This is a genomic window from Actinomadura sp. ATCC 39365 (genome assembly GCF_054392275.1).
This window is the reverse complement of the sequence record NZ_CP184335.1, coordinates 3,098,144-3,153,088: the sequence shown is the minus strand read 5'-3', so window position 1 is coordinate 3,153,088 and position 54,945 is coordinate 3,098,144. Positions and strand designations below refer to the sequence as shown.

Below are 54,945 nucleotides of genomic sequence, written 5' to 3'. Positions count from 1 at the left end.
CCGTGAGCAGGCCTGCGACCAGAGCGAGCACGATCGCCGCACAGGACGTTCGCAGCTTCATGTGGCTCCTATTCGAAACGCGCGTTGTCGGGCGAGGTCATGCGCCGCAGCAGCGGCAGGACGGTCGAGATCACCAGCAGGGAGGCGACCAGCCCGCCGCCGACGCCGGCGAAGTAGGCGGGCCCCGGCATCGCCAGGGAGGCCCCCTTCATGGCGAGGGCGTCGATGAACGGCGCCGCCACCCCGAACCCGGCCCCGGCCGCCACGACGGCCGCCAGGACCAGCGGCAACGCCGACTCCAGCAGCACGACCGCGCCCAGGGTGCGGCCGGGCGTACCGGCCAGCCGCAGCAGCGTGAACGGCTGCCGGCGCTCCACCAGCCCGCCGCCGACCGCCACCAGCAGGCTGCAGCCGCCGGCGAGCAGGGTCAGCGCGACCATGGCCAGCGCGATGTTCTCGGCCTGCGTGTAGAGCGCCGCCCGGACCTGGGCGACCTCGTCGAACGTCATCGGCGGGCCGGTGCTCTGCCCGGCCAGCAGGGTGCGGATCTCCTCCAGGGTCGCCGGGTCGGCCATGGTGACCAGCACGGAGGCCAGGTTGAGCCCGTCGGCGGAGACGGGCTCGCTGTCCGGCCCGGCGAGGGGGATCAGCTTGTCGATGGTGAGCGGGTTGTCGGCCTCCACCATCCGGTCGAACCGCCCGGCGACCGCCCGCGCGCCCGGCGGGCACTGCCCGAGCGCCGGGAAGCGGGCCAGGTCGGCGCACTCGACAACGGCCCGGGGCGGCGGCGGCCGCTCCGGGTCGATCACCCGGTTCTCCTCCTCCTTCGCGGCGTGGATCGGCAGCACGCCGACGCCCGGGTAGGCGCGCAGCCGGGCCACCAGCTCGGCCCCGGCCCGCGGTGACAACCCGCCGCCGCCGAGGTCGCCGAGCGGGGCGCGCAGCACGCCGGACAGCGTCCCGCCTGCCACCGCCCGCTGGCCGGCCACCACGGCGGGCACGATCCCGGCGATCGCCGTCCCGATGAACACCGCGAGGACGAGCCCGCTCACGGACCTGAAGGCGGCCTTCGGGTCGGCCGCCAGCCGCCGGGCGGCCAGCAGCGTCGCCGCTCCGCCGGTCAGCCGGGCGGCCAGGCGGGCGGCCAGCATCGTCAGCCAGGGGCCGGCCAGGATCAGCCCGATCATGATCAGCGCCAGGCCCGCCGAGGCCGTCCCGGCGTTCGGTTTGCGGTCGTCGGTCTGGAACATCGGCACCGCGAACAGCGCCAGCCCGGCCAGCAGCGGGAGCGCCCGCCAGGCGCGCGGCGGCCGTGGGGCGCCCTTCCTGAGCGCGCCCAGCGGCGAGATCCGGACGCGGCGCAGCGACCACAGCGCGCTCACCCCGGCCAGCAGCGGGACGCCGGCGAGCACGGCCGCGTACTGCCAGGCGGCCGGGGTCACCGTGTCGGGGAAGAACCGGGAGCCGGTGACGCGGATGGTGGCGACGGCCGGGCGTACCAGGAGGAAGAGCACGATACCGGCGAGCGTGCCGGTCAGCGCGCCGAGCGCCGAGTCCACCGCGGCGAACAGGTTGACCTGCCGGGACGTGCCGCCCACCAGCCGGATCGCGGCGAAGCGCGCCTCGCGGCGGGCGGCGGCCAGCCGGGTGGCGGTGTTGACCAGCACGAGCAGCGGCAGCAGCAGCCCGACGGCCGCGATCGCGAACCCGAAGTGGTAGATGTCGGCGTTGGCGTCGACGGCGGGCTCGTCGGCCGTCGTGTCGACCTGCCGGGTGCCGAGCAGGGCGGCGACCTGCTCGGGCGTGCGACCGATCACGATGGTCAGGTCGTCGGGGCCGGAGAGCGCGGCGCGGCCGATCGTCCCGGCCCTCGTGCCGGGGAAGCGGTCGGCGAGCTGCGCGCGCGGCGCCGAGTCCAGCAGCCGGGCCAGCGCCGGGGAGACGTAGTACTGGCCGGGCGCGGGCATGCGGGACAGCCCGGGGACGACGGGAGCCTGGCCGCCGAGCGCGGCGGCGTCGAGCCGCCTGATCGGGCGGCCGGCGTAGTAGTCCTCGTGGTGGTTCCACAGGGCGCCGGTGGCGGTGGCGTCGAGGGCCCAGCCGCTGGGGGCGGTGCCGCGGGTGCACTCCCAGCAGGTGCGCTCGCCGGCCGTCTGGAAGGCGTTGAACAGGGAGAGCGTGGTCAGCAGCACCGCCACGCCGACCGCCACTCCCGCGACGATCAGCGCGAGCCGGGCGGCCGCCTCCCTGCCTCCGGCCAGCGACAGCCGCAGGCCGAGGGCGATCACCGTACGACCTGACCGGCGAAGGGGTCGGTGAGCCGGCCGTCGCGGACGATGACCTCCCGGTCGGCGCAGGAGGCGACGCGGGCGTCGTGGGTCACCACGATCACGGTGGTGCCCTCCTCTCGCGCCAGGCCGACCAGCAGTTCCATGACGTGCTCGCCGGTCAGCGAGTCGAGCGAGCCGGTCGGCTCGTCGGCGAACAACACCCGCGGCCCGGTCACCAGCGCCCTGGCGATCGCCACCCGCTGCGCCTGTCCGCCGGACAGCTCGCCGATGCGCCGCTCGCCCAGCTCGGCCAGCTCCAGCCGCTCCAGCCAGCCCGCCGCCCGCCGATATGCCGCCTTGCGCCCGGTACGCGCGAGCAGCAGCGGCAGGGCGACGTTGTCGGCCGCGGTGAGCTCCGGCACGAGCTGCCCGAACTGGAACACGAAGCCGAACGCGGTGCGCCGCAGCCGGGTGCGCCGGTCGTCGCTCAGGGTGTCCAGGCGGCGGCCGTCGAACCACACCTCGCCGCCGTCGGGGGTGAAGATCCCGGCCAGGCAGTGCAGCAACGTCGACTTGCCCGAGCCGCTGGGGCCCATGACCGCCACGACCTCCCCGGCCGCCACCTCCAGACTGGCCTCCCGCAGCGCCGGGGTGCGGCCGAAGGAGCGGCTGATCGCGCGGGCCTCCAGGATCACGACGACCCCCGCACCAGCTCGGCCAGCGCGTCCAGCCGCGCCTGGGTGACGTCGATCCAGCGCAGATCGGCTTCCAGGTGGAACATGCCGTGGTCGGCGAGCAGCGCGTCGGCCAGCGAGTCCCCCCGCTTGATCTGCGCGAACTCGCGCATGCGCCGCAGGTGCGTGGCGCGCTGGAGGTCGAGGTAGGCCGCCGCGTCGCGGCCCAGCATCAGCGCCAGCACGACCTTGGTGAACAGCACGGTCTGCAGGTACGGCTCGGCCGCGACCGGCTCGCTCAGCCACGCCTCGACCTCGCGCGCGCCGATCGGGGTGATCGCGTAGCGCTTGCGCTCGGGGCCGTCGCCGGGCTCGCTCTCCCCCGCGGTGACCTTGCCGTCCCTGGCCAGCCGGCCGAGGGTGGAGTACACCTGGCCGAAGGGCAGCGACTTGCCGCGGCCGAAATAGGTGTCGTAGTCGCGCTTCAGGTCGTAGCCGTGGCTCGGCTCCCGCTCAAGGAGGCCGAGCAGCGCAAGAGGAACGCTCATGCCCCCGCACTATATACCGAGGGTATATACGGGGGGCATAACCGCGAGAAATGGGTCGGCGTCGCCTCAGGAGGTGGAGCTGGGTGACGGCACGGGCTGGTGGTCGCCGTGCCGGGGGCCGCCCTTGCCGCCGTCCCTGTCGCCCCAGTGGTCGTCGCCGTGCCGGCCGCGGCCGTCGCGGGCGGTCACGTCGTGGACGGTGACGGCGGTGGCCGTGCCGCCGGTGACCTTGGCGCTGACCATGACCTTCTGGCCGGCCTTGATCGCGCCGATGCCCTGGTCGCGATTGACCCGGGTGTCGGCGTTGACGGCGTACTGCTTGGTGTAGCCGTCCCCGCTCTTGACCGTGACGGAGTCCTGGCCGACGGCGGTGACCTCGCCGTACTGGGTGGCCACCGTCACGTACGCGCCCTGTCCGTCGGGGACGACGAACTCGCCGTGGACGGGCGGGCCGCCGAACCCGCGCCCCCAGCCGCGCCCCTTGTCGGACGGCGAGCCCGACGGGACGGCCGAAGGGCTCCCCGCGGACGGGGGCGTGCCGGTGGGTGACGGCGCCGGCGACAGCGCCGAGGCGGCGGCCACGCCGGCGCCGGCGGCCAGGACGACCGCGGTGGTCGCGGCGAGCAGCACGGAGCGGGGGAACCGGCGCCTGGGCGGTTCGTGCTCCAGGGTCTCCGCCTTGCCGAATCCGTCAGGCCCAGAGGTCATGATCTTTCCTCTCTACGGGATATATCACCACAACCCTGCCCTTGACCACCTAAAACGGTCGTAAACGCCCATCGATCTGCGGCCCGCGCCCCCGCGCGCGGGCCGCGCCGAAGCCGCTAGGACGCCGAGACGCGCACCAGCGCGCGGTCCCCGTCACGCAGGACGGCGATCCGGGTGCCGGTGTCGGGCACCTTCACCCCGAGTTGCGGCAGATCGGGGTTCCAGTAGACGCCACGGTGGTCGTCGAACACGGGAACGCCCGGACGCGCCGGGAACACGGCGGGAACGCCCGCCGAGTGCAGCCGGAGCCGGTCCGTGCGCGCGTTGCCGAACGGCGCGTCGAACACCTGGAGCCGCGCCCCGGCCGCCGCCCCACTGGCCCAGCGCAGCGGCTCGGGCCGGGCGTCGACGGGCAGGATCATGCCCTCGCCGGGGTGGTCGCGGGTGGTGTTGTCGCCGTACCAGGCGTCCCAGAGCCAGATGAGCACGCCCTGCTGGTACGGGTAGTGCTCGACCCGCTGGCTGCCGGTCCACCCGAAGTTGTACGGCCCGGTCCGCAGGTAGGCGTTGTAGCCGGTGTAGCGCCGGTTCTCGGCGAGGTAGGCGCGGGAGAAGCGCTGCACGCCCACCTCGCCGCTGCGGGCGAAGCCCACCGCCGTCCACTCGCCCTCGCCCTGCTCGACGTCGTCGGCGAACACGCCGGGCACCTGGATGTCGTCCACCCGGAAGCCGGACTCGGAGGTGTTGGAGTCGGTCGAGTAGCGGAAGCGGAACCAGACCTTGCCGCCCGCGTACGGGCTCAGGTCGTAGGAGATCTCCCGCCAGTCCGAGCTTCCGGTGAGCGGCTGCCCGACCGGCGTCCAGGCCGCGCCGTCGCGGGAGACCTCGGCGTACAGGTAGTCGTAGCCCTGCTCGATCGCGTACGCCGCGTGCGCCTTGAGCGTCGGCTCCGTGGCCCGGGAGAGGTCGATCTGCCGGGTGAGCGTCTGCTCAAGGTTGTCGCCCTTGCCGCTCCACCACTGCCACTCCCCCTGGTACGGCCGGCCCAGCGGGGTGCTGATCTCGCGCGCCGGCAGGTCCACCACGAGCGCCTGCGGATCGCGGGTGTTGTAGGAGCCGACGCCGAGGGTGTGCGTGGAGGGGGTCGCCGCGCGCGCCCGGTCGTAGGCCAGCCAGCCGAGCTGGAGCTTGCTCCAGGCGTCCAGGTCGCCGGCGTACTCGCCGAGCGGGCCGGTCCGCGAGCTCAGGTAGGAGCCGGACGACATCAGCGACCAGAAGTTGACCGAGTTGTCCCCGCCGCCCGCGTACAGGTCCGGCAGGCCGAGGTCGTGGCCGAACTCGTGGGCGGTCAGGCCGACGCCGCTGTTCTCCCCGGCCGTCAGGTAGTCGCCGACCCAGATGCCGGTGTCGCCGATCTGGGTGCCGCCGTTGCGGTTGCCCTCGGGGCCGGCCTGGCCGCGCTCGGGCCAGTAGGCGAAGTAGCGGTGGGCCCAGACGGCGTCCGCGCCCTGCGCGCCGCCGCCCCAGGTCTCGTCCACGCCGGCGTGCACGACCTGATAGTGGTCCAGGTAGCCGTCGGGCTCGTCGAAGTCGCCGTCGTTGTCGTAGTCGTAGCGGTCCCAGACGTCGTACTCGGCCAGTTCGGCGCGGATCTGCTCCACCGTCCTGCCCTTGGCCTTCTCGGCCTCGTACCAGGCGTTGGCCGAGTCGCGTACCAGGTCCCAGTTGTTCCAGCAGATGCCGCCCTCCTCGGGGGCGCACCGGTCGCTGCCGTAGCGGGCCTCGTTGTACGGCACGCGTACCCAGTCGCTGACGTAGCCGTCGAGGTCGTAGCGGCCGGAGGACTGGAGGCGGTAGTAGTCGCGCAGGGAGTTGCCGCCGGTCGCGAAGTAGGACTTCACGTAGGAGGCGCGGTCGAAGTCGGGGCGCCAGAGGGTGTGGTTGTCGTCGGTGCCGCGCGGGTCGGGGATCGCGTTGTGGCGGGGGCCGGGCCGGCCGCCGTACTTGATCTGGCCGTCGATCTTCGTCTCGTTGTCCACCTTGTCGCCGAACTCGGCCAGGACGACGAAGATCTGGTCCTTGCGCTCCTGGGCGAGCTCGACGTAGCGGTGGCCGACCTTGACCGAGCGGCCGGGCCGCGCCTTGGCCGCCGCCGCGTCCGGGGATAAGAGCCCTTCGACGGCCTGCCTGCGCAGCGCCGCCTGCTCGCGTTGCTGCGGGCTGAGCGGGGAGATCTCCCTGCTCACCTTTTTCGCGGGTGGCGCCGCGGTTTCCGCCGCCGCGGCGGAGACGGGAGGGACGCCGAGCGCGGCGATCGCCAGGAGGGCGGCCGCCGCGGAGAGAGTGATTCGCATGGCATGTAACATGTCACACTTCAAGTCTCTCGTCTCTACCTCCGGCCGATCTTCCGGGAGGCGGATCCCGTCACTCGACGATCAGGTTGACCGGGATGTTGCCGCGGGTGGCGTTGGAGTAGGGGCAGACCTGGTGGGTGGCCTCGACCAGCTCGCGGGCGACCTCGGGGGCGATGTCGTCGGGCAGCTCGACGCGGAGCGTGGCGTCGAGCTGGAACCCGCCCGCGCCGTTGGGCGACAGGCCGATCTCCGCCGTGACGGAGGCGTCGGAGACGTCGATCCGCTTCTGCCCGGCCACCAGCCGCATGGCCGAGGCGAAACAGGCGGCGTAGCCGGCGGCGAAGAGCTGCTCGGGGTTGGTGCCCTCGCCGTCGCCGCCCAGCTCCTTCTGCAGGGCCAGCTTGACGTCCAGCCTGCCGTCGGAGGTGACCGCGCGCCCGTCGCGGCCGGCCGAGGTGGCGATGGCGGTGTACATGCTCATGACCGGTTGCCCTTCGTTTTGCTAGACAGACCTGTCTGTCTAGTTCGTTGAGCCTGAGACTAGACAGGTCTGTCTGGTAGCGTCAAGGGGTGAGCGCAGAGACGGTGAAGGACCCCCGCCCGAGTCCGGCCCGCATCCGGGTCCTGGAGACGGCGGCGCGGCTGTTCTACGCCGAGGGCGTGCACTCGGTGGGGATCGACCGGATCATCGCGGCGGCGGGCGTCGCGAAGGCGACCTTCTACCACCACTTCCCGAGCAAGGACGAGCTGGTCCGGGCGTACATCGCCGAGCAGGGTGCGGTGCAGCGGGCCCTGGTCGACACGCTGCGCGCGGACTCACCCCGGGAGACGCTGGCGGCCGTCTTCGCGTTCATGTGCGAGTTCGGGTCCGGCGCCGGTTACCGCGGCTGCCCGTTCGTCAACACGGCGGCCGAGTACCCGGATCCGGCGCATCCCGTACGGAAGGCCATCGCCGAGCACCGGCGCTGGCACCGCGACCTGTACCGCGACCTCCTGGCGGCCGACGGCCACACCGACGCCGAACGCACCGCCGACATCCTCCTCCTGGTCAGGGACGGCCTGGTAGTGGGCTTCGACCTGGACGACCCGGCCACCGTCCGCGCCACGGTCCAGGAAACCCTGACCCGCATCCTCACCCCCTGACCCACCCCCCACCCGCCACACACCTCCGCGCGCCTCACACCCTCCGCCCTCCGCACTCATCCACGCCCTTCGCGCTCACCGCCCTTCGCGTCCTCCCCCTTCGCGTCCCCCCCTTCGCACCCTCCGCCCTGCGTGCCCTCGCCATTCCGGCCCTGCGCGCCCTCCGCGTCCTTTGGCGCCCTTCACCCCCTTCGCCCTTCGCACCGCAGGCCGCTTGAGCTGGGGGGATGGGAGTGGGGGAGGTGGTGGTTTGGTGGTTTGTGGGTAGTTTGTCTGGTATTACTGGGCAGCGCCGTTGCTCCCTTTCGCACCGTTTACGAGGCAGGCATGTCGTTGTCCCGAAATATCAGGAGAAGTGTGGCTGCGGCGGTGGCCGCCGTCCTCGCTCTGCTCATCGCCTCGCCCACGCCTCCGGCGGCCGCCGACACCCCCGCCCGGCCCAACATCATCTTCTTCCTCGTCGACGACCTGTCGGCCGACCTGCTGCCCTACATGGACACGGTCCGCGGCCTCGCCGAAGGCGGCACCACGTTCACCGACTACTACGTGTCCGACTCGCTCTGCTGCCCCTCCCGGGCCTCGATGTTCACCGGCCAGTTCCCGCACAACACCGGCGTACGGACCAACCAGGGCTACGACCGCGGCGGCTACGAGGCGTTCGCCCGGCACGAGAGCCGCACCTACGCCGCCTCCCTCCACCAGGCCGGCTACCGCACGGGCTACCTGGGCAAGTACATCAACGAGTACCCCGCCCGCCCCGGCTACCAGGTGCCGACCGGCTGGGACGAGTGGCACGTCTCCGCGGGCGGCGGCTACAACGAGTTCAGGTACCAGCTCACCCGCTACGTCAGGGAGGAGTCGGGCGACCGGCGCCCGATCGCCCCCTCCAGGGGCGACTACCTGGTCGACGAGCTGGCCCAGCGCGCGACCGGCTTCATCGAGCGTTCCCGCGAGCACGCCCCCGACCGGCCGTTCTTCCTCCAGGTCTCGCCCTTCTCCCCGCACAACCGGGTGGACGTCAAGCCCGGCGACACCGAACCGCGTTTCCCGCCCGCGCCGCGCGACCGCCCGAAGGACCGCTTCCCGGCCGGCGAGTTCCCGCACGGCGACTGCGGCGGCCCCGACTGCGACGGCATCGACGTGACCACCCTGCCCTCCTACGACGAGGACACCGCCGACAAACCCTCCTGGGTCCGCCGGGCGCCGATCGAGGCGAAGCGCGCCGAGGAGCTGCGCGAGGACTTCCGTGACCGGATCCGCATGGTCCAGTCGGTCGACGACATGGTGGGACGGGTGCTGTCCACGCTGACCGAGCCGGAGCGCCGCAACACCTACGTCGTGTTCGCCAGCGACAACGGCTTCCACCTCGGCCAGCACCGCCTGGTACGCGGCAAGTCCACCCCCTACGACCACGACGTACGGGTCCCGCTGCTGGTGAGGCGGCCGGTCACCGGAGAGCACGACCGGCGGGTGACCGGCGCGATCGCCCAGAACGTGGACCTGTTCGCGACCTTCCTCGACATGGCCGGCCTCGCCCCGGCGATCCGCGACAGCCGGGACGGCCGCAGCCTGCTCCCCCTCATCCAGGGCCGGCAGGTCGCCGACTGGCGGCAGGCGGCGCTGGTCGAGCACGTCAGGCCCGACCCGCGGACGCCCGGCAGGCCCGACCCCGACGCCGACCGGCTGAAGCAGGGCAACGCGCAGCCGCCCACCTACAACGCCGTACGGACCGCAGGAGAGCTGTACGCCGAGTACGAGGGCGACCCGAAGCCCGAGTACTACAACACCGTCACCGACCCCCACCAGGAGTCCAACGACCCCGGCAACGCCCGGACGGCGTACCTGGCCGGGGTCCTGCGCGGGCTGACGGCGTGCGGCAGGCCCGGCGCGCCCGACTGCTGGACGGCCGCGCATCTGCGCTGAGGCGTACGGCAGAAGTTGACCTCCTTCGGTCCGGCGGTTGACGCGCCGGCCGCCGGTCCCCTCGTAAGTTGGGGCGGTCGGGAGCCCGAACCGAAGGAGAACGATGCGGTTCACGTCCGCCCTTGCCGGATTACTGATGTTCGCAGGCACGTTCGCAGGCACGGGGGTGGCCCAGGCGGCGCCCACGCAGGCGGCCACCGGAGCGGCCGGGTGCGCGGCCGTGCTGCCCCGGCCCGACGGCCACGGCATCACCTGCCTCGACGTGCGACGTCGCCCGCAGAGCGACGACTCGGAGCTGCGGGACGTCACGATGACCTCGACGGCGATCTTCCAGCCGTCCGGCGGCACCCCGGTCATCGACCCGCTGTCGCGCCCGATCACCGTCCGCGTCTACCTGCCGAAGGACTACGACCCCTCGCGCGCCACCCCCTACCGGGCGCTCTACCTGCTCAACGGCGGCGGCGACGACTACGACTCGTGGACCACCAAGGCCGACCTCGTCTCCCTTGTCCGGACCGCGGGCTCCTTCGACGGCATCGTGGTGATGCCGACCGGCGGGATGACCGGCTGGTACGCGGACTGGGCCGGCCGTACGGACGGATATTTCGCGCCGAAGTGGGAGACGTACCACATCGAGCAGCTCATCCCGTGGATCGACGCCAACTTCAACACCGTCGCCGACCGGTCGGGACGCGGCCTGGCGGGCCTGTCCATGGGCGGCTACGGCACGCTGCGGTACGCGGCCGCGCACCCCGGCGTCTTCTCGGTGATCGGCGCCTTCTCGCCCGGCATCGACCTGCGGGCCAGGCCCGCCCAGCGCACGATCTCCGACTCCATGTGGCAGTCGGGCGCGGCGATCGAGCTGACCGACCTGGGCGAGTTCCGCGTCAACAAGTACGACAACGGCGGCCCGCTGCCCGTCCTCGACCAGGAGGTGCAGCGCCGCTACCGCCTGGACACCCTGTTCGGCCCGCACACCACCACGGTCTTCCACGGCCGCACGGTCGACGACTGGCCCGCCGCCAACCCCGCCGACCTGGTCACCCAGGGCAGGTACGCCCCCTACGACGGACGGCTGGCCCTGTACGCCGGCGGCTGCGCGAGCCTCCCGCGCGTCCCGGACGGCACCGGGCCCGCGCCCGCCGCGTGCGGCTACGACACCAGGGCGAGCGACGACGCCGCAGGCGTCAGCGAGCCGATCCTCGGGGCGTACGCGAGCGAGTTCGACGCCACGCTGACCGGCCTCGGCGTCGGCCACCGCTACTGCTACAGCAGGGGCGGCCACGACTGGAACGCCTGGTCGGCCTACCTGGTCGACTTCCTCCGGTACGCCTACGGCACCGCCCCCGCCCGCTGCCCCTCACTCTGACGCCTCAGCCCGCTTCCAAGTCGGCCACAAGTACCGGCCGGTAGTCCTGGACCGGTGACGAACCATCTTCCGACCCGCGTCCTGACCGCCCTGGGCGCCGCCGTCCTCACGCTGATCGCGCTGAGCACGGCGGCTGCCGCCGACCCCGCGAGCTGGAGGTGGGGCGCCCTGCACTCGGCCGACGGCCTGGCGACCGCCCGGGGCAAGGTCGTGGCGGGCCAGTCGGGCCTGGCCGTGACCGGCACCCTCGACGACGACCGCGGCAAGGGCTGCTCGTGGGTCCTGATCAGGTACCAGAGCGCGAGCAACGGCCGCTGGCGCACGCACGGGGTCTACAACTGCCTGCCGGGCACCGGCTCCTTCCGCAAGAACGTCGGCGGCGCGCTGCAGATCCGGGCGCAGGTGTGCCGCGGCAACGGCGCGCGGCCCGTCGGCCGGTGCTCGCGGTGGCGGACGATCTACACCCAGGGCGGCTGACGCCCGTCCCGCCGTCCCCGGGCGTCAATCGGCGCGCTTCTTGCTGGCGATGATGTAGAGCACCAGCTCGCCGCAGGCGCGGCAGACCGTCATGTCCCCGTCGGCTCCCACGTGGGCGGGGACGGCCCGCGCGCCGCAGAACGCGCACGGCCGCTCCACCGGCTCCCGCTCGCCCCGCACGGTCCCGGCCGTCGCCAGCAGCGCGCACCCGAGGCAGATCGAGACCGACTTGCCGACGACGAGGTCGGCGGGGTCCGGCGCCGAGCCGCAGAAACCGCACTGGAACACCGCTGTCACCCCGATCCAGTCGCTCGGGCGCGCGTGCTCGCCGGACAACACCATCCGCAGCACGCGCAGGCAGCGGCCGGCGACCTCGTCCGTGACGCCCGCCCGCTCGAGTTCGGCCCGGAGCTCCGTCCGCGCGCCGGGGTCCTCGGGCGGGAGCGCCTTCAGCAGACCGAGCAGCGCCTCGTCGAGCGCGCGCAGGGCGTCCGCGGCGGAGGTGACGAGATCACTCATGCCGCGCCGCCGGTGAGCGGCGGGCCCGGAATGCCATGCGCTTCCTGGTACGCCCTCGCGCGGCCGAGCCATTTGCCCGCGCGGCTTCTGCGTAATATCGCGATCCACATCCACCGTGCGTTATCGGCGGCCGTGCCGGAAACGCTTCCCGACGATGACCGTTCTAGAATTCCGCACCACCCCGAGTCAATGGACGGGACCTCCGGGCCGAAGGGCATGAATTCATGCGCCCGGAAATCGGCGGCGAACTCGGGCCGGCCGGCGTGAAGGAGCGCCGGAGCACCAGGCGCGGGCTTCATCTCCTCAGCCCCTGCCACCACCTGCCAAAAACCCGCAGCTCACGGCCGCGTGACGGCGCCTGGCGGGCACGCCGGCAGGCGCCCCGGGGTGTCGAGTATTCGCATCCTTAAGCAGGGTCACGCATTCCCTCATTTCCGGCGGAGGCGCGGGCGCCCCTTTCGCGGCCATCATCGCCCCGGCCCAATAAAGCGTCAACGGGGAGGGCCCTACATTTTCCCTATATTGCGGCGTGGCGCCGTCTTGCGCGCCCCGGGTTGTCCCGGCACGCTGGCAGACGTGGCGGATAACCGTACTGGAAAGGGCCGCGCGCGAGCGGCGCGCAGATGGTCGGCCGCGCCGCGCAGCCAAATGTTCAGCCTTCCGGAAATCCTCGCCAAGCTCGCCGACCCCGACCGCGAGGCGCCCGGCGATCCGGAGCTGCGTGACTTGTTCGAACGCGACCAGGACGACCGGCGCGACGGCGTGCCCGGCGACGGCGACGAGCGCGGCCTGGCCCGGCGGGCGCGCTGCATGGAGAAGTTCGCGGCCGGAGAGGTGCGCTCGCCGGGCGACTACTACCACCTGGCCACGGTGATGCAGCACGGCGGGCTGGCCGAGCACTACCACCTGGCCTTCGAGCTGGCACGGCGGGCGGCCGACGCCGGTTGCCGGCCCGCCCGCCGGCTGGCGGCCTCGGCCCTCGACCGGTGGCTGCTGCACATGGGCCTGCCCCAGCGCTACGGCACCCAGTACGTCGACACCGGCGGCCGCTGGTCCCTCTACCGCGTCGACCCCGTCACCACGGACGCCGAACGCACGGTCTGGGACGTCCCGCCGCTGGCCGAGGCCCTGGCCCAGGCCGAGGAGATGAACCACGCCGACGGCCTGGGCTGACGCCGACGCCTGACCACCCCGGCCTCGGACGATGAACGGCCGGCCCGCGGTTCAGAAAGCGGACACGACCTTTGCCACGGGTTTTCCCGGAATTCCCAGGTCGCGGCGGGCCGGCGGGCGAACCTGACCATGAAATGTTCCCGTCCCGGTCGAAACAGGCAGGTTCCCATGGTCAGACGGGCTCTCGTGGCGCCGGTCCCGCTCGCTCTCTCGCTGGTCGCCGCCCTCGCGGTCGCGCCGCCGGCCCAGGCGGTGACGCTGGAGGAGAAGCTCTCCGCGCTCTCGGGGTTCACGCAACCCACCGCCTCCAGCGCCGAGGCCTGGCGGGACGCCTGGGCCGACCGGGGGTCGTGGGCCGACTTCGACTTCGACTGGTCGAGCGACGGCTGTACGAGCAGCCCCGACCAGCCGATGGGCTTCGACTTCTCGATCCCGTGCCGGCGGCACGACTTCGGCTACCGGAACTACCAGGCCGTCGGCGACTTCCCGGCGAACAAGGAGCGCATCGACAAGGCGTTCTTCTTCGACCTCAAGCAGGTGTGCACCCAGTACTCGATCTTCCGTCAGCCGAGCTGCAACGCGCTGGCCAAGCTGTACTACCAGGCGGTCCGCCACTACGGCGCCCCTCGCGGCACCGGCGGGGAGATCGTGCGCGTACCGGACAGGGACTCTCTAAGGCAGCAGGGCGCCGCTGAGTCCGCAGACGGCGGTGACAAGATGTTCGCCCAGAGCCCGCCAGGATTCTTCGACTGAACCGGCGGCGGCGTGGCCGGCCGCCAGGTCGGCCTCCAGCTCGGCGCTCATGTGGACGACGAGCAGCCGGATCATCGCCGTCTGCCGCTCGGACAGCTCGCGCTCCCGGTCACGCATCGACGGCGGGCGCAGCAGCTCCAGCCGGCGGAACGAGGGCGTGCTCAACGTCGCCCGCGCCGCGTACTCGCGCAGGGACGGCTCCACGACGGCCTGGGCGAGGAACCGCCCGTACCAGGACGGGGTGCCCAGCTCGATGTGGTGCTCGATGCTCGGCGCGATCGCGCACGTGATCCAGTCGCGCAGCGACACCTCGCCCGACGTCTCCAGCGCGGCCACCATCGGCAGGCGGTGCCGGTCGATGGCGGCCGCGTGACGGGACAGGATCGCGTGGATCAGCTCGTCACGGGTGCTGAAGTGGTATTGGACGGCGGACTTGTTCCGCTGGCCCGCGGCCTCGCGGATCATCCTGATCGACACGTGCGCGAAGCCGTGCTCGGCATAGAGCCGCTCCGCGGTCTGCATGATCCTGTCCTTGGCCCGGATCGAGCGGGGAGACGGCGCGGCGACCGCCGTACTGACGTCCATGACCGGTCCTCGATCTCGTTTCCACCACCGTCCCCGAACGCTATCCCATGCCGCCGGCGGAGGTCAGCGGGTCACCAGGTGACCCATACGTCCTGGAGGCCGCCGGACAGGCCGCCCGTGCGCAGCCGCAGCTCGCCGGGGTCGTCGCGGAGCCGCAAGCCGGGCAGCCGCCGCGTCAGCAGGTCCAGGACGACCTGCAGCTCCACCCTGGCCAGCGGCTGGCCGAGGCAGTAGTGGCGGCCGGCGCCGAAGGTGAGGTGCTGGCCGCTGTTCTCCCGGCGCGGGTCGAACCGGTCGGGGTCGGCGAACTTGGCCGGGTCGCGGTTGGCCGCCGGGATGTTGGGGATCAGCGTGCTGCCGGCGGGCACGGTGATCCCGCTCAGCTCGACGTCCTCGGTGATGAAGCGGGGCACGCCGCCGATGGCCGACAACGTGCTGTCCAGCCGCAGGACCTCCTCCACGGTACCCGGGACCAGGTCGGGGTCGTCGATCACGGCCTCGTAGCGCTGCCGGTCGGACAGCAACATCGCCGTCATGATGGCGATCATGTTGGACGTGGTCTCGTGGCCGGCCAGCAGCAGCCCGCGCACGGTGGCGATGAGCTCGTCCTGGCTGAGCCTGCCGTCCTCGGCGTCGGTGATCTGGGTCAGCTCGCTGAGCAGGTCGTCGCCGGGGTCGGCGCGGTTGCGGTCGATCAGGTCCGACACGTACGCGTTGAACTCCCGGTAGGCCGTGTCGACCTCCTCCTGCGTGTTGCGCGTCAGGGTCAGCATCGTGCGCGACCAGTGCGCGAACTTGTCCTGGTCCGAGCTCGGCGCGCCGACCAGCGCGCAGATGACCCGTACCGGCAGGGGCAGGGCCAGGCCGGACGACAGGTTGCCCGGGGAGCCCTTGGCCAGCATGGAGTCGAGGAGGTCCTCGGCCATGGCCTGGACCCGGGGGCGCCAGACCTCCATCTTCCGGGCCGTGAACCAGCGGCTCAGCAGGCGCCGCCAGCGCATGTGGCCCTCGCCCTCGCCGATGTCGCCGGCGTCCTTGCGCCGGTTGAACAGGCCGCCGTCCTCGGTGGTGGACAGCCGGGCGGCGCCCTCGCGGGCGAGGTCGCGGCTGAAGCGGGGGTCGGCCATGACGGCGCGGGCGTCGTCGTACCTGGTCACCAGGGCCGCCACGTCGCCGCTGGGCAGGCGTACGTGGGCCACGGGGCATTTCTCCCGCAGGTCGGCGAGTTGTGGGGGCGGTTCCAGCGCCGTGGGGCGGTCGAAGGGGAAATCGGGGATCGCGTCAGCGGTCATGCGTCCTCCAGCTTGAAAGCCCGACACTTCGGAATATAAGGCGATCGCCTTATTTGAGGCAATCGTCTTGACTGGATGGATTACTGCGGGTGCGGAAAATCTCCCGAGGCGTTGCCTCGCCTTGGGAAACCCCACCGCCTCCGAGCTGGCACGCATCGGGTTACCGCGATACGTCGATGACTCACTATGATCGCGTCCATGGCGGAGGCTCCACTTATGACCGATTCCGAGCTGTCCGAGGCGCTGCGGGCGCTGGCGAACCCGATCCGGCTGCGGCTGCTGTCGTGGTTGCGGGAGCCGGGGCGCCATTTCTCCCTGGAGGGAGCGATCGCCGACCCGATGGAGGTCGGCGTGTGCGTGACGCACATCCAGGCCCGGGTGGGCCTGGCGCAGTCGACGGTGTCGGCGTACCTGAGCGAGCTGCAGCGCGCGGGGCTGGTACGCGCCACCCGCGTGGGCAAGTGGACGCACTACAAGCGCGACGAGCGGCGCATCGCCCAGCTCGTCGCCACGCTCGGCCGCACGCTGTAGGAGCCGCACCCGCTCGCCTACGGCAGAGGCCGGTTTCCATATATCGACATTTTGCGATATGTCTATCCTTCTAACGATCGACATGACGATGAGGGGATGTCCCATGGGCAGCATCGACGGCCTGGACCTCGGCACGTACGGGATCTACACGTTCGACTTCGAGCACGTGCCGGCCGCGCACATGCGCGAGTCGATCCAGGAGCTGGAGGAGCAGGGGTGGGGGGCGTTCTGGATGCCCGAGCTCCTGGGCCGCGAGGCGCTCACGCACGCCGGTTTCCTGCTGTCGTGCACGCGGCGGATGCACATCGTGAACGGCATCGCCCAGATCTGGGCCCGCGAGGCCAGGTGGACGTACGGCGCGGCCCTGCTGCTGGCCGACGCCTACCCCGACCGGCACGTCCTCGGCCTGGGTTTCGGCGGCGAGCCCCGCGCCGGGACGACCCCGCTGACGGCCATGCGGGCCTACCTCGACGAGCTGGACGAGCTGGAGACCGTCAACCCCGTCCCGAAGTCAGGCGTGCGCCGCCTGCTGGCCGCGTACGGACCCAAGATGCTCGAACTGGCCCGCGACCGCGCGGCGGGCGCGCAGACCTACCACGTCAACGTCGCGCACACCGCCGAGTCACGGCGGCTCCTCGGCCCGGACGCCTTCCTGGCCGTCGAGCATCCGGTGCTGTTCGAGACCGACCCCGCCAAGGCCCGCGCCGCCGCCCGCGCGCACCTGCGCCCCTACCTGAGCACCCCGTACAACGTGGCGAAGTTCCGGCGGCTCGGGTACGCGGAGGACGAGATCACCGGCGGCGGCAGCGACCGCCTGGTGGACGACTTCGTCTTCTGGGGCGACCTGGACACCGTCGTCGGCAAGCTGCGCGGACACGTGGACGCGGGCGCCGACCACGTCGCCGTGCAGGTGATCGGGATCGAGCCGGGCCGGACGGCGATGCCCCACTGGCGCGAGCTGGCCGGCGCCCTCTCCCCCGGCCGCGCCTGAACGCCACCCAGATATACAAACGATCGGTCGTTAATATAGTTTGGTGGCATGACATCCGACACCACCGCCGGGCCGTGCGCCGCATGCTGACCTCACGCTGGATCCCCGGCCCCGAGAGCGACCGCCCGGGGCCGCTGGTCGCCGCCCTGACGGACTTCCGCATGCGGCGGCTGCTCGACCTGCCCGGCATCGCCCGGCACGGCCGGTCCCTGAGCCGCCACTGGCCCGGCCTGCCGGGCGCGGTGGGCATGTGGCTCTGGGCGGACCTCGCCGGCCGCCGGGTCGGCTCGCTGTCGGTGTGGCGGAGCGAGGAGGATCTGCGGGGGTTCGTCCGGTTGCCCGAACACGTCGCGATCATGCGCGCCTACCGCGACCGGGGCACCCTGCGCTCCCGTACGTGGCCCGTCGACGTCCTCGACCGGAGCGTCCTGCTGCGGTCACTGCGCTGACCCGCTCCTCGCCGGTCGATCCGGCCGGCGGGCCCGCTCATGGCGGACCGTTCCGCGGGCACGCTAGGGTCGGGCGGGAACGGCAGCCGGAAGGCGGGGACGGATGGCGTGGGCAGCCCGGGTGGTCGCCGTCGTCATGGCCGTGGTCTCGCCGGTGCTGGTGCTCGCGGCGGTCCTGATGTACGCGGCGCTGCCGCCGGAGTGGCGGCTGCCGGAGATCTTCAGCCCGCTGGCCGCGGCGGGGGTCACCTTCCCGGCCTTCAGCGCGTTCCTCATCGTGCACCGGCCGCGGCTCAGGCTGGCGTGGCTGATGTGCGCGGGCGGTCTCGGCGGCGCGGTCAACACGTTCTGCCAGTCGGCGATGCTGGCCGCCGCGGCGGGCAGGGATCTCGCGCTGGCGGGGCTGCTGAGGTTCCCCGCGCAGGTCGGCTGGGCGGTGTCCGGGCTGCTGCTGGAGATGTTGCTGCCGCTGTACTCCCCCGACGGCAGGCTGCCGTCGCGGCGCTGGCGTCTGGTGGTGCTGCTCGGCGCGGTGTCGACCGCGGTGGAGCTGGCCCACATGTTCCTGCGTCCCGACCCGCCGGCCGAGGGCTATCCGCTGCCCGCGGTCATCCCCAACCCGTTACAGGTCCCGGAGCTGGCGCCGATCTGGCCGGTGGTGACGGTGGTGGCCTGGACCGGGATCCTCTCGACGCTGCCGCTGGCGGCGTGGTCGATGTTGCTGCGCTTCCGCCGGGCCGACCCGGTCGTGCGGCGGCAGATCGGCTGGCCGCTGTTCTCCTTCGGCGGGTACATCGTCTTCATGCTCGCCGGCGTCGTCGTGCCGGAGCTGTACTGGTTGTCGATCGGGTGGGCGGCGATCATCCCCGTGTCGATGGTGATCTCGGTGACCCGCTACCGGCTCTACGGCATAGACACCGTCGTCAGCCGGACGTTCGTCGCCGCCGGGCTGCTGGCCGTGGTCGGCGGGGTCTACTTCGGGGTGGCCACGCTGTCGAGCCTGCTGGTGTCGGGGTACCACCAGGTCGCCGGGCTCGCCTCCGCGCTGCTCACGGGCGCGTTCTTCCAGCCGTTGCGGCGGGCGCTGCAGCGCGCGGTCGACCGCCTGCTCTACGGGCCGGTGGGCGATCCGCGCGTGCTGGCCGAGCGGCTGGCGCAGGAGGTGCGCCGGGGCGATCCGGCGCAGGCGCTGGCGGCGGTGATCGGCGTGCTGCGCGAGGGCCTGGCGGTACGCGGCGTCGCCATCGAGGTGACCAGCGGCGAGCCCGGCCACCCGGTCAGCGTGGCGAGCACGGACCGCGGGCAGGTCGGCGACTCCCCGCGCGAGGTGCCCCTGATCTGGCACGGCGAATGGGTGGGGCGGCTCCTGGTCGGCCCGCCCGCCGCGCGCCGCTTCCCCGCCGCGCACGACGAGCGGGTGCTGGACACGCTGGTCCCGTACGCGGCCGACGTGGCCCACGCGGTCCGCTTGGCCGCCGACCTGCAACGTTCTCGCGAACGTATGCTGGCCGCCCGCGAGGAGGAGCGCCGCCGGCTGCGCCGGGACCTGCACGACGGCCTCGGCCAGACGCTCAGCGGGCTGGCCATGACCGTCAACATGGCCCGTCTCAGCCTGAAGAGCTCGCCGGAGGCGGCCGACGGGCTGCTGCGCGAGCTGCGTACCGGTATGGACGCCGTCACGGGCGACCTGCGGCAGCTGGTCTACGGCCTGCGCCCGCCCGCCCTGGACGACCTGGGCCTGGCCGCCGCCGTACGGGCGCTGGCCGCGCCGGACGGCCCAGCCGCGGAGGTGATCGCCGAGGGCGACCTGACCGGCCTGCCCGCCGCCGTCGAGGTGGCCGTCTACCGGATCGCGCAGGAGGCGCTGACGAACGTGCGGCGGCACGCGCGGGCCACCCGCGTCCGGGTCGAGCTGCGCCGCGAGCCCGGCGCGCTGCGGCTGCTGGTCGCCGACGACGGCAGGGGCCTGCCGCCGGAGCACCGGTCCGGCGTCGGCCTGACCTCGATGCGCGAGCGCACGGCCGAACTGGGCGGGATCTGCCTGGTCAGCGGCGCCCCGGGCGCGGGCACCACGGTGGAGGTCATGCTGCCCGTCCAGCCCTGACCGTGCGCCTTACCGGCCGGACGCCCGCTTGTCACATAGAGTGCTGGACGATTACTCTCGGTAACTCCCATGGAGGTGTCCATGAAACTCAAGGGCCGTATCGCCTGCGCCATGGCCGGTGGCGCGCTGCTGACCGTCGCGCTCACCACCCCGGCCGCCGCCGACTCGCTGGCCGCCGGCGGGCCCGTCGGCGCGCTGCTCCAGCCGGTGCTGGACGTGTTCAACATGGTCAACGACACGTCCACCCTCGGCGCCCTGCTGCCCGGCGGCATCATCACCGCCCGCTGACGTTCGCCCTCCCCCCGGGGCGACCGCGCTCTGCCCTGCGGGCCCGGCCGGGGCGTACCGTGGTTCGCGGCGGTCACGGCGGAGGGCGGTAGCAGCGTGCAGGGGTGGGAGCCGTCGACTGTCGTCAGTGACGAGCTGGTCGACCCGTCGCCGGTCGCCGCGCTCGCGGCCCTGTTCGACGACGGCGTGCCGGTCCCGGGACCGGGCGCGGAGCTGCCGCCGCTCTGGCATTGGGCGGCGCTGGCGCGCTGGCCCGTCTCGTCCGTGCTGGGGGGCGACGGGCATCCCGTACGCGGCTCGTTCCTGCCGCCCGTCGGCCTGCCGCGGCGGATGTTCGCCGGGGGCGAGGTCGTGTTCCACGGGCCGCTGCGGGTCGGCGAGACCGTACGCAGGCAGAGCACGGTGGAGTCGGTCACCGAGAAGTCCGGGCGGTCGGGACGGCTGGTCGTGGTGGTCGTGCGCACCCGGCTGACCGACCAGGACGGCAGTCCCGGGCTGGAGGAGCGGCAGGACCTGATCTACCGCGAGGCCGTGGCGCCCACCGGCCCGGCGGCGACGGCCGAGGAGGCCGTGGCGGCGCGTGCCGCCGGTTCCCCGTTCCGCAGGGCGGGCACCTGGGAGTGGCACTTCGACACCGATCCGACCCTGCTCATGCGGTTCTCCGCCGCCACCGCCAACGCCCACCGCATCCACTACGACTGGCCGTACGCCACCCGCGTGGAGGGATATCCCGGCCTGCTGGTGCACGGGCCGCTGATGACCCTCGCCCTGGCCGAGACGCTGCGGCTGGAGAGGCGTCCCGAGCGGGTGAGGCGGGTCGCGCACCGCAACAACCGGCCGCTGTTCTGCGGGCAGCCGGCACGCCTGCTGGGCCGCAGCACGTCGGACGGCTTCGCGCTCGACCTGGTCGGCCCTGAGGGCGCGACGACCGGCCCGCACACCACCCTGACCGTGACGGCCGGGTAGGCACCGCCCACGACCTCCGAAGACCGCGCGCCGCCCGTCAGGGGGCGATGACGTGTTCGGCGAGCTCGCGGGCGGCGGCGGCCGGAGCGGTGCCGGGGCGGGTCGCGCCGACGGCGAGGGTGCCGTCGATGAGGATGAGGAGCTGGTCGGCGGCGTGGTCGGGACGCGGGTGGCCGAGCGCGGTCAGCTCGCGCGCCAGCAGCTCGTGCACGTGCCGGCGGTAGTCGCGGGTGATCTCGTGCGCGGGGTGACCGGGGTCGGTCAGGCCGAGGTCGGCGGCCAGGTAACGGCAGCCGTGGAAGCCGGGCATGGCGACGATCTCGCCGATCCGGTCGAAGACGGCCAGCAGGCGCTCGCGCGGGTCGTGGCCGGCGGCGTCCATGGTGCGGCGGTAGTCGGCGGCGTCGGCGTCGGCGGCCGACCTGAGCACCTCGACGATCAGGCCGTCCTTGCCGCCGAAGTGCTCGTACAGCGAGCGCCGGGCCACGTTGGCCGCCTTGAGCAGGGCGTCGACGCCGACGTTGACGCCCTGGCTGTAGATCAGCTGGTCGGCGGCCGTCAGCAGGCGCTCCCGGGGGCCCGGTCCCGTACGAACTGTCATGCCTTCAGGTTGCCACGGGTTGACGAGTAGATCAACCGGTCGATATACATAGATAGACTGATCGATCTACCCGCTTCCTTCTGGAGGAACCGTGTCCTTCCCATCCACCGCCGACGTCATGGAGCGCTTCAACCGGGCCTTCGTCGAGCGTGACCGCGGCCTGCTCGACGACCTGGTCGCCGAGGACTGCGTGATGGAGTCCGTCCAGCCGGCCCCCACCGGCGAACGCGTCACCGGCCGCCAGGCGTGCCTGGACTGGTGGGGCGCGCTCGTGGACGACCTGACCAGCGCGTTCGAGCCGCAGGAGGTCATCGTCGCCGGTGACCGCGCCACCATCCACTGGCACTACCGCTACGGCCCCGGCCCCTCCGACTGGGTCAGCGGCGTGAACCTCATGCGCGTCCGCGACGGGCGGATCGTCGAGGCACTCGGCTTCAGCAAGACCGCCGGCGAAGTTCCCCTGGCCACCGCCTGATGGACGTCATGCGCAGCTACCACGTCGACAGCGGAGCCGGCGTCGACGGCCTGTCGATCAAGGAACACCCCGTCCCGACTCCCGGCCCCGGGCAGGTGGTGGTCGCGGTACGCGCCACCTCCCTCAGCTACCGCGAGCTGATGATCCTGCGCGGCGACTACGTGCTCCCGGTGAAACCGGACGTGGTGCCGGTCTCCGACGGCGCCGGCGAGGTCGTCGCGACCGGCCCCGGCGTCGAGTCGGTCGGCGTCGGCGACCGGGTCACCGCCACCCTCTTCCCGAGCTGGCAGGACGGCCCGTTCGCCCTGCGGCACCTGCCGCAGCTCGGCGGCTCGCTGGACGGCATGCTCACCGAGTACGCGCTGCTCGACGAGCACGCGCTCGTGCCGATCCCGGCCCACCTGTCCTACGAGGAGGCCGCGACGCTCCCCTGCGCCGCGGTCACCGCCTGGAACGCCCTGACCGGCGACGGCTCCGGCCCGCTGCCCGGCCGGACCGTCGTCACCCAGGGCACCGGCGGGGTGTCGCTGTTCGCGCTGCAGTTCGCCAAGGCGCTGGGCGCCCGGGTGATCGCCACGACCAGCAGCCCGGCCAAGGCCGAACGCCTGTACGCGCTGGGCGCCGACGAGGTCGTCGACTACCTGGCCACCCCCGACTGGGCGGCCAGGGTGCGCGAGCTGACCGCGGGCGAGGGCGCGGAACACGTCATCGACGTCGTCGGCGATCTCGGGCTGTCGCTGGCGGCCACCGCGATCGGCGGCCAGGTCGCCAGCGTCGGGTTCGTCCTCGGCGACCCGCCGCCCCTCGATGCGCGGGCGGTCTTCCGGTCGGGAGCCACGCTCCGGGGCATCGCCGTCGGCAGCCGCGCGCAGTTCCTGGCCATGAACCGGCTCATCGAGGCCAACCGCCTGCGCCCGGTCATCGACCGTGTCTTCCCTTTCGACCGGGCGCCCGACGCCTACCGCCACTACCTGTCGGGCGGGCCGTTCGGCAAGGTCGTGATCACCGTGTGAGCCGGTCAGCCCCGAGCACCGACCGGGCGCAGCGGGCGGGGCGTGACCTGGAGCTTCACCACGCCCTCGCGGTACGCCAGCGCCTCCCAGACGAGCCAGTCGTCGCCGACGTCGGCGGCGCCGACGGGCTCATAGGTGAGTTGGAACTTCCCTTTCATGCCGTCGATGAAGTTGATCTCCGTGTTGCCGGGATCGTCGCGCACCCGCTCGTAGACGGCTTCCAGGCCGCGTCCGCGGAGCTCGGCGCGCACGTCGCCCACCCGGCGGTCCTTCACCGTGACGCCTTCGAGCCTCTCGCCCGGCTCCGTCGCCCCGGCGGCCGCCCGGTAGAGCTCGTCGCGGACGGCGGGCCTGCCGAGCTGGGCACGCACCGGCCCCTCGAAGCCGGCGGGGACGCGGAAGGTGAGCCGGCACCCCGCCTGGCCGATCCGGCAGCCTTCGGGTTCCAGGCCGCCCTGGAACTCGCCGGCCGGCCGGACGCCCCTGACCAGGATGAGGTCCCCCACCCGCGCGGGCGAGGCCGGTACGAGCTGAAGCTCGACGTCCAGGCCCACGGCGGTGAACGCCTCGGCGTACATGGCGGACTCGGCGAGCGGGTCCTTGATTCTGGCCACCCATGCGTCGCCCTCCCGGGTGACCGCGATGGCCGCGTTGGCGTACGACGTCACCACTCCGGGCGGCAGCGCCGACAGGACCGCCAGCAGGACGGCCGCGAGGATCGCCGTCACCGGCGCGAGCACCAGCAGCCGCCCGCGCCCGCGCCGTGACCGCGCGGCTTCTCCGGGCCGCCAGCCGATCCGGGCGGCCAGCTCGCCGGGGTCGGGCAGCGGGATCTGCGACCTCATCCGCTCGATCTGCTCGATCTCACGCATCGGCGGTTCCTCCAAGCGCTTCGCGCACCTTCGTCCGGGCTCTGTTCAGGCGCGAGCGCACGGTGCCCACGGGGATGTCCAGCACGTCGGCGACCTGCTGGTAGCTCAGCTCGCCCCAGGCGGTGAGCAGCAGCACGTCGCGGTCGCCCTTGCGTAAGGCGGCCAGCGCGGCGGCCAGCCGAGGGCTCTCCGCCTGCGCGCTGACCTGCTCGGCGACGCGATCGGCGTGACCGTCCAGCACCGGGTCCACGCCGGTGCGCGTCAGCGCGCGCAACATGCGCAGCTCGGACCGGTGGTGCCGGCTGATCAGGTTGGTGGCGATCCGCCACAGCCACGGCCGCACCTCGCCCCGGGCGGGGTCGTAACGGGCGCGGATCCTGAAGGCCGTGTGGAACGTCTCCGCCACGATGTCGTCGGCGAGGTCGCCGCCGAGGCGCCGGGCGGCGTAGCGGTGCAACGGCGGGGCGTGCCTGCGGAACACCTCGCCGAAGCAGCCGGGATCCTCCAGGGAACGCGCGACCAGCAGCGCGTCGTCTCTCTCGTCGCCGAGCAGGTCAGGTGGGCCCATCGATGTCCTATCGCCGTAGCGGGCTTACACCCGTTACTAGCCCGCTACGGCGTCAGGGGTTCGCGGGCGGCGCCTAGCAGGGGGTCTCGTAGAACTGCGGGTACGAGCCGCGGGTGCCCACCCACGTCACGTCGCCCACGCAGTTCTCGTACTTGACGCCGACCACCGTGGTGCGGGTGGAGTCGCTGTAGTAGTACGTCTCGCAGTGGAAGTCGATCTGGCAGGCGCGGGCCTGGGCGGGCGAGCCGACGACGGTGAGGGCGCCGAGGGCGAGCAGGACGGCGAGCGATGCGCGGCGAATCATGGAGATCCTCTCTGACGCGAGGAAGCGCTACTGCCCTCGATGATCGATCGCCGGAGCGAACAGTTCAATACGGTTCATGGCAGTTCAATGTGGTTGATGCCGGGTACCCCGTCGCGAAGGCGAAATGATCGCCCCTGTCACCGACATAGGATCTTTTCATCTGGTAGATGGCTGATTGTCGAAAGGCTTCCATGACCCACCCCCTCAGCCGCCGGTCCGCCCTGCTGGGGGCCGCGGCCGTGGCCGGAATCGCTCTGTGGGAGAAGCCGGCCGAGGCGGCCGGCGCCGCCGCGTTCGACGCGGCCCGGGAGCGATGGGTGAGCCTGCTGGCCGGCGCCACGTACGACCCGGCCTACCTGGACAAGACGCAGGCCGTCGAGGGTTCGGCCAACGCGGTGCTGCGCAAGATGAACCCCGCTCCCGGCCGGCCCAGCCTCTGGCCCGACCTGCCGCTCGACGACCCCCGTACGGGCAACTTCAACCGCGCCTACAACCGCATGCGCACGCTGGCGCTCGGCTGGGCCACGCCGGGCACCGACATGCACCGGGACCAGCGGGTCGCCGAGACCGCGGCCAGGGCCCTGGACTTCCTGTACGAGCACGCCTACCGCGAGGGCCTCGACCGCCGCGGCAGCAACTGGTACTGGTGGGAGATCGGCGTCCCGCGCGCGCTGACCGACACCTGCGCCCTGCTCTACGACGGGCTGCCCAAGGACGACCTGCGCCGCTGGCTGCGTCCGCTGCGCCACTGGTGCCCCGACCCCGAGCGCCGCGTCAGCCACCCCGGCGTCGTCGAGACCGGCGCCAACCGGGCGAGCAAGGCCATGGCGGTGGCGATGCGCGGGCTGCTCACCCACGACGCCCGCCTGCTCAAACGGGCCAGGAAGGCCGTCTCCGACCTGCTGCGCCGCACCGGCGGGCCGGGCGACGGCTTCTACCGCGACGGGTCCTTCATCCAGCACGGCGTGTTCCCCTACAACGGCAGCTACGGCGTGGACTATCTGGAGAGCGTGGCCAAGCTGATCGCCATGCTCGCCAGATCACCGTGGGAGATCCGCGACATCGGGAACGTCTACGACATCGTCGACCGTTCGTTCACGCCGTTCATCTTCGACGGGCTGATGATGGACTGCGTGCGCGGCCGGCAGATCTCGGTGCAGGGCCACCGCGACCACCACTCCGGGCAGAAGGCGGTCGAGGCCATCCTGACGCTGCTGGAGACGGCGCCCGAGCGCCACGCCCGGCGCTGGCGGCCGATGGTGAAGGGCTGGCTCACCCGCAACCAGGCCGTCCCGTACGCGGCGGTCGCCCCGCTGGCCGGCGTCGCGCGGGCGCAGGCCCTGCTGGCGGACGCGTCGGTGCCGGTCGGCCCCCGCACGACCGGCACGTACGTCTTCGCCGACATGGACCGGGTCGTGCACCGGCGTCCGACCTGGGCGTACGCGATCGCGATGAGCTCGGAGCGCATCGGCGCGGCCGAGGGCATGAACCAGGAGAACCTGCACGGCTGGTACACCGGTGACGGCATGACGTACCTCTACACCGACGACCTGACCCACTGGAACGACGACCTGTGGCCGACGATCGACCCGTACCGGCTGCCGGGCACCACGGTCGACACCCGCGGGCGCGCCGACCTCCCGCACGGCGCGCGCCGCCGGCCGCCCACCCCGTGGGCGGGCGGCGCGGCGCTCGACGGCGAGTACGGCGTGGCGGCGATGAGGCTGATCGCCGACGGCTCCTCGCTGCGGGCCAGGAAGGCGTGGTTCCTGCTCGACGACGGGGTGATCGCCCTCGGGGCCGGCATCACCGCCTCCGACGGCCGCCGCGTCGAGACCGTCGTGGAGAACCGCAACACCCATGGCGCCCATCCCCCGCTGACCCGCGGCGACGGCTGGGTCCACCTGTCCGGCGTGGCCGGATACGCGCTGCTCGACGGCGCCGAGGCGAAGGTGATCCGCGAGCGGCGCACCGGCCGCTGGCGCGACATCGACACCGGCGCCACCACCGGCGGCGACCGAACCCCCGTCACGCGGCACTACACGACGATCCTGGTCGACCACGGCGTCGATCCGCGCCGGGCCCGCTACGCCTACGCCGTGCTGCCCGACGCCACCGCCGAGCAGACCGCGGCCTACCGCGGGCGGGTCGAGATCCTGGCCAACTCCCGCACGGTGCAGGCCGTCAGCCGGGACGACCTGATCGCCGCCGTGTTCTGGCGGGCGGGGGCCGTCGAGACCCCGCACGGGCCGCTCGCCGCCGACGGCCCGTGCGCCGTGCTGCTCCGCCACGACCGCCACCGGGTCCGGCTGGCCGTCTCCGACCCGTCCAGGACCGCCGACGAGGTGCGGATCAAGCTGCCGTGGCCGGTCAGGTCGGTCAAGGAGGGCGACCGGGGGGTGCGCCGGTCCAAGCGGGCGGTCAAGGTCGAGGTCGGCGGCAGCCGCGGGCACACCCGTACGGCGGTCGTCCGCGTCTGAGCCGGGCCGTCGCCGTTCAGGAGGCGCCGGTGGGCGCGTGCGGCAGCAGCTCCGCCACGGGGAGGCCGGGGTCGGCCAGCCGGCGCGGATCGGCGGTGTGCCCGGCGGCCACCAGGGCCCGGAGGTGGGCGGCGGCGCCCTGGCCGTCCATGGTCAGGGCGGCCACCGGGACGCCGCGGTCGAGCCAGAAGGCGGTGAACCCGGGCTCGCCCGGCTCGCCCCTGGTGACGACGCGGTCGGAGGTGGCGGGGAGGCCGACGTATTCGAGGGTGGAGCCGTACTGCGTGGAGAAGAAGTACGGGACGTGGTCGATGGTGACCGGCTCGCCCACCAGCGTGGCCGCGGCGGCGGTCCCGTGGACGACGGCGTTGTCCCAATGCTCGATCCGGACCGGTTTGAGGTAGCGCGGGTGCCGGTGGCGGGCGACGTCGCCGACGGCCAGCGCGGCCGGGTGCGAGGTGCGCAGGTGGCCGTCGGTGACGATGCCGCCGTCGACGCGCAGCCCCGCCGCCTCGGCCAGCTCGGTGTTGGGGACGACGCCCACGGCGACCACGACGAGATCGGCCGGGACGCGCCGCCCGGCGACGGTGCGCACCGCCTCGACCGAGCCCGTCCCGAGCACCGCCTCGACGCCGTCGCCGGTGAGCAGCTCGACGCCGTGGTCGAGGTGCCGGCGGGCGACGGCGCCGCCGATCCGGTCGCCCAGCACGTGGTAGAGCGGCGTGGGCAGCGGGTCGACGACGGTCGTGCGCACGCCGAGCGCGCGGGCGGCGGCGGCGACCTCGCAGCCGAGCCAGCCGGCGCCGACCACGACGACGGCGGAGGCCGCGCGCAGGGCCGCGCCGAGGCGTTCGCTGTCCTCGCGGTCGCGCAGGTAGTGGACGCCGTCGAGGTCGGCGCCCGGCACCCGGAGGCGGCGCGGGCGGGCGCCGGTGGCGATCAGCACCTGGCCGAACGGCAGCTCCACGTTGCGCCCCAGCTTCACCCGCCGGCCGTCGAGGTCGAGCAGGGTGGCGGGGGCGCCGAGGGCCGGGCGACGTCCTGGGCGGCGTAGAACCGCGGGTCCAGGACGTCGAGCTCGGCGGCCTCGGTGGTGCCCAGCAGGTAGCCCTTCGACAGCGCGGGACGCTGGTAGGGCAGGGGGTGCTCGTCGCCGACGAGCGTGACCGGCCCGTCGTAGCCGTGGTCGAGCCGCAGGGCCCGCGCGGCCTGCGCGCCGGCGAGGCTGGCGCCGATGATGACGATGCCGGGATCGGCGGGCATGGGGACGCTCCTTGTGAACGGACGGGGTGGCGCGAGGGGGTCAGACGACCTGGAGGTTGGCCATCATGGCCATGTCCTCGTGCTCGGCGTTGTGGCAGTGGAAGAGGTAACGGCCGCGGTAGCCGTCGAACCGGGTGATGATCTCCACCGACTCGCCCGGACGCAGGGAGACGGTGTCCTTCAGCCCCGCGTCATGGGGCAACGGCGGACGGCCGCTGCGCGAGAGCACCCGGAAGCCGACCAGGTGCAGGTGGACGGGGTGGTGGACGTCGGCGACCATCCGCCACACCTCGACGTCCCCGAGGCCCACGGTGACGTCGGACCGGGCGGGGTCGAACGGCAGCCCGCCGATCAGCCAGCCGCGGCCGTCGTGCATCCGGCCGGCGCGGAAGGAGAGCTCGCGCACCCGTACGGCGTCCGCCCGCCGCCACTCCGGCAGGTCGGTGGACAACACGCGCGGGACCCGGCTGTCGTCGGCCGCGGCGCGCGCGACCCGGAAGGCCATCACGTCCCTGGTACGGCCCGAGCCGAGCCGGTTGACGATCCGGACGCGCCCGCCGACCGGGACGCGGGCGAAGTCCACGACCACGTCGTAGCGCTCGGCCGGCGCGATCGGCAGGACCTGGTGGGTGACGGGGGCCGCGAGCAGCCCCTGGTCGGCGCCGATCTGCACGAGGTCGAGCCGCCGCCCGTCGTCGAGCACGGCTTCGAGCTCGTAGTGGCGGGCGTTGGAGGCGTTCAGCAGGCGCAGCCGGTAGCGGGCCGCGTCCACCTCGTGCACGGGCCAGGGGGCGCCGTTGACCAGGATCACGTCGCCGAGCACCCCGGCTATGTACGGTTCGAGCACGCCCGGCCGCTCCCGCAGGGTGGGGTCGAGGGCGGGGTAGGCGAGCTCGCCCTCGGCGGTGAACGCCCGGTCCGCGATCATGAGCGGCAGCTCGCGCGGCCCCGCGGGCAGGCCGAGTGCCTGCTCGGCGTCGTCGCGGACGATCTGCAGCCCGGCCAGGCCGCGCCAGATCGCCGGGGCGGTGAAGTCCATCCGGTGGTCGTGGTACCACAGCAACGTCGGCCGCTGGTCCAGCGGGAAGGTGTAGTCCCTGGTGCGCCTGCTCAGCACTGCCCGCGGGTCGCGCATGTTCCCCATCCCGGAGCCGTGTGCCATGTGCATGGTGGGCTCCGTCCAGCCCTCGGGCAGCACGAGGTCGGTCGGGTAGCCGTCGGAGGCGGCCGGGGTGCGCCCGCCGTGCAGGTGGACGACGGTCGGCACGGGCAGGTCGTTGCGGTGGGTCACGGTGATCGGCCGGCCCCGGCGCGCCTCGATCGTCGGCCCGGGGAAGATGCCTCCGTACGTCCAGGCCCGGGTCCGCACGCCGGGCAGGATCTCCAGGGTCGTCTCGCGCTGGACGATCTCGTAACGGTCGGCGCCGCCCGAGGTGCCGGACGGCGCCAGCACGGCGGGGATCGGCAGCGGCACCTGGAACGGCGGCGGCAGCGGCAGGTCGCTGCGCAGCTCGGCGCCGGTGATCGAGGGCCGCCGGGCCATCGCGGCCGAGGCGCCGAGCCCGGTGGCCGCCATCAGCCCGAGCGCGCCGCCGATGCCGAGCGCCTGCCGCCTGGTCACGCCGCGGGCCGGCCGGTCGAGCTCAGGCATCGCGGGCCGCCCGGCGCGGGAAGGGCCGGCGCCACACGTCGATGAACTGCACCGTGAGCGCGGCGACGGTCGCCACCCCCAGCGGGATGTGCAGCCACAACGCGCCGTCGAGCCCGGCGAAGTACTGCGCCGTCTCGGCCGCGACCACCGCCGCCGTGGCCAGGAACGGCCCGCTGCGGCGCAGGCGCGCCCACACCACGATCGCCACGATCAGCTGCAGGTAACCGACGGAGGTGACCACGTCGGCGCCGATGGAGTGCCAGCGCAGGCTGTCGTAGTCGCCGGTCAGGTACACGCCGGCGAACACCGGCTGCCCGGCGATCGCCACCATGTGGGCGCTGACCGTCGCCCGCAACGTCCAGCCCACGGGTGCCGTGCGGCGCGCCGCATCGGCTCGCGGCCCGTCGAGCACGCTGAGCATCGGGGGTCCTCCTCATGTCCGTCCTGGTGAAACGCCTCCGACGCTATGGCTCCCTGGTTATCTTGTCCAAGATCTATATTGCTATGGTGTTATGCGTTGGGAGGCATGATGGATCTGAACGCGCTCCGCCAGTTCCTGGTGGTGGCCCGGCTCGAACACCTCAGCGCCGCCGCCGAGGAGCTGCGCGTCGCGCAGCCGTCCCTGAGCCGGACGATCGCACGGCTGGAGAGCGAGCTGGGCACGCCGCTGTTCGACCGCGGCGGCCGGCTCCGGCTCAACGGCGCGGGCATGCTGTTCCGCGGTTTCGTCGAACGGGCGCTCGGCGAGCTCGACGCCGGACGGCGAGCCGTCGCCGAGGCCGCCGGCGAGGGTTTCGGCACCGTACGCCTGGCCTCGGAGACCTTCCTGACCCTCACCGGGCCGCTCGCGGCCTACAAGCGCGCCCATCCCTCCGTCGAGATCGAGCTCCACTGGGCCCCCGCCGACGACATGACCCGCCGCCTGCGCGCCCAGGAGTTCGACCTGTGCGTCGCCTCCCAGCCGATCCACACCGACGGGCTGGAGGCGGCCGAGCTGCTGGACGAGCCGGTCGGGCTGGTCACCTCGCTCGACCACCCGCTGGCCGGCCGTACGTCGGTGACCATCGACGAGCTGGCCGACCAGCCCTTCGTCACCGCCCGCAAGGGACACTGGCAACGCCGGCTGCTCGACCGGCTCTTCGCCGCCAGGGGCCGCACGCCGCGGATCGTCTGCGAGGGCGACGAGCCCAGCGCCATCGCCGACCTGATCAGCACGGGGCTGGGCATCGGGCTCGTCCCGTCGCTCGCCCGCCGCTCCACCACCCGCGCCCCGCTCACCTGGGTGGACGTCGACGACCCCGACTGCCGCCGTACGCTCACCCTGTTCTGGGGCGCCGACAGCCACCTGTCCACCGCCGCCCGCCTGATGCGCACCACGATCACCAGCTGGGACTGGCTGGCCGGCGAACCCCAGGAGAAACGCTGAGCGGTCGTGGGCTACGGCAGGGGCGGAATGGGCGCGCCGATCCAGCGGCGGTAGGCGTCGACGCCGGGCGCGAGCTCCTTCAGCACGTGCCCCACGCCGGTGGCCAGCGCCCCGCCGCCCAGGGCGATCAGCACGGCGTCGAACGACGGCACGGCCCCGGCCAGTTCCAGGCCGATGGTCGCCGCGCCCTCGCAGGTCTCGACGTCGAGGCTGTCCTCGACCAGCCGGATGCCGTCGTGCCCGGCCATGGCCGCCGCCCGCGCGCGGGCCAGGTCGAAGTCGCCGTCCACGAGCTCCAGCCCGGCGTCGAGGGCGCGGATGCGGTCGAGCTTGGCGGCGGGCGCGGAACGGGGGCCACGACGGTGACGTCGAGCCCCCGCCGGCGGCCGGACCAGGCGAGGGCCTGGCCGAGGTTGCCCGCGCTGGCGCACACCACGGCCCGCGCGCCGCCGTCGGCGAGCAGGCCGGCGACCAGCTCCGTGCCGCGGGCCTTGAAGCTGCGCACCGGGTTCGCCGTCTCCAGCTTGACGCTCACCGCGCACCCGAGGTGGGGCTCCAGCGCCGGGCAGGGGAACAGCGGGGTGTCGAGGAACATGGGGTCGATCATCGGGCGTGCCGCCCGGATCCGAGCAGTGTCGAGCCGCGTCTCCCGCACGGCACAGGAGCGTAGCAACGGCCGGGCCACGAGAACCCGGACACGCGGCGCGACCGTCCGTACACTTTCTGTCGCTGGTCTGCGTGGCCTTACGGTCCGGTCAAGAGAGGGCGGGGTGGGGAGCGATGAGCGAGGTCCACGACGGCGGACCGCCGCCGGGCGCCGCGGAGGCCACCGGCCCGGAGTCGGTGACCTGTCACGAGGACCTGGTGCGGCTGCTGGCCGAGCAGTTCGCCCGGGCCGACGTGTCGCTGCGGGAGTTGCAGGCGCGGGCCGACAGGTCGGGCGGCGCCCGGTTGCCGCGCAGCACGTGCGCCGACATGCTGGCCGGTCGGCGCTTTCCCAAGAAGGCGGTCATGGTGGCGTTCCTGCGGGGGTGCCGCGTGCCCGACCACCAGCTCCCCGCGTGGGAGCGGGCCTGGGACCGGGTGCGGATCAGCCGGCTGCCCGCCGGAGCCTGGGACGATCGCGGCCCGCAGGCGTCCGGCGGCCCGGCGCCCGCCGCGCCCGGCCCGGCGGGACCGGTCCTGCCGGGCCGGGCAGCGTCGGTCCTGGGCGGCGGCGGGCCGCGGCGGGCCGTGCTGTTCGCCGGGATCGCCGTGCCGGTGGCCGCCGCGCTGGCCCTGGCCGTCGTCGTCGCCCTGCGGCTGACGGGACGGCCCGAGCCGCGCCCCGAAGGCGCGTCCGGCCAGGCCGTGGACCCCGGCCACATCGTCACCGACGACGGCCGCGCGTTCCCCCGAGGCGGGTCGAGCCGGTTCACCGTGAGCGTCAGCCCGGCCAACACCGGCGTACGGCTGACTCGCCGGCTCGACGCCGGCGTCGGCCTGCAGGACGCGACCGTCACCGTCGACGGCGCGCCGGCGGCACGGTGGCGGCCGCTGCTGGAGGACGCCGTCCACAAGTGGCGGAACCAGATCGTCGATCTTCCGCCGGGGCTGACGGCGGGACGGCGCGCGCTCACCATCGTCAACACGTGTGTGTCCGACTCGGGGTTCAACGAGTTCCTCTACACCGTGGAGCACCGGATCAACGGCGTCTGGTCGGTCGCCGACCGGGTCGACGTGGGCCCCGACCATCCCGCGAGCGAGGCCGCGCACGACTACCGCGTCGTGCGCGGCGACTGGGCCCACCACCAGACCTTCGCCTACCCGCCGCGAAGGGAGGACTGGGACGTTCGCTAACATAGCGAAGTGCTTCTTTATGAAGTACGTAAGGAAAAGGATCCCCCATGGCCTCCATCCGGCACGAAGTCGTCATCGACGCCTCCCCCGACCACATCTGGGACGTCCTGCGTGACGTCGGAGCCGTGCACGAAAGGCTGCTCCCGGGCCGCGTCGCGGACACCCGGCTGGACGGCGACCAGCGGTTCCTGACGTTCCCCGACGGGCACGTGATCCGCGAGCTGATCGTGGCGATCGACGACGACGCCCGCCGCCTGGCCTACGCGGTCGTGGAGGGCGCGAGGCCGCCGCTGGCCCACCATCACGCCTCCTTCGAGGTCCGCCCGGAGGGCGAGGGGGCCGGCCGGCTGATCTGGATCACCGACGTGCTGCCCGACGCGCGCGCCGCCGAGGTCGGCCTGCGGATGCGGTACGGCGCGGCGGAGATGAGGCAGGCGATCGAGGCCACGTCCCACCACTGACCCACCGCCGCCCTACCGCTGCCCCGGCACAGGGCCCGGCACTGGGCCCGGCACAGGAGCACCGGTGCGAGGTCACTAGGATGACCGGCGCCGGACGACCCCCCGTCCCTCCAGCCGGCTCCCCCGCACCACCCGAGAGGCGCACACCACGATGGCGGACCGCGACGCCACCCCGCTCGACGACCCGGTCGCCGCGTCACTGCGCGGCCGGCACGCGCACCTCGCCCGGCGGCTCGGCGCGGCGGCCACGTACCGGGCGGAGGTGGCGACCTTCTCCTCGGTCCCGGCCGAGCCGGACGAGCGGGCGTGGGCCGACCTGGCCCGGCTGCTCGGGCCGGGCGAGCTGGCCGACCTGTTCAGCTCCCCGGCGACCCCGCCGTCCGGCTGGGAGCCGGTGTTCGCCCTCGACGGCCGCCAGCTGATCTGGGGCGACGACCGCATCCCCGCCGCCCCCGGCGACGTCACCGAACTGGGCACGGACGACGTCCCGGACATGCTCGACCTCGTCGCCAGGACGCGACCTGGGCCGTTCTGGGCGCGTACCCGCGAGATGGGCGCCTACCTCGGCGTCTTCGACGGCGGGAAGCTGGTCGCGATGGCGGGCGAGCGGCTGCGGCCACCGGGCTGGACCGAGATCAGCGCCGTGTGCACCGCGCCCGAGGCACGCGGCCGGGGCCACGCGGCCCGCCTGGTCGGCGCGCTCGTCGCGCGGATCGTGGCCCGCGGCGAGCGTCCGTTCCTGCACGTGGCCGAGGCGAACACCGGCGCGATCGCCCTCTACGAGCGGCTCGGCTTCCGCACCCGCAGGACCGTGACCTTCCGGGGTTTCCGCACCCCGTGACGAACCCCGTGACGGCCCCGGGGCGTCCCGGGACGGCCGCGGGGGCGGGCGCTCCGGCACTGGCGGAAAAACGCGTTGCCGCGGACGCTCGGTGAAACGTATGGTTTTGCGCTCGTGGTCACAGTGGTGGAGCGGGTCCTGCCGGCCCGGCTGGGGACAGGGTTCCGATGGTTGCTGGCGTCGAGCTGGCTGACGAATCTCGGTGACGGGATCGCGGCCGCCGCCGGCCCGCTGCTGATCGCGACGCTGACCCGCGACCCCCTGATGATCTCGCTGTCCGCCCTGGTGAGCTGGGCGCCGCCGCTGATGTTCAGCCTGTACGCCGGCGTCCTGTCCGACCGGTACGACCGCCGCAGGATCGTGCTGGCCGCGAACGCCGTCCGCGCCGTGGTGCTGGCGGCGCTCGTCGTGCTCATGGCGACCGGCACCGTGACCGTGGCGACGGCGCTGGCGGCGCTCACGCTCCGGTCCATCGCCGAGGTGTTCGCCGACAACGCGACCTCCACCCTGACGCCCATGATGGTCGCCAGGGACGACCTGATCGTCGCCAACGCCCGCCTCGGCACCGGGTTCATCACGCTCAACCAGCTCGCCGGGCCGCCGATCGGCGCGGCGCTGTTCGGGCTGGGCCTGACCTGGCCGTTCGCGAGCCAGCTGCTCCTGGTGCTGGCGGGGATGGTCCTGGTCTCCCGGATCGCGCTGCCGCCGCGGGCCCGGCCGGACGACGCCCGGCGCCCGAACACCGTGCGCGAACTCGTCGCCGGGTTCAGCTGGACCGTGCGGCACCCGGCGGTGCGCACGCTGGCGCTCACCATCCTGATCTTCAACTTCACCTTCGGCGCGGCCTGGTCGGTCCTCGTCCTCTACACCCAGGAGCAGCTCGGCCTCGGCGCGATGGGGTTCGGGCTGATGACCACCATCGGCGGCATCGGCGGCCTGATCGGCACCGGCCTGTACGGGACCATCACCCGCAGGGTCAGCCTCGGCGCCTTGATGCGGATCGGGCTCATCATCGAGACGTTCACCCACCTGGGCCTGGCCCTGACCCGTTCGCCGTGGGTCGCCGGAGCCATCTTCCTGGTCTTCGGCGCGCACGCCTTCATCTGGGGCACCACCTCGGGCACCGTCCGCCAGCGCGCGGTCCCGCAGGAGCTGCAGGGGCGGGTGGGCAGCGTCAACACCGTCTGCGTCTACGCCGGCCTGGTGGTCGGCTCGTTGATCGGCGGCGTGCTGGCCACCCGTTTCGGCGTCGCGGCGCCCTTCTGGTTCGCCTTCGCCGGTTCGGCGGTGTTCGTGGTGCTGCTGTGGCGGCAGCTCATGCTCATCGCCCACGACGACTGAGCAGCGGGCGCCGCTCGTCCGCCTCACTTGAGCGGGTCGTGCCCCCAGTTCATCAGTGAGTAGCGCCACCGGGTCTCCCGGACGTCACCGGACGGGCGCTGCGCCAGGTGCCGGCGGATGTAGCCGATCACCTTGGTCATGTGCTCGTAGTCGTGGCCGGTCCAGGACGATCTGCCCTTGCGGAGCAGCCGGACGATCTCGCGGCCGGAGGCGTGGCCGGTCGACTCGCCACCGTCCTGCTTCTGGCCGACCTCCTTCGACTCCGCGGACTCCAGCCAGCGTTCCAGCTCGTGCGCGGTCATGTTGACGGCCTGGCCGAACTCGGCCGCCACGTCCCGGTCGCCGCTCACTTCGCGCCCTTGTCCTTGCCCTTGCGCAGGGCGGACGGCTTGTGCACGGCCTCGCGCCCGCTCTTGTCGCTGCGCACGACGTACTGGGGGTCGTCGGGCGAGGCCGCCACGGTACGGCCGGCCTCCTTCGTCCTCTTGGTGATCTTCTTCTCCACCTTGCCGCGGGCCGTGGACCCGTGGCTCTTCCAGGAGACCTCGTCACCCACGGACGGATCGTCCTTGCGCTTGCCGGTCATACGAACCGCGCTACCCCGCCCTTCTCCCACACTCGGTCAGGCGGGCAAACCTTCCTTTACCGGCGCCGTCCTGGCGCCGCCGCCGGTGTCCTCGGGGCGGGGCGGCTGCTGCTCACACGTGGCCGAATCGTAAAGTGAGCACGATTGCACCAGTGATGTAGGGAGCCCTTCTTGCACGAGAAACTGTCGTCGACCTACGACAACGTCCTGCGCCGGAACCCCGGCGAGGTCGAGTTCCACCAGGCGGTGCGTGAGGTGCTCGAAAGCATCGGCCCGGTTCTCGGCAAGCATCCCGAGTACGCAGAATCGAAGATCATCGAGCGGATCTGCGAGCCCGAGCGGCAGATCATCTTCCGCGTGCCGTGGCTGGACGACCGGGGCGAGGTGCAGATCAACCGCGGTTTCCGGGTGGAGTTCAACAGCGCGCTCGGGCCGTACAAGGGCGGGCTGCGCTTCCACCCGTCGGTCTACCTGGGCATCGTCAAGTTCCTCGGGTTCGAGCAGATCTTCAAGAACGGCCTGACCGGCCTGCCCATCGGCGGCGGCAAGGGCGGCTCCGACTTCGACCCCAAGGGCCGCTCCGACCGCGAGGTGATGAGCTTCTGCCAGAGCTTCATGACCGAGCTCTACCGGCACATCGGCGAGTACACCGACGTCCCGGCCGGTGACATCGGCGTCGGCGGACGCGAGATCGGCTACCTGTTCGGCCAGTACAAGCGCATCACCAACCGCTACGAATCCGGCGTGATCACCGGCAAGGGCCTGGTGTACGGCGGTGCCCAGGTACGCACCGAGGCCACCGGCTACGGCTGCACGTTCTTCGTGGAGGAGATGCTCAAGGCCCGCGGCACGTCGTTCGACGGCAAGCGGGTCGTCGTGTCGGGCTCTGGCAACGTGGCCGTCTACACGATCGAGAAGATCGAGCAGCTCGGCGGCGTCGTGGTGGCCTGCTCCGACTCCTCCGGCTACGTGCTCGACGAGAAGGGCATCGACCTGGACCTGCTCAAGCAGGTCAAGCAGGTCGAGCGGGGCCGCCTGGAGGCGTACGCGGAGCGCCGGGGCGAGCAGGCCGTCTTCGTCCCGGACCGCAGCGTGTGGGAGGTGCCCTGCGAGGTGGCGATGCCGTCCGCCACGCAGAACGAGATCACCGGCCGGGACGCCGCGTTCCTGGTGGACAACGGCTGCGTCGCAGTCGGCGAGGGGGCCAACATGCCGACCACTCCGGAGGGCATCAAGGTGTTCCTGGAGGCGGGCGTCGCGTTCGGGCCGGGCAAGGCGGCCAACGCGGGCGGGGTGGCCACCAGCGCGCTGGAGATGCAGCAGAACGCCAGCCGCGACTCCTGGACGTTCGAGTTCTCCGAGCGCCGCCTCCAGGAGATCATGCAGGACATCCACGGCCGCTGCCTGCAGACCGCCGACGAGTACGGCATGCCGGGCAACTACGTGGCGGGCGCCAACATCGACGGCTTCCGCCGGGTCGCCGACGCCATGCTCGCGCTGGGCCTCATCTGACCGCGCCGGCACCCCGTCCGCCCTCGCCGGCCCTCGCCGGCGAGGGCCGGCGAGGGGTCAGTCCGGAGTGCCGGGAGGCAGTTGGTGGTCGGCCCAGACGTAGGTCTCGGGCAGCAGGTCGGCGACGGCGACCGTACGGAGACGGTCGCCCTCGCCCACGATGACCTGGAGGGCCGGGAAGTAGTCCAGCAGGACCTGACGGCAGCGGCCGCACGGCGGGACGACCCCACGCTCCCGGTCCCCCACGGCGACGACCGTGTCCAGCTCGTACGCGCCCTGTGCGGCCGCCGCGCCGATGAGGACCAGCTCGGCGCAGGGCCCGCCGGTGAAGTGGTAGGCGTTCACCGCCGTGACGATCCGGCCGTCGCGGACGCGCGCGGCGGCCGCCATGGTGTGGTTGTCACCCCTGCAGCGAGTGCGGGCGACCTCCGCGGCGGCCTGGACGAGTTCGCGGTCGACGTGCCGGCTCACTGCCCCTCCTCGTGACTTGGCGCGTCAGGCGCGGGTCTGCTCGCGCAGGAACTCGACGATCAGCTCGGTGACCTCGGCCGGCCGTTCCATGCTCGCCAGATGGGCCGCCCAGGGCAGCTCGACGTTACGGGCGGCGGGCAGGTCGGCCTCGGTGTGCCGGAAGTCGGCGACGTCGTGCGCGCCCGACACGGCCAGGCACGGCATCGTCACGGCCGCCGGGTCCACCTGGACCTTGACCGGGCCGACGACCCCCTCGGCGAGCTGGAGCTCGTAGGCGCGAAGCTGCATCTCGTGCACGGCCCGCCCGGCCTCCTCGCCGCCCTCGGGGCCCAGCCAGCGGTCGACCATCAGCTGCGCGGCGCCCGCCAGGTCGCCCGCCTCGACCAGCGCGTCCTCGCGCTCACCGACCGCGCGCAGCTCGGCGCTCGGCTCCCGCCAGGGCAGCGCGGCGGAGAGCAGGATCAGCGCCTCCACCCGCTCGGGGCTGCTCGCGGCGACCTCCAGCGCCACCTTCCCGCCGTAGGAGCAGCCGACCAGGAAGAACCGGTCGATGCCCAGGCTGTCGAGCAGGCCCAGCACGTCGCCGGAGTTGCTGTACGGCTCGGTGGGCAGCGGGCTCTGCCCGAAGCCACGCAGGTCGCACCGGACCACCCGGAACCCGGCGGCGATCAGCGGCTCCCACTGGGGGTCCCACATGCGCCGGTCGCAGACCCCCGCGTGCAGGAGCAGCAGCGCCGGTCCGTCGCCTGCCACGTCATAAGAAATCGTCATCGCGCAGACGTTACCAGTCATTCACTGACCGGTTTGTCCCACACGAGACGGCGCCGGGGCTTTTCCGGCGACCCTGGCCATCCAGGCCGTCACGCCCAGCACCACGGCCGCCAGCACTCCCAGCAGCACCGAGTTCAGCAGGTGGCCGACCCCGGGCAGCCCTCCCACGTGGATGCCGACCATCGGCAGCAGCACCACCAGCGCGCGGCGCCCGACCGGCGACCGCAGCGCCAGCCCAGTGGCCACCGCGGCCAGCGCCCACACGGGCGGAGAGGCCCACCGGGACGAGATCGCCGCCCCGGCGACCGCGCCGCCGAAGAGCACGGCCATCCACCACAGCAGCCGCCGGCCGCCCAGCGGGCCGGGCCCGGGAGAAGGCGCGAGGAGCAGCATCGCCCCGCACAGGACCAGCGGCAGCGCCGACATCGCCATCCCGCCGACGTCGAGCGGCACGCCCCCGATCAGGAGCACCCCGTCGCCGACCACGGTGTACGTGACCGACGCGGACACGCTGCCCCACACGTGCTCCCCGAGGATCACCAGCGCGTACGCCCACGCGCAGGCGGCCGCCGCGCCGGCCCTCCCGCGCCAGGCCAGCAGCACCACGACCGCGTACGGCAGGGCGAAGGTGAGGATGCGCAGGAACTGCCGGAGCTCGTCGTCCACGAAGGGCGGCTGCCAGGCCGCCGCTGCGAACATGACGGCCCGCGCGAGCGCGCTGAGCAGCAGCGCGACGGGCACGAGGAGGGCGGCGACGTCGACCGCGGCCCGCCACTGGGCGCCCGCCCCGCGCCGCACCCGGATCGCCAGGCCGCCCCGCACCAGGTCGAAGGTGTCCCGCACGCCGGGCCGTCGCCGGCCGGGCCGCGCGCCCGCCAGCAGCACCGCGACCATCTCCTCCTCGTGCAGGGCACGGTGGTCGGCCGGGTACCACCGGGCGAGCAGCCGCCGGCAACGCCGTTCCAGGGACGTCACAACGACCTCCCCGGCCCGCCGAACGCCGCGGACGGCCCACCGAGCGACACCGGCAGGCCGCCGAGCGCCGCGGACAGCTTGCCGAGCGCCCCCGGTGGGCCGGCGAACGCCGATCCCAGCTCCCCGCGGGACCGCCATGCTGCCCGGCCGCGCAGCCGGGCCGTGGCCGTTTCGGCGTTGTGCCGCAACTGCTCGGCCTCGGCCGCCAGGCGGAGCTCGCCGTCGGACGTCAGCCGGTAGTAGCGCCGCGCCCGCCCGTCGACCACCTCCTCCCGGTCGGCCGCCACCAGCCCTTCGGCCTGGAGCCGGTCGAGGGCGGCGTAGAGGGTGCCGGCCCGCAGCCGCATCCGCTCGCCGGAGATCCGCACGACGTCGGTGATGATGCCGTAGCCGTGCTGCGGCCCGGCCGCGAGCGCGGTCAGGATGAGGAACGTCGGCTCCTGCATCGCTCTGGAAGTCATGCCGACGATATATACCGATGATCTGAGCATGCCGCAACTCCGGGGCGCGGGAGGCCGCGAGGCGCCCCGCGCCCGGAGCCCTACGGCAGCGCCACCGCCCGGTCCAGGGCGGGCGGGGTCACCGGCCCCTGTCGCAGGTAGGCCCGCATGGCCTCGTAGTCGCGGCTGCCGCGCACCGCGTCGGTGTACCCGGCGAAGGCGGTGTAGCCGTCGGCGCCGAGCAGCGTGTACGCCAGCGCCGCGAGCCGGTAGGTCCTGCCGGTGTCGAGCGGCTGCCCGTTGATGACCACGTCGGCGGGGTTGATCCGGTCGCCCACGGGCCGGTTCGGGGAGTAGGAGAAGCGCACGTTCTTCGACACGGCCAGCGGCGCGAACTTCACGGTGCCGTCGGCCTGCGTCTGCCACTGCTGCTCCAGGGCCTGCTCAAGCTGCGAGCCCTTGACCGACACCGTGACCACCGGGTTGGCGTAACCCCACGCGGCCCACGACTCGCCCATGAGCACCTTGCCGTCGGCGTCGGCGGCGTTGGTGCCCTTGGCGAACTTGAGGTCGCCGCGCAGCGAGTTCGAGCCCTTGGTCGGCGCCACGGCCACCATGGCCAGGTCGGCCTTGCCGCCCTCGGTCTGCTGGGAGTCGAAGTACTCCACGTCGGCCACGGTGTTGCCGAGCGTGCTCTGCCCGGTCACGTCGCGGGTCCTGGTGAGGTCGCCGGTGATGGTGCCGTACGGCTTGGCGTAGGTCTCCTTCTGCATGGCGTTCCAGTGGTCGACCAGCTTCACCATGGCGGGGTCGGGGGCGATGTCGCGGGTCACCGGGTGGTTGGCCGCGGTGGTCGCGGTCCTGATGACGTCGCGGGTACGGCGGTCGAGCTTGAGGTTGACCTCGCTGATGAGGCGGCCGTGGTTGGCGGCCTCGACGACCGGGCGGGGGTTGCCCGCGGGGTCGGGGATCGAGCAGTTGAAGTACCAGTGCCAGTGGCCCGTGACGATGGCGTCGATGTCGGGCGAGGCGTTCTTGGCGAAGTCCCAGATGGGCCCGGCCTTCTGGTCCCCGCAGCCGCTGTAGTCCTCGCCGGCCTTGCCGCCCTCGTGCACGTTGGCGACGATGGCCTTGACGCCGCGGCGCTTGAGGATCTCGGCGTACTTGTTGGCCGTCTCAACCAGCGGCAGGTTGTCCAGCGACGGCTGGTAGGAGGTGGAGCCGTCCACGGTGGTGGGCGTGGTCAGGTTGATGAAACCGACGGGGATGCCCTGGAACCGCTTGATCACGTACGGCGGGAGCACCGGGCGGGTGTCGCCCTTCATGGTGATGTTGGCCGTGGAGATGTCGAAGTCGGCGCCCTGGAAGGGCTGCCCGTCGGAGTCGGTGAAGCAGCTGTCGAGCCCGACCTCGCCGAAGCACTCCCCCTTGCCCATGTGGTCGCGCAGGAACTCCAGGGAGCGGTCCAGCTCGTGGTTCCCGACCGTGGTGAACTCCACCTTGATCTTGTTCAGGAACTCGATCGTGGGCTCGTCGGCGTGGTACGACACCTCGGTGGGCCAGCCGCTGAAATTGTCGCCGCTGGAGAAGGTGACCGTGTTCTCGTGCCCCTGCCGGAGCCGGTCAAGATGGGCCGCCAGGTACGGCGCGCCACCCACCACCAGGGTCTTCCCCTGCGGATCCTTGATCGTGCCATCCGTGGCGTTGCTCTGCGGGGTGATGTAGCCGTGGAAGTCGGTGAGCGACAACAGCTGCACGTCCACGGGCTTGGGCGCGGCCAGTGCCGGTGAGGCGGACGAGGCCAGAGTGACGCCTAAGGCGACAATGATCCACTTACGGAACGAAGACACGCATACTCCTAAATAGGGGGATATAGCGGGAGAAAAGACTTGCGGATCAGCCCTTCGAGCCGGTGAACGCGATCCCGGCGATCAGCTGCCGTTGCATGACCACGAAGAGAACGACCACCGGCAGCGAGGCCACGACGGACCCGGCGAAGAGGATGGGGTAGTTGGTCAGGTACTGGCCGCGCAGCGAGGCCAGCCCGGCGGAGAGCGTCATCATCTCCGGATCGGTGTTGACCACCAGCGGCCAGAGCAGGCTGCTCCAGGACCACATGACGGTCAGCAGCCCGAGCGCCAGCAGGCCGGGCCGGACCAGCGGCAACATGATCCACCAGTAGATCTGCAGCGGGTTGGCGCCGTCCAGCCGCGCCGCCTCGTCCAGCTCCTTGGGCAGGGTCTTGAAGAACTGCCGCAGCAGGAACGTGCCGAAGGCGCCGAAGACGCCGGGGGCGATGAGCGCCTGGAGGCTGTTGAGCCACCCGAGCCCCTGCATGATCTCGTACCGCGGCAGCAGGAACAGCTCTCCCGGCACCATCAGCACGGCCAGGAACAACATGAAGACCGGCCCGCGCCCGGGGAAGTCCAGCCGCGCGAAGGCGAAGGCCGCCAGCGAGCACAGCAGCAGCTGCCCGGCCGTCACCGCGACCGTCACGACCACCGTGTTGAGGAACTGCCGCCCGAGCGGCACGGTCTGGAACACGTCGGCGAAGTTGTGCCACTGCCAGGAGGGGACCGCCGTGGGCGGCACCCGCATCGACTCGGTCATGGTCTGCAGCGAGACCACGAGCTGCCAGACGAACGGCATGACCATGATCAGGCCGCCGGTGAGCAGGACCGTGTGCACGATCCAGCGCCTACTCATAGTGGACCCACCGCCTCTGCAGTCGGAACTGGACGGCGGTCAGCATGAGGATCAGGGCCAGCAGCACGACCGCGATCGCGGCGGCGTAGCCGCGGCTGTTCTGCACGAAACCCTGCTCGTAGAAGAGGTAGACGATCGTGCGGCTCCCCGCCAGCGCCGGGCTCTTGGTGTCGATCATGAGGTAGACCAGGTCGAAGACCTGCAGCGCGTTGATCAGCGTGATCACCACGACGAAGAACGTGGTGGGCGTGAGCAGCGGCAGGGTGATGCGGAAGAACTGCCGCAGCCGGCCCGCGCCGTCGATCGAGGCGGCCTCGTAGTAGTGCTTGGGGATGCCCTGCAACCCGGCCAGGAACAACACCGCGTTGTACCCGAGCGAGGTCCAGATCCCGACCACCGCGACCGCGTAGATCGCGAACTCGGGGTCGGACACCCAGTACGGCCCGTCGATCCCGACCAGGCCGAGCACGTAGTTGATCGGCCCGAAGTCGCCGTTGTACAGGTAACGCCAGGTCAGGCCGACGGCCGCGGGCATGGTGACCACCGGCAGGAAGTACAGCGTGCGGTAGAAGCCGAGCCCGCGCAGCCCCGGCACGTTCAGCAGCGCCGCGATCACGATCGACAGCGGCACCCCGATCAGCACGAGCACGGAGTAGAGCAGCGTGTTGCGCAGCGCGCCGGCCATCTCCTCGTCGCTGAAGAGGGCGGCGAAGTTGTCCAGGCCCACCCACGTCTGCCCGCCGAACACACCCGACTCGGTGAAGCTGAGGTAGAGCGTCTGGACGATGGGCCACAGGTAGAACACGGCCAGCCCGAGGGCCATGGGCGCGATCAGCCCGTAACCCCACAGCCAGTCGCGTCGCGACCGCCGCCCCGGCGGGGCCGCCGCCTTGACGGCGGCCCGTTCCTCGGTCAGCACCATCGGCTACTCCTTGGCCAGGATCTCGTTCATCTGCGCGGCGATCTCCTTGGCCGCCTCCGCGGTCGGCCGCTTACCCGCCCACGCCTCGGCCAGGAGCTTGTTCTGCACGTCCTGCCACTTGGCGGTGTTGAGCGAGACGGGGTACGGCACGCCGTTCGGGATCGAGGCGTCGAAGGCCTCCTTCAGGTGGTAGTCGGGGAAGGCGGCGAACCAGCCGTCCTGGGTGCCGGCCCGCGAGGAGACCGAGGCGCCGCCGGAGTCGCTGAGGATCTTCTCGGCCTCGTCGGAGGAGAGGAACGCGGCGAACTGCGCGGCCTCGGCCGGGTGCTCGCTCTTGGCCGAGACGGAGTTGGCCAGGCCGAGCAGGATGACGGCCTCCTGCGCCGGCCCCTTGGGCAGGGGCGCCACGTCGACCTTGCCGCCGCGCTCGGTGTTGGCCTTGAACGTGGTGGCCAGCCACGAGCCGCCGTAGTACATGGCGTACTTGCCGGTCATGAACAGCTGCACGGGGCTGGTGTCGGTGGTCGCCTGGGCGGGCGGGGCCACCTTGTCCTTGTTGATCATGTCGGTCCAGAACTCCAGGCCCTGGATGGAGCCGGGCTCGTCGAAGCCCGACTTCTTGCCGTCGGCGGAGATGACGTGGCCGCCGGCCTGGATCATCGTCGGGTAGAAGCCGCCCTGGTCCCACAGGGGGGCCAGCAGGCCGTACTGCTTCTTGGCCGGGTCGGTCAGCTTCTTGGCGGCGGCCTTGAGGTCGTCCCAGGTCCAGTCGGCGGTCGGGTACGCGACGCCGCCCTTGTCGAAGAGCTCCTTGTCGTACCAGAGCACGGGGACGCCGACGTCGCGCGGCATGCCGTACAGCTTGCCGTCGTAGCGGTAGCCGTCCACGATGGCCTGCGGGAAGGCGCTGACGTCGGCGTTCTCGAAGGGGGCGATGACGCCGCCCTTGGCGTACATGCGCACGTTGAGGCTGTTCATCCAGAAGACGTCCGGGGCCGCGCCGCCGGTGGCCGCGGTCTGGAGCTTGGTCCAGTACTGGTCCCACGGCGTGATCTCAAGCTTGACCGTGACGTCGGGGTGCTGCTTCTGGAAGGCGTCGATGATCTTCTGGGTGCTGGGCTGGTCGTTCTTCTCCCAGATCGCGTAGCTGATCGTGACTTTTCCTGGCTTGGTGGCGGTGGTGTCGGAGCCGGAGCCACAACCGGCCAGTGTCATCGCCAGGGCGGCGGCGAGTGCCATACGCAGGCGCACGGGCATTTCCTTTTCTCTAGAAGCCGTCGGCGGGCAAGCCGGAGCACGGCGTCGGGGGATGATGATCAGGGTCTCGATCTCGGCGGGCTCACAGTCCGGTGTTGGTGAAGCCGGTCCTGGCCACGACGTCGCCGTATCCGTTGGCGTCGAAGTCCTCGACGTAGAAGAGGTGGAACCCGCGGCCGTCGGCGGCGACGGCGGTGCCCGACTGGTCGCCGGCGGTGTTCGGGTTCATGCGCTCGCAGGGGAAGCGGCCGGTCGTCGTGCCGTCGGCGTTGAACCCGCGGGCGTACACCTCGTGGGAACGGCCGGCGTTCCACAGGTCGGACTCGGTCCAGCCGACCACGAACCGCCCGGTGTCGTCGACGGCCACGGACGGCGACCCCTGGACGGCGCAGCGATAGGTCTGGTCCATCTTCCCGCAGAGCGGCGGGTACTCCTTGCCGCCGTCGGAGGGCGTGTTCGGCGCGAACTTGCCGAACGCGACGGGGGTCTCCGCGAACCTCTGCCCCAGGGAGGGCGTCAGGCCGCGCGTCCGCACCCGCCAGACGGTCGTCACGTCGCCGCCGGTGACCGCCACGTTGTCGCTCCAGACCACGACGCTGTCGCCGCCGGGGGTCGTCGCCACGGCGGGGGCCAGGTGCTGGGTCGCGGAGTTGGTGTTGATCCGGGTGGCGGGGGCGACGGTCGCGCCGGTCGCCGAGATCCGCCTGCCGTACACGTCGGGCGCCTGCTGCCAGACCACGGTCGCGGTGCCCGCGCCGTCGACGGCCACGTCGGGCCGGTCCCCGGTGCCCACCTGGAGCGGCGCGAAGGAACGGGCGGTCAGCGAGGCGTAGCCGGCCGCGCGGACGGTACTGGTCGGCCCGTCCTCCCAGGCCACCGTGAACCCGCCGGCGCCGCGGACCGCGATCCTCGGCCGGGTCTGGTCGCCGCTCCACTGCGGGTCGTTGGCCCAGATCGTCGCGCTCAGCGTGCCCGACGGCGAGAGCCTGCGCACCGCGATGTTGTGCTCGCCGCGGCAGTCGCCGTCCTCGGCCCAGGCGACGTAGGCGTTGCCCGCGTCGTCCACGCCGGCCGACGGCTGCACGTGGTTCCAGCCGGTGACGCAGCCGACGCCGCCCATCGAGACCTTGACGGGGCCGGTCACCGGCTGCCCGTCGCGGTAGATGCGCGCGTAGACCTCGGTGCCCTCCACCGAGGCGCGGTCGCGGTCGTCCTCCCAGGCCACGGCCGTGTAGCCGGACCGCACGGCGGCGGCCCTGGGCGCGCGCTGGTCGTCGGGGCCGTTGGCGGTCATCTGGAGTTCTGCCCCCGGGAAGGCCCTGGGGACGATCTTGACGACCTCGTCCTTCATGGCGGTGAAGTCGGCGTCGTAGGCCGCGTAGACGGCCGGGTCGTCGACGCGGACGAAGGAGTCGTCGGAGGCGGTCAGGGAGCCGCCGTTGAGGTTGTGGGAGCCGGTGTAGACGTAGCTGCGCCGCGCGCCGCCCGCCGCCGCCGACGGCCCGTCCACCAGGATGATCTTGGAGTGGATGCTGTCCGGCGCGCAGGTGTCGCCGGCCGGGTAGTGGCAGCCGCCGGGCCGGAAGGTGTGCACCACGATGCCGCCCTTGGCGAGCTCCGCGGCGGTCGCGACCGTCTGGTTGCCCTCGGCCACGAGCACCTCGACGTCGCAGCCCTGCTGCTTCTTGGCCTTGAGCTCGGCGATGACCAGCGGCCGGTCCGTGGCGAACTGCGACTGCACCACGCGGATCGCGCCGGGGCAGCCCACGTCCCGGATCATGGCCGCGACCAGGTCGGCGCTGCCGTACGTGCTCTGGTCGTAGGCGGTGTCGCGGGGCTCCATCCAGACCGTGACCCTGCCGCTGGTGGCGGTGAACGGCGCCCGCCAGGAGGTGCGCACCTGGGAGACGAGCGTGTCGAACACCTGCCGGTAGCCGTCGGCCAGCGCGGCGTCGCCCGAGCTGATCAGCATGTTCTGGTGCAGGCCGTTGTCGGGGGCGAGGTTCTGCGAGCTCTGCACGACCACGTCGGTCCTGCCGTCCGTGAGCCGGCTGAACACGAGGAACTTGTGGTGGCTGATGTCGGTGTCCGGCCCGTTGCAGCCCTTGTCGCAGAGCGTGACGGGCACGCCGGCCGCGGCCAGCTCGTCCAGGAGCGCGTTGTGCCCCGATCCCTCGGACACCACCCGTACGTCGACCCGCCGGGCGTGCGCCGCCACCAGCGCGTCCTTGACGGCCTTGATCTCCAGCACGAAGGTCGCCACGCGCAGCGTGGAGTCCGGGGCGGCCAGCCCGATCAGCTCCAGCACCTTCGCGGGCAGGGGATCGGCGAGCGTGCCGTCGACGCTCGGCCTGCTGAAGTACGCCGACAGCTCCGGAGCCGCCGCCTGGGCCGGGGTGACCAGGCCGAGCAGGCAGGACAGGCCGACGAGGACGACGGACAGACGCTTGATCATGCTCGCTTCCCTTCGCTGAGGTTCCGCCGCAGGTCGCGGGTCCAGGCCGCCACCTCGGCCTCGGTCTCCGCCCGCTCCCGGGGCCGGCCGCGGACGTCCGGCCGGGTCTGCCACGGCTCGGGACCGGTCTCCTTGCGGTACTCCACGCCCAGCGCGGCGAGCCGGCGCTCGTGGTGGTGCAGCCGCGCCCGGAAGTCGTCGAAGTCGCCTCCGGCGGGGCTCCACACGACCTCGGCGAAGGCCGACAGCCGCGGGAAGGCCATGTAGTCGAGCCCGCGGGGCGAGTCGATGTGCTCGGTCCAGAGGTTGGCCTGCGCGCCGAGGACCCGGGCGGCCTCGGCCTCGGTCAGCTCCGGCGGCACCGGCTCGTAGGCGTGGACGTCACGCAGCGAGATCACGTTGCCGATCGGGACCGGCTCGTCGGGCCGGTCAGACTGCCGGAAGTCCAGGTAGAGCTCGGTGAAGGGGCAGGTGACCACGTCGTGCCCGGCGCGCGCCGCCGCGACCGCGCCGTACGTCCCGCGCCAGGACGCCACGGTCGCCCCCGGCGGCAGGCCGCCCTCGATGATCTCGTCCCAGCCGAGCAGCCGCCGCCCGCGCGCCGCCAGGTGGTCGGAGAACTGGCGGATGAACCAGCTCTGCAGCTCCTCCTCGTCGCGCAGGCCGAGCTCGGCGATGCGGCGCTGGGCCGAGGGGCTCTGCCGCCACTGCTCCTTGGGGCACTCGTCGCCGCCCACGCAGACGTACTCGCCGGGGAAGATCTCCATCACCTGGTCGAGCACGTCCCGGTAGAAGGCGAGGGTGGCGTCCTCGACGTTGAGCACGTTGGGAGAGACGCCCCACCCGGTGGCGACCTCGAGTTGTTCGTCGAGGTTGCCCAGCTCCGGATAGGCCGCGATGGCCGCCTGCGAGTGACCGGGCAGCTCGATCTCCGGCACCACGGTGACGAACCGGTCGGCCGCGTACGACACGATCTCGCGCAGGTCGTCCTGGGTGTAGAAGCCGCCGTGCGGGCGGCCGTCGAACACGCCGTGCCGGCGGTCCCCGAGCGGGCTCTCCCTGCGCCAGGCGCCGACCTCGGTGAGCTTCGGATGGCCCTTGACCTCCAGCCGCCAGCCCTGGTCGTCGGTGAGGTGCAGATGCAGCACGTTGAGCTTGTGGGCGGCCAGCAGGTCGATGTAGCGCAGCAGGTCGGGCTTCGGCAGGAAGTGCCTGGCCACGTCGATCAGGCAACCGCGCCACCGGAAGCGCGGCCGGTCGGCGACGGTGACCGGGGCGAGGAGCCAGCCCTGCTCGCCGACCGCGCCCCTGCGGAAGGCCGCGGGCGGGAGGAGCTGGCGCAGGGTCTGCGCGCCGTAGAACGCCCCGGCCGCGTCACCCGCCTCGACGCGCACCCCGTCGGGGCGTACGGTCAGGCGGTAGCCCTCCGGGCCGAGCCCGGCGGTCAGGACGAACTCGATCGCCCCCGGCCCCGGCGCTCCGGCGGGCAGCGGCAGGCCGGTCGCGGGCGACAACGCCGCCCGCAGCCAGCCCTCCACCCGCGACAGGCCGGGAGGGGCGGCGATCACTGTGGTCGCGGTGAGGGCGAAGGGTTCCCCGCCGTCTGGGGTCACATGGACGGGTCGTGGCAGCAGCAAGACAGGTCCCTGGGGGGTTCGGGGGCGGGATCGTCGGTCGGTGACAGGGCGGGCGGCGGGTCGTAGCATGGCGCTCGGCTTCCGGTCGCCGCGAGCCGCCCGCGGCCATGCCCGTGATCTGGCCTCTTTTTCTCGGTGAGCGCCTCGATCAGGATTTATGATGGAGCTCACCATTAAGATTCGTCAAGAAGGGTCATCAGTGACGCTCTCCGTGACCGGCGGCGACCTTCAGCGGCTTCGGCGGCTCAACGCGCTCGCCGCGCTCTCGGCCCTGCGCACCGGCGGGCCGGCGACGCTGACCCAGCTCGCCGAGCGCGCCGACCTGGCCAGGGCCACCATCAAGGTGGTGGTCAAGGACCTCATGGAGCTGGGCTGGGTGGTCCAGATGGATCCGAGCGGCGGCGAGAAGGGCAGGCCCGCGCGCCGCTACCGGTTCCACGCGGAGGCGGGCCGGGTGCTCGGGCTCGACATAGGAGCGCACAAGGTGCTCGTGGTCGTGGCCGACCTCGACGGCAACGTCCTGCACACCACCCGCGAGCCGGTCACCCCCGAGCAGCCGCGCGCCGAGCGGCTGGCCGCCGTGGACCGGGCCATCGACGCCTGCCTGACCGGCTCGGGCACCGCCGCCCCCGACGTCTGGCTCGCGGTCGCGGGCAGCACGGGCTATGTCGACCTGCAGGGGCGCGTCGTGCTCTCGCGGGCCATCCAGGACTGGTCGGACGTGCCGCTGGCCGACCATCTCGGCGACCGGCTGCGCTGCCCCGTCCTGGTGGAGAACGACAGCAGGCTCGCCGCGCTCGCCGAGTGCCGCAGGGGCATCGCCCGCGACGCGCGGAACCTGATCTTCCTGCACGTCGGCCGCCGGGCCGGCGCGGCCGTCGTGCTCGACGGGGTCCCCCTGCGCGGCAGCGGCGGCGCCGCCGGGGAGATCGGCGTGCATCCGCTGTTCAACCTCGGTCACGTGGGCGAGCTGCTGCAGGCCGTCCCGTCGGTCGAGCCCGGCACGCCGCCGGAGGCGGTCGCGGGAGCGGTGTTCGAGGCCGCCAGGCAGGGTGACGTCGAGGCGCGCCGGGCCGTCCTGCGCTACGTCAAGGTGCTCGCACTGGCCACCACCGCGATGGCCCTCACCGTCGACCCCGACCTGGTGGTGCTCGGCGGGGGTTCTCGCGGTCGGCCGACGTGCTCATGGAGCCGCTGAGGGTCGAGCTGGAGACGATGTGCCTGCGCACGCCCGAGCTGCGGGCCTCCGTCCTCGGCGACGAGTGCGTGGCCATCGGGGCCGTGTGCCACGGCGTCGAGCATCTGGCCAAGGTGCTCTTCGACCCGGAGATCGACCTGTCGGTCGCGGGACCTCCTTCCTCATTAATGGTGTAGTCCACCAAATATATCGAGCCAAGGCGCGAAGGCCCAGGGAAACCTGCCGACCCTCGCGCCTTTTCGTTTCCGGGCCTCTTCGTCGAGTTACATCGAAGTTCGATATAAATAGGGCGTGGCATCCTCTCAGGCGGACCCCGGCCCCGCCCTCGACCTCGACGGGCTGGTCGGCGCGATCGAGGACTTCAACGCGTACTTCATCCGGCTGCCCTCGGTCAGGCGGCTCAGCTTCTCGACCCTGTCCGTGCTGCACACGCTGGCGGGCAAGGGTCCGATGCGGCTCACCGACCTGACGGCGACGGAACAGCTCAAGCAGCCCGCGCTCACCAGCCTGGTCGCCAAGCTCGAACGGGACGGGCTGGTCTCGCGCCACCCCGACCCGCGCGACGGCCGCGCCGTCCTGCTGACCCTCACCGAGGAGGGCAGGGACATCGTGCGTTCCCGGCGCGCCGACCGGGTGGCGCGGGTCGCCCGCCTGGTGGCGCACCTGAGCGACGACGAGCGGGCGGAGCTGGCCCGGTACGCGCGCGTCCTCGGCCGCCTGACCGAGATCGCCGCGCGGGTCGAAGACTAGGAGGACAGTTCCCTTGACGAATCGCCCCTTCCCGTTGCGCCCGGAGCCGCTGCACGTACCGGACGAGGTGCTGGACGACCTGCGCCGCAGGCTCACCATGACCCGATGGTCGCCGTCCGCCGGGAACGATGACGGCTTCTACGGCGTGCGCGGCGAGTACCTGCGCGAGCTGGTCGCCTACTGGGCCGACGGCTTCGACTGGCGGGCGGCGGAGCGGGCGATCAACGCCTACGAGCACTACCGGGTGGACGTCGGCGGCGTGCCGGTGCACTTCATGCGCAAGCCCGGCGTCGGCCCCGACCCCGTGCCGCTGATCCTCAGCCACGGCTGGCCCTGGACGTTCTGGCACTGGTCGAAGGTCATCGACCCGCTCGCCGACCCCGGCGCCCACGGAGGGGATCCGGCGGAGGCGTTCGACGTGATCGTGCCGTCGCTGCCGGGTTTCGGCTTCTCGGCCCCGCTGGACGGCCGGCCGGACATGAACTTCTGGAAGATCGCCGACGTGTGGCACGAGCTGATGACCGGCGTCCTCGGCCATGACCGGTACGCCGCCGCCGGATGCGACGTCGGGGCGCTGGTCACCGGGTAGCTCGGCCACAAGTACGCCGACGAGCTGTACGCGATCCACATCGGCTCGGCGCAGAAGCTCACGTTCTTCAACGGCGACCGCGCCTGGGACCTGAGCGGCGGCATGCCCATCCCGGACGGCCTGCCCGCCGACGTGCACGCCCGGTTCGTCGAGCTGGACCGGCGGTTCGCGGTGCATCTGGCGGCGCACATGCTGGCGCCGTCCACGCTCGGCCACGGCCTGGCCGACTCCCCCGCCGGCATGCTGGCCTGGATCCTGGAACGCTGGACGAAGTGGTCCGACAACCACGGCGACGTCGAGAACGTGTTCACCAAGGACGACCTGCTCACCCACGCGACGATCTTCTGGGCGGGCAACACGATCGACAGCTCGATCCGCACCTACGCCAACAACAACCGCTACCCCTGGACGCCGTCGCACGACCGGTGGCCGGTCGTCGAGGCGCCCACGGGCATCACGTTCGTCGACTTCGAGAACCCGCCCGGCGTGACGACCGGCGAACAGCGGATCCGGAGCTTCCTCGACGGCGACCGGGCCGCCTGGTACAACCACGCCGACGTCACCTCCCACGATCGCGGCGGGCACTTCATCCCGTGGGAGATCCCCGACGAATGGGTGACAGACCTCCGCCGCACCTTCCGCCCCCACCGCTGACGTCCCTTCCCGTGCGCGACCGAGTCGGCCGGCGGTTCGGCGGGGGTCAGAGTTTCCTGGGCAGCACCGGGGTCGCGTCGGTCCAGCCCGACGCCGTCAGTGCGGTCCACGCGGTGACCTCGACCCGGTCGCCGTCGGAGAGCCGCTCCTCCACGGCCAGCAGCCGGCCGGACGCGTCGTCGATGACGATCCGTCGCGATCCGCCCAGCAGCTCGATCCCCGTCCCCACGCGCCCCAGAGGGTCGCTGGTCGCGCCGATGTTCCGCACGCTCGGCAGGCCCGCGAGCATCCGGTACAGCCCGGCCCGCACCTTGAGCGTGGTCGGCAGCTGGGACAGCAGGCTGGTGGCCTGCGCGAACAACGACTCGTCGGACGGCTGGCCGATCGGCCCGGTCCACCGCTGGAGGACCTTCTTGAGCGCCGCCGGATCGTCCGGCAGGCCCATCACCTGTTCCGTGGTGACGTGCGCGGCACCGACATGGGGGTAGGACACCTCCGGGTTGCGCCTGTCGTCGAGTCGGTTCGCGAACGGCGGCGCGGGCAGCACCCCGCCCACCCCGGGGACGGCGGCTCCCGCGCAGTCGCCGAGCCGCCACGCGCCCTGCCCGCGCCAGGTCTCCTCATCGGCCGGGGTGAGCGGCTTGCCCGACTGGGCGGTGACGACCAGCCAGCTGGGCTCGCGCGCCGCCTTCGCCATCCAGAGCTCGTGGGCGCACGTCACCCGGTACCTGACGCTCTTGGGTGTCCCGCCGTCGGGGGGCCCCTGGCCCGCCTCCTGCAGCGCCATGCTCTGCCCGACGGTGTGCCAGTAGCGGCCGGTCACCGGGGTCGCGGTCTCGATGCGCTGCGCGGCGGCCAGCAGCACGGTGCGGGCGGACATGGGGACAGGCGCCGCGGGCCGCTGGTCCGTGCTCCGCACGAGGACGACCGCCGCCACCGCGACCGCCGCGACGGCGGTGAACCGCAGGGTGCCCGGCAGCCTCCTTCTCGGGCGCGAGCGCCGGCGACCAGGCTCTCCGGGCGAGTCGAGGGCGGCCAGGACGAGCACGTCGGCGGCGGAGAGCCACGACCCGCGGTCCAGCGAGGCCGGGCGGGCCTTGGCGAGCAGGTCCATCGGGTCGGGCTTGCGGCTCATCGGAGCTTCCTTCCTGGAACGGTGACGGGCTGGGGGGACGTGGCGGTGCCGCCGGCCTCCATCGCCGACCGCAGCCGGCGACGCGCCCGGTGCAGCCGGACGAAGAAGACGGCCTTGGTGCAGCCGAGCACCTCGGCCGCCTCAGCGGTGGACAGGCCGTGCCAGGTGGTCAGGGTCAGCAGCTCCTTGTCGGCCTCGGACAAGGAGGAGAGCGCCCGCAGTACGGCGATCCGCTCGGTGGCCTGTTCGCCCGCGTCGAGGGCGGCCTCCTCGACCCAGGTCCGCAGCTCGGCTTCCAGGGCCTGACGCCGTACGGTCTGCCGGAAGTCGTCGCGCAGGACGTTGCGGGCGACGCGGAAGAGCCACGGCAACTCGGCGTGGGCCGGGATGTCGTCCAGCCGCCGCCAGGCCACCAGGAAGGTCTCGCTGACCACTTCCTCCGCGAGCTGATGCCCGGCGCGGCCGGCCGCGTAGGCGTACACCCGCGGCCGGTAGGTGTCGTAGAGCACGGTGAAGCGCTCGGGTGGGTCGGGCAAACCGTGTCCTTCGATCGCGGATGAGTCGTTCGTAGAACATGTGGTCTGAAGGACGGCTTTCTTACATCCCGGTTCCGGATCTCTCGCGAACCGGTCTAG

59 protein-coding genes and 1 pseudogene (2 of these 60 only partly in view) are annotated in these 54,945 nt (G+C 72.6%); 26 read left to right on the top strand and 34 right to left on the bottom strand.

The annotated features are described in order from the left end of the window. From ACNF49_RS15740 to ACNF49_RS15710, 7 genes are all read right to left on the bottom strand, one after another. On the bottom strand, window positions 1–61 hold the beginning of the coding sequence (locus tag ACNF49_RS15740) for a penicillin acylase family protein (protein WP_482944168.1). Its footprint begins 2,243 nt before the window's first position; only the first 61 of its 2,304 coding nucleotides appear in the window; it begins with the start codon at window positions 59–61; its stop codon lies beyond the left edge, outside the window. A gap of 7 nt (window positions 62–68) precedes the next feature. Further along, a complete protein-coding gene (locus ACNF49_RS15735; RefSeq protein WP_482944167.1) occupies window positions 69–2,288 on the bottom strand; it encodes an FtsX-like permease family protein in 2,220 nt (739 codons plus the stop codon). Beyond that, window positions 2,285–2,965: an ABC transporter ATP-binding protein gene (locus tag ACNF49_RS15730; RefSeq protein ID WP_357972194.1), complete on the bottom strand. Its 681-nt coding sequence runs from the start codon at window positions 2,963–2,965 to the stop codon at window positions 2,285–2,287. Before ACNF49_RS15730 ends, ACNF49_RS15735 begins: the two co-directional genes overlap by 4 nt. Beyond that, a complete protein-coding gene (locus tag ACNF49_RS15725) occupies window positions 2,962–3,492 on the bottom strand; it encodes a PadR family transcriptional regulator (protein ID WP_352355886.1) in 531 nt (176 codons plus the stop codon). The genes ACNF49_RS15730 and ACNF49_RS15725 overlap by 4 nt, the downstream gene beginning before the upstream one ends. A gap of 66 nt (window positions 3,493–3,558) precedes the next feature. Then, window positions 3,559–4,200 (bottom strand): hypothetical protein, encoded by a 642-nt coding sequence (locus ACNF49_RS15720; protein WP_482944166.1) that lies wholly within the window; start codon window positions 4,198–4,200, stop codon window positions 3,559–3,561. Between the two features lie 116 nt (window positions 4,201–4,316). After that, window positions 4,317–6,554 (bottom strand): immune inhibitor A domain-containing protein, encoded by a 2,238-nt coding sequence (locus ACNF49_RS15715; protein ID WP_482944165.1) that lies wholly within the window; start codon window positions 6,552–6,554, stop codon window positions 4,317–4,319. 70 nt (window positions 6,555–6,624) lie between these two features. Continuing rightward, window positions 6,625–7,035, bottom strand: coding sequence for an organic hydroperoxide resistance protein (locus ACNF49_RS15710; RefSeq protein ID WP_357972200.1), 411 nt, complete (start codon window positions 7,033–7,035; stop codon window positions 6,625–6,627). An 89-nt stretch (window positions 7,036–7,124) separates the two neighbouring features. Here ACNF49_RS15710 and ACNF49_RS15705 point away from each other — a divergent pair, with 89 nt between their 5' ends. The 4 genes from ACNF49_RS15705 to ACNF49_RS15690 all read left to right on the top strand — a co-directional run bounded on the left by ACNF49_RS15705 (window position 7,125) and on the right by ACNF49_RS15690 (window position 11,466). Continuing rightward, a complete protein-coding gene (locus ACNF49_RS15705) occupies window positions 7,125–7,697 on the top strand; it encodes a TetR/AcrR family transcriptional regulator (protein ID WP_482944164.1) in 573 nt (190 codons plus the stop codon). Between the two features lie 357 nt (window positions 7,698–8,054). Beyond that, entirely contained in the window at window positions 8,055–9,620 is a 1,566-nt protein-coding gene (locus ACNF49_RS15700; protein WP_482944163.1) for a sulfatase family protein, read from the top strand. A gap of 103 nt (window positions 9,621–9,723) precedes the next feature. Continuing rightward, on the top strand, window positions 9,724–10,989 hold the full coding sequence (locus ACNF49_RS15695; RefSeq protein WP_482944162.1) for an alpha/beta hydrolase: 1,266 nt from the start codon (window positions 9,724–9,726) through the stop codon (window positions 10,987–10,989). Between the two features lie 54 nt (window positions 10,990–11,043). Further along, complete coding sequence (locus tag ACNF49_RS15690) at window positions 11,044–11,466, top strand: hypothetical protein (protein ID WP_357972208.1); 423 nt, start codon at window positions 11,044–11,046, stop codon at window positions 11,464–11,466. A 24-nt stretch (window positions 11,467–11,490) separates the two neighbouring features. Here ACNF49_RS15690 and ACNF49_RS15685 read toward each other — a convergent pair whose 3' ends face one another. Continuing rightward, a complete protein-coding gene (locus ACNF49_RS15685) occupies window positions 11,491–11,985 on the bottom strand; it encodes a hypothetical protein (protein WP_482944161.1) in 495 nt (164 codons plus the stop codon). 648 nt (window positions 11,986–12,633) lie between these two features. Here ACNF49_RS15685 and ACNF49_RS15680 point away from each other — a divergent pair. Together ACNF49_RS15680 and ACNF49_RS15675 are read left to right on the top strand one after the other, a co-directional pair. Beyond that, the gene (locus ACNF49_RS15680) at window positions 12,634–13,158 is read left to right on the top strand and encodes a hypothetical protein (protein ID WP_482944159.1); all 525 of its coding nucleotides are present in this window, start codon (window positions 12,634–12,636) and stop codon (window positions 13,156–13,158) included. 168 nt (window positions 13,159–13,326) lie between these two features. Then, window positions 13,327–13,911 carry a phospholipase gene (locus tag ACNF49_RS15675; RefSeq protein WP_498702499.1) on the top strand — a complete coding sequence of 195 codons (585 nt, stop codon included), beginning with the start codon at window positions 13,327–13,329 and terminating at the stop codon, window positions 13,909–13,911. Here ACNF49_RS15675 and ACNF49_RS15670 read toward each other — a convergent pair. Then, window positions 13,831–14,496: a TetR/AcrR family transcriptional regulator gene (locus tag ACNF49_RS15670; RefSeq protein ID WP_357972216.1), complete on the bottom strand. Its 666-nt coding sequence runs from the start codon at window positions 14,494–14,496 to the stop codon at window positions 13,831–13,833. The two genes, ACNF49_RS15675 and ACNF49_RS15670, sit on opposite strands and share 81 nt — an antisense overlap. A 71-nt stretch (window positions 14,497–14,567) precedes the next feature. Beyond that, a complete protein-coding gene (locus ACNF49_RS15665; RefSeq protein ID WP_482944157.1) occupies window positions 14,568–15,788 on the bottom strand; it encodes a cytochrome P450 in 1,221 nt (406 codons plus the stop codon). Window positions 15,789–16,004: 216 nt separating this feature from the next. On the opposite strand from ACNF49_RS15665, the gene ACNF49_RS15660 reads away from it, so the two are divergent. The 6 genes from ACNF49_RS15660 to ACNF49_RS15635 all read left to right on the top strand — a co-directional run bounded on the left by ACNF49_RS15660 (window position 16,005) and on the right by ACNF49_RS15635 (window position 21,117). Then, complete coding sequence (locus ACNF49_RS15660) at window positions 16,005–16,319, top strand: ArsR/SmtB family transcription factor (protein ID WP_482944156.1); 315 nt, start codon at window positions 16,005–16,007, stop codon at window positions 16,317–16,319. 103 nt (window positions 16,320–16,422) lie between these two features. Next, on the top strand, window positions 16,423–17,310 hold the full coding sequence (locus tag ACNF49_RS15655; RefSeq protein ID WP_482944155.1) for a TIGR03620 family F420-dependent LLM class oxidoreductase: 888 nt from the start codon (window positions 16,423–16,425) through the stop codon (window positions 17,308–17,310). Between the two features lie 83 nt (window positions 17,311–17,393). Next, a complete protein-coding gene (locus ACNF49_RS15650) occupies window positions 17,394–17,759 on the top strand; it encodes an antibiotic biosynthesis monooxygenase family protein (protein WP_357972227.1) in 366 nt (121 codons plus the stop codon). Between the two features lie 103 nt (window positions 17,760–17,862). After that, window positions 17,863–19,863 carry a sensor histidine kinase gene (locus ACNF49_RS15645; RefSeq protein ID WP_482944154.1) on the top strand — a complete coding sequence of 667 codons (2,001 nt, stop codon included), beginning with the start codon at window positions 17,863–17,865 and terminating at the stop codon, window positions 19,861–19,863. 81 nt (window positions 19,864–19,944) lie between these two features. Beyond that, on the top strand, window positions 19,945–20,151 hold the full coding sequence (locus ACNF49_RS15640; protein WP_357972232.1) for a hypothetical protein: 207 nt from the start codon (window positions 19,945–19,947) through the stop codon (window positions 20,149–20,151). Window positions 20,152–20,247: 96 nt separating this feature from the next. Next, on the top strand, window positions 20,248–21,117 hold the full coding sequence (locus tag ACNF49_RS15635) for an HTD2 family dehydratase (RefSeq protein WP_482944153.1): 870 nt from the start codon (window positions 20,248–20,250) through the stop codon (window positions 21,115–21,117). A gap of 37 nt (window positions 21,118–21,154) precedes the next feature. Here the strand turns inward: ACNF49_RS15635 and ACNF49_RS15630 are convergent, their stop codons facing one another. Then, window positions 21,155–21,718: a TetR/AcrR family transcriptional regulator gene (locus ACNF49_RS15630; protein ID WP_357972238.1), complete on the bottom strand. Its 564-nt coding sequence runs from the start codon at window positions 21,716–21,718 to the stop codon at window positions 21,155–21,157. A gap of 91 nt (window positions 21,719–21,809) precedes the next feature. Here ACNF49_RS15630 and ACNF49_RS15625 point away from each other — a divergent pair, with 91 nt between their 5' ends. Continuing rightward, on the top strand, window positions 21,810–22,193 hold the full coding sequence (locus ACNF49_RS15625; protein ID WP_357972241.1) for a nuclear transport factor 2 family protein: 384 nt from the start codon (window positions 21,810–21,812) through the stop codon (window positions 22,191–22,193). An 8-nt stretch (window positions 22,194–22,201) separates the two neighbouring features. Next, the gene (locus ACNF49_RS15620; protein ID WP_482944152.1) at window positions 22,202–23,206 is read left to right on the top strand and encodes a zinc-dependent alcohol dehydrogenase family protein; all 1,005 of its coding nucleotides are present in this window, start codon (window positions 22,202–22,204) and stop codon (window positions 23,204–23,206) included. 5 nt (window positions 23,207–23,211) lie between these two features. On the opposite strand, the gene ACNF49_RS15615 is transcribed toward ACNF49_RS15620, so the two are convergent. The 3 genes from ACNF49_RS15615 to ACNF49_RS15605 all read right to left on the bottom strand — a co-directional run bounded on the left by ACNF49_RS15615 (window position 23,212) and on the right by ACNF49_RS15605 (window position 24,950). Continuing rightward, window positions 23,212–24,078 (bottom strand): hypothetical protein, encoded by an 867-nt coding sequence (locus ACNF49_RS15615; RefSeq protein ID WP_357972246.1) that lies wholly within the window; start codon window positions 24,076–24,078, stop codon window positions 23,212–23,214. Further along, window positions 24,071–24,646, bottom strand: a complete 576-nt coding sequence (locus ACNF49_RS15610) for an RNA polymerase sigma factor (protein ID WP_357972249.1) — start codon at window positions 24,644–24,646, stop codon at window positions 24,071–24,073. Before ACNF49_RS15610 ends, ACNF49_RS15615 begins: the two co-directional genes overlap by 8 nt. A gap of 73 nt (window positions 24,647–24,719) precedes the next feature. After that, complete coding sequence (locus ACNF49_RS15605; protein WP_357972252.1) at window positions 24,720–24,950, bottom strand: DUF6289 family protein; 231 nt, start codon at window positions 24,948–24,950, stop codon at window positions 24,720–24,722. Between the two features lie 191 nt (window positions 24,951–25,141). Here ACNF49_RS15605 and ACNF49_RS15600 point away from each other — a divergent pair, with 191 nt between their 5' ends. Then, window positions 25,142–27,430, top strand: coding sequence for a polysaccharide lyase 8 family protein (locus tag ACNF49_RS15600; RefSeq protein WP_482944151.1), 2,289 nt, complete (start codon window positions 25,142–25,144; stop codon window positions 27,428–27,430). A 16-nt stretch (window positions 27,431–27,446) separates the two neighbouring features. On the opposite strand, the gene ACNF49_RS15595 is transcribed toward ACNF49_RS15600, so the two are convergent. The 4 genes from ACNF49_RS15595 to ACNF49_RS15580 are packed head-to-tail and all read right to left on the bottom strand — an operon-like array spanning window position 27,447 to window position 30,765. Beyond that, a complete protein-coding gene (locus ACNF49_RS15595; protein WP_482944150.1) occupies window positions 27,447–28,415 on the bottom strand; it encodes an NAD(P)/FAD-dependent oxidoreductase in 969 nt (322 codons plus the stop codon). After that, complete coding sequence (locus ACNF49_RS15590; protein ID WP_482944149.1) at window positions 28,412–28,693, bottom strand: FAD-dependent oxidoreductase; 282 nt, start codon at window positions 28,691–28,693, stop codon at window positions 28,412–28,414. Before ACNF49_RS15590 ends, ACNF49_RS15595 begins: the two co-directional genes overlap by 4 nt. A gap of 40 nt (window positions 28,694–28,733) precedes the next feature. Next, entirely contained in the window at window positions 28,734–30,344 is a 1,611-nt protein-coding gene (locus ACNF49_RS15585) for a multicopper oxidase family protein (RefSeq protein ID WP_482944148.1), read from the bottom strand. Continuing rightward, window positions 30,337–30,765 carry a hypothetical protein gene (locus ACNF49_RS15580; protein WP_482944147.1) on the bottom strand — a complete coding sequence of 143 codons (429 nt, stop codon included), beginning with the start codon at window positions 30,763–30,765 and terminating at the stop codon, window positions 30,337–30,339. Before ACNF49_RS15580 ends, ACNF49_RS15585 begins: the two co-directional genes overlap by 8 nt. 105 nt (window positions 30,766–30,870) lie before the next feature. Here ACNF49_RS15580 and ACNF49_RS15575 point away from each other — a divergent pair, with 105 nt between their 5' ends. Next, window positions 30,871–31,770 carry a LysR family transcriptional regulator gene (locus tag ACNF49_RS15575; RefSeq protein ID WP_482944146.1) on the top strand — a complete coding sequence of 300 codons (900 nt, stop codon included), beginning with the start codon at window positions 30,871–30,873 and terminating at the stop codon, window positions 31,768–31,770. Window positions 31,771–31,781: 11 nt separating this feature from the next. Here ACNF49_RS15575 and ACNF49_RS15570 read toward each other — a convergent pair. Then, window positions 31,782–32,365 (bottom strand): annotated as a pseudogene (locus ACNF49_RS15570) (pyridoxal-phosphate dependent enzyme). A gap of 185 nt (window positions 32,366–32,550) precedes the next feature. Here ACNF49_RS15570 and ACNF49_RS15565 point away from each other — a divergent pair. From ACNF49_RS15565 to ACNF49_RS15550, 4 genes are all read left to right on the top strand, one after another. Then, window positions 32,551–33,609 carry a hypothetical protein gene (locus ACNF49_RS15565; protein ID WP_482944145.1) on the top strand — a complete coding sequence of 353 codons (1,059 nt, stop codon included), beginning with the start codon at window positions 32,551–32,553 and terminating at the stop codon, window positions 33,607–33,609. 47 nt (window positions 33,610–33,656) lie between these two features. After that, the gene (locus ACNF49_RS15560) at window positions 33,657–34,070 is read left to right on the top strand and encodes an SRPBCC family protein (RefSeq protein ID WP_357972276.1); all 414 of its coding nucleotides are present in this window, start codon (window positions 33,657–33,659) and stop codon (window positions 34,068–34,070) included. 151 nt (window positions 34,071–34,221) lie between these two features. Beyond that, on the top strand, window positions 34,222–34,911 hold the full coding sequence (locus ACNF49_RS15555) for a GNAT family N-acetyltransferase (protein WP_482944144.1): 690 nt from the start codon (window positions 34,222–34,224) through the stop codon (window positions 34,909–34,911). A gap of 114 nt (window positions 34,912–35,025) precedes the next feature. Then, entirely contained in the window at window positions 35,026–36,252 is a 1,227-nt protein-coding gene (locus ACNF49_RS15550; protein WP_357972282.1) for an MFS transporter, read from the top strand. A 23-nt stretch (window positions 36,253–36,275) separates the two neighbouring features. Here ACNF49_RS15550 and ACNF49_RS15545 read toward each other — a convergent pair whose 3' ends face one another. Next, window positions 36,276–36,602, bottom strand: coding sequence for a DUF3140 domain-containing protein (locus ACNF49_RS15545; RefSeq protein ID WP_357972285.1), 327 nt, complete (start codon window positions 36,600–36,602; stop codon window positions 36,276–36,278). Continuing rightward, a complete protein-coding gene (locus tag ACNF49_RS15540; RefSeq protein WP_357972288.1) occupies window positions 36,599–36,838 on the bottom strand; it encodes a hypervirulence associated TUDOR domain-containing protein in 240 nt (79 codons plus the stop codon). The genes ACNF49_RS15545 and ACNF49_RS15540 overlap by 4 nt, the downstream gene beginning before the upstream one ends. A gap of 171 nt (window positions 36,839–37,009) precedes the next feature. On the opposite strand from ACNF49_RS15540, the gene gdhA reads away from it, so the two are divergent. Beyond that, window positions 37,010–38,350 carry an NADP-specific glutamate dehydrogenase gene (gdhA, locus tag ACNF49_RS15535; RefSeq protein WP_482944143.1) on the top strand — a complete coding sequence of 447 codons (1,341 nt, stop codon included), beginning with the start codon at window positions 37,010–37,012 and terminating at the stop codon, window positions 38,348–38,350. 57 nt (window positions 38,351–38,407) lie between these two features. Here gdhA and ACNF49_RS15530 read toward each other — a convergent pair whose 3' ends face one another. From ACNF49_RS15530 to ACNF49_RS15485, 10 genes are all read right to left on the bottom strand, one after another. Then, on the bottom strand, window positions 38,408–38,821 hold the full coding sequence (locus ACNF49_RS15530) for a cytidine deaminase family protein (protein WP_357972293.1): 414 nt from the start codon (window positions 38,819–38,821) through the stop codon (window positions 38,408–38,410). A gap of 24 nt (window positions 38,822–38,845) precedes the next feature. Further along, on the bottom strand, window positions 38,846–39,592 hold the full coding sequence (locus ACNF49_RS15525; protein ID WP_357972296.1) for an alpha/beta fold hydrolase: 747 nt from the start codon (window positions 39,590–39,592) through the stop codon (window positions 38,846–38,848). A 21-nt stretch (window positions 39,593–39,613) separates the two neighbouring features. Continuing rightward, window positions 39,614–40,567 carry a hypothetical protein gene (locus tag ACNF49_RS15520; RefSeq protein WP_482944142.1) on the bottom strand — a complete coding sequence of 318 codons (954 nt, stop codon included), beginning with the start codon at window positions 40,565–40,567 and terminating at the stop codon, window positions 39,614–39,616. Further along, on the bottom strand, window positions 40,564–41,028 hold the full coding sequence (locus ACNF49_RS15515; RefSeq protein ID WP_482944141.1) for a PadR family transcriptional regulator: 465 nt from the start codon (window positions 41,026–41,028) through the stop codon (window positions 40,564–40,566). Before ACNF49_RS15515 ends, ACNF49_RS15520 begins: the two co-directional genes overlap by 4 nt. Window positions 41,029–41,108: 80 nt before the next feature. Then, on the bottom strand, window positions 41,109–42,857 hold the full coding sequence (locus ACNF49_RS15510; RefSeq protein WP_482944140.1) for a bifunctional metallophosphatase/5'-nucleotidase: 1,749 nt from the start codon (window positions 42,855–42,857) through the stop codon (window positions 41,109–41,111). 46 nt (window positions 42,858–42,903) lie between these two features. Continuing rightward, window positions 42,904–43,713 (bottom strand): carbohydrate ABC transporter permease, encoded by an 810-nt coding sequence (locus ACNF49_RS15505; RefSeq protein ID WP_482944139.1) that lies wholly within the window; start codon window positions 43,711–43,713, stop codon window positions 42,904–42,906. Beyond that, complete coding sequence (locus ACNF49_RS15500; protein WP_357972311.1) at window positions 43,706–44,635, bottom strand: carbohydrate ABC transporter permease; 930 nt, start codon at window positions 44,633–44,635, stop codon at window positions 43,706–43,708. Before ACNF49_RS15500 ends, ACNF49_RS15505 begins: the two co-directional genes overlap by 8 nt. Window positions 44,636–44,638: 3 nt before the next feature. Beyond that, on the bottom strand, window positions 44,639–45,886 hold the full coding sequence (locus tag ACNF49_RS15495) for an ABC transporter substrate-binding protein (RefSeq protein WP_357972314.1): 1,248 nt from the start codon (window positions 45,884–45,886) through the stop codon (window positions 44,639–44,641). A gap of 88 nt (window positions 45,887–45,974) precedes the next feature. Beyond that, window positions 45,975–48,347, bottom strand: a complete 2,373-nt coding sequence (locus ACNF49_RS15490; RefSeq protein ID WP_357972317.1) for a phospholipase D-like domain-containing protein — start codon at window positions 48,345–48,347, stop codon at window positions 45,975–45,977. After that, a complete protein-coding gene (locus tag ACNF49_RS15485; RefSeq protein WP_482944138.1) occupies window positions 48,344–50,053 on the bottom strand; it encodes a beta-N-acetylhexosaminidase in 1,710 nt (569 codons plus the stop codon). The genes ACNF49_RS15490 and ACNF49_RS15485 overlap by 4 nt, the downstream gene beginning before the upstream one ends. Window positions 50,054–50,183: 130 nt before the next feature. Here ACNF49_RS15485 and ACNF49_RS15480 point away from each other — a divergent pair, with 130 nt between their 5' ends. The 5 genes from ACNF49_RS15480 to ACNF49_RS15460 all read left to right on the top strand — a co-directional run bounded on the left by ACNF49_RS15480 (window position 50,184) and on the right by ACNF49_RS15460 (window position 53,175). After that, window positions 50,184–51,182: an ROK family protein gene (locus ACNF49_RS15480; protein WP_482944137.1), complete on the top strand. Its 999-nt coding sequence runs from the start codon at window positions 50,184–50,186 to the stop codon at window positions 51,180–51,182. Continuing rightward, entirely contained in the window at window positions 51,170–51,358 is a 189-nt protein-coding gene (locus tag ACNF49_RS15475; protein ID WP_482944136.1) for a hypothetical protein, read from the top strand. The genes ACNF49_RS15480 and ACNF49_RS15475 overlap by 13 nt, the downstream gene beginning before the upstream one ends. 115 nt (window positions 51,359–51,473) lie before the next feature. Then, the gene (locus tag ACNF49_RS15470) at window positions 51,474–51,932 is read left to right on the top strand and encodes a MarR family winged helix-turn-helix transcriptional regulator (RefSeq protein WP_482944135.1); all 459 of its coding nucleotides are present in this window, start codon (window positions 51,474–51,476) and stop codon (window positions 51,930–51,932) included. 13 nt (window positions 51,933–51,945) lie between these two features. Further along, window positions 51,946–52,521, top strand: coding sequence for an epoxide hydrolase family protein (locus ACNF49_RS15465; protein ID WP_482944134.1), 576 nt, complete (start codon window positions 51,946–51,948; stop codon window positions 52,519–52,521). Window positions 52,522–52,623: 102 nt separating this feature from the next. Beyond that, entirely contained in the window at window positions 52,624–53,175 is a 552-nt protein-coding gene (locus ACNF49_RS15460) for a hypothetical protein (protein ID WP_482944133.1), read from the top strand. Window positions 53,176–53,221: 46 nt separating this feature from the next. On the opposite strand, the gene ACNF49_RS15455 is transcribed toward ACNF49_RS15460, so the two are convergent. From ACNF49_RS15455 to ACNF49_RS15445, 3 genes are all read right to left on the bottom strand, one after another. Further along, window positions 53,222–54,310 carry a CU044_5270 family protein gene (locus ACNF49_RS15455; RefSeq protein ID WP_482944132.1) on the bottom strand — a complete coding sequence of 363 codons (1,089 nt, stop codon included), beginning with the start codon at window positions 54,308–54,310 and terminating at the stop codon, window positions 53,222–53,224. Continuing rightward, window positions 54,307–54,846 (bottom strand): RNA polymerase sigma factor, encoded by a 540-nt coding sequence (locus tag ACNF49_RS15450; protein ID WP_357972335.1) that lies wholly within the window; start codon window positions 54,844–54,846, stop codon window positions 54,307–54,309. Before ACNF49_RS15450 ends, ACNF49_RS15455 begins: the two co-directional genes overlap by 4 nt. Window positions 54,847–54,941: 95 nt before the next feature. Beyond that, on the bottom strand, window positions 54,942–54,945 hold the final stretch of the coding sequence (locus ACNF49_RS15445) for an aminoglycoside phosphotransferase family protein (RefSeq protein WP_482944131.1). It continues 896 nt past the right edge of the window; only the last 4 of its 900 coding nucleotides appear in the window; its start codon lies beyond the right edge, outside the window; its stop codon occupies window positions 54,942–54,944.

Coding starts and splice junctions, on each gene's coding strand:
- ACNF49_RS15725 (WP_352355886.1), bottom strand. CDS start 3,492: ATGAGCGTTCCTCTTGCGCTGCTCGGCCTCCTTGAGCGGGAGCCGAGC.
- ACNF49_RS15720 (WP_482944166.1), bottom strand. CDS start 4,200: ATGACCTCTGGGCCTGACGGATTCGGCAAGGCGGAGACCCTGGAGCAC.
- ACNF49_RS15715 (WP_482944165.1), bottom strand. CDS start 6,554: ATGCGAATCACTCTCTCCGCGGCGGCCGCCCTCCTGGCGATCGCCGCG.
- ACNF49_RS15710 (WP_357972200.1), bottom strand. CDS start 7,035: ATGAGCATGTACACCGCCATCGCCACCTCGGCCGGCCGCGACGGGCGC.
- ACNF49_RS15695 (WP_482944162.1), top strand. CDS start 9,724: ATGCGGTTCACGTCCGCCCTTGCCGGATTACTGATGTTCGCAGGCACG.
- ACNF49_RS15685 (WP_482944161.1), bottom strand. CDS start 11,985: ATGAGTGATCTCGTCACCTCCGCCGCGGACGCCCTGCGCGCGCTCGAC.
- ACNF49_RS15680 (WP_482944159.1), top strand. CDS start 12,634: ATGTTCAGCCTTCCGGAAATCCTCGCCAAGCTCGCCGACCCCGACCGC.
- ACNF49_RS15675 (WP_498702499.1), top strand. CDS start 13,327: ATGGTCAGACGGGCTCTCGTGGCGCCGGTCCCGCTCGCTCTCTCGCTG.
- ACNF49_RS15670 (WP_357972216.1), bottom strand. CDS start 14,496: ATGGACGTCAGTACGGCGGTCGCCGCGCCGTCTCCCCGCTCGATCCGG.
- ACNF49_RS15665 (WP_482944157.1), bottom strand. CDS start 15,788: ATGACCGCTGACGCGATCCCCGATTTCCCCTTCGACCGCCCCACGGCG.
- ACNF49_RS15660 (WP_482944156.1), top strand. CDS start 16,005: ATGACCGATTCCGAGCTGTCCGAGGCGCTGCGGGCGCTGGCGAACCCG.
- ACNF49_RS15655 (WP_482944155.1), top strand. CDS start 16,423: ATGGGCAGCATCGACGGCCTGGACCTCGGCACGTACGGGATCTACACG.
- ACNF49_RS15650 (WP_357972227.1), top strand. CDS start 17,394: ATGCTGACCTCACGCTGGATCCCCGGCCCCGAGAGCGACCGCCCGGGG.
- ACNF49_RS15645 (WP_482944154.1), top strand. CDS start 17,863: ATGGCGTGGGCAGCCCGGGTGGTCGCCGTCGTCATGGCCGTGGTCTCG.
- ACNF49_RS15640 (WP_357972232.1), top strand. CDS start 19,945: ATGAAACTCAAGGGCCGTATCGCCTGCGCCATGGCCGGTGGCGCGCTG.
- ACNF49_RS15630 (WP_357972238.1), bottom strand. CDS start 21,718: ATGACAGTTCGTACGGGACCGGGCCCCCGGGAGCGCCTGCTGACGGCC.
- ACNF49_RS15620 (WP_482944152.1), top strand. CDS start 22,202: ATGCGCAGCTACCACGTCGACAGCGGAGCCGGCGTCGACGGCCTGTCG.
- ACNF49_RS15615 (WP_357972246.1), bottom strand. CDS start 24,078: ATGCGTGAGATCGAGCAGATCGAGCGGATGAGGTCGCAGATCCCGCTG.
- ACNF49_RS15610 (WP_357972249.1), bottom strand. CDS start 24,646: ATGGGCCCACCTGACCTGCTCGGCGACGAGAGAGACGACGCGCTGCTG.
- ACNF49_RS15605 (WP_357972252.1), bottom strand. CDS start 24,950: ATGATTCGCCGCGCATCGCTCGCCGTCCTGCTCGCCCTCGGCGCCCTC.
- ACNF49_RS15600 (WP_482944151.1), top strand. CDS start 25,142: ATGACCCACCCCCTCAGCCGCCGGTCCGCCCTGCTGGGGGCCGCGGCC.
- ACNF49_RS15590 (WP_482944149.1), bottom strand. CDS start 28,693: ATGCCCGCCGATCCCGGCATCGTCATCATCGGCGCCAGCCTCGCCGGC.
- ACNF49_RS15585 (WP_482944148.1), bottom strand. CDS start 30,344: ATGCCTGAGCTCGACCGGCCGGCCCGCGGCGTGACCAGGCGGCAGGCG.
- ACNF49_RS15580 (WP_482944147.1), bottom strand. CDS start 30,765: ATGCTCAGCGTGCTCGACGGGCCGCGAGCCGATGCGGCGCGCCGCACG.
- ACNF49_RS15575 (WP_482944146.1), top strand. CDS start 30,871: ATGATGGATCTGAACGCGCTCCGCCAGTTCCTGGTGGTGGCCCGGCTC.
- ACNF49_RS15565 (WP_482944145.1), top strand. CDS start 32,551: ATGAGCGAGGTCCACGACGGCGGACCGCCGCCGGGCGCCGCGGAGGCC.
- ACNF49_RS15560 (WP_357972276.1), top strand. CDS start 33,657: ATGGCCTCCATCCGGCACGAAGTCGTCATCGACGCCTCCCCCGACCAC.
- ACNF49_RS15555 (WP_482944144.1), top strand. CDS start 34,222: ATGGCGGACCGCGACGCCACCCCGCTCGACGACCCGGTCGCCGCGTCA.
- ACNF49_RS15540 (WP_357972288.1), bottom strand. CDS start 36,838: ATGACCGGCAAGCGCAAGGACGATCCGTCCGTGGGTGACGAGGTCTCC.
- ACNF49_RS15525 (WP_357972296.1), bottom strand. CDS start 39,592: ATGACGATTTCTTATGACGTGGCAGGCGACGGACCGGCGCTGCTGCTC.
- ACNF49_RS15515 (WP_482944141.1), bottom strand. CDS start 41,028: ATGACTTCCAGAGCGATGCAGGAGCCGACGTTCCTCATCCTGACCGCG.
- ACNF49_RS15505 (WP_482944139.1), bottom strand. CDS start 43,713: ATGAGTAGGCGCTGGATCGTGCACACGGTCCTGCTCACCGGCGGCCTG.
- ACNF49_RS15500 (WP_357972311.1), bottom strand. CDS start 44,635: ATGGTGCTGACCGAGGAACGGGCCGCCGTCAAGGCGGCGGCCCCGCCG.
- ACNF49_RS15490 (WP_357972317.1), bottom strand. CDS start 48,347: ATGATCAAGCGTCTGTCCGTCGTCCTCGTCGGCCTGTCCTGCCTGCTC.
- ACNF49_RS15485 (WP_482944138.1), bottom strand. CDS start 50,053: ATGCTACGACCCGCCGCCCGCCCTGTCACCGACCGACGATCCCGCCCC.
- ACNF49_RS15475 (WP_482944136.1), top strand. CDS start 51,170: ATGGAGCCGCTGAGGGTCGAGCTGGAGACGATGTGCCTGCGCACGCCC.
- ACNF49_RS15460 (WP_482944133.1), top strand. CDS start 52,624: ATGCCCATCCCGGACGGCCTGCCCGCCGACGTGCACGCCCGGTTCGTC.
- ACNF49_RS15455 (WP_482944132.1), bottom strand. CDS start 54,310: ATGAGCCGCAAGCCCGACCCGATGGACCTGCTCGCCAAGGCCCGCCCG.